This is a genomic window from Aeoliella straminimaris (genome assembly GCF_024054565.1).
Taxonomy (GTDB): domain Bacteria; phylum Planctomycetota; class Planctomycetia; order Pirellulales; family Lacipirellulaceae; genus Aeoliella; species Aeoliella straminimaris.
The window spans coordinates 1-57,671 of sequence record NZ_JAMXLR010000028.1 but is presented as its reverse complement, the minus strand read 5'-3'; the positions used below and the strand labels follow the sequence as shown (position 1 = coordinate 57,671).

At 60.6% G+C, this 57,671-nt stretch carries 38 protein-coding genes (1 of these 38 running past the window's edge); 26 read left to right on the top strand and 12 right to left on the bottom strand.

Features of this window, described 5'->3' with window-relative positions; translation table 11 throughout:
* The 6 genes from NG895_RS08730 to NG895_RS08705 form a co-directional block, all read left to right on the top strand.
* Positions 1-688: the 3' portion of a rhomboid family intramembrane serine protease gene (locus tag NG895_RS08730; RefSeq protein WP_252852097.1), read on the top strand. The gene continues 185 nt to the left of window position 1, outside the view; the window shows 688 of its 873 coding nt (coding positions 186-873); its start codon lies off the left edge, out of view; the stop codon is at positions 686-688.
* 97 nt (positions 689-785) lie between these two features.
* Positions 786-1,793 (top strand): formylglycine-generating enzyme family protein, encoded by a 1,008-nt coding sequence (locus tag NG895_RS08725; protein ID WP_252852096.1) that lies wholly within the window; start codon positions 786-788, stop codon positions 1,791-1,793.
* A gap of 213 nt (positions 1,794-2,006) precedes the next feature.
* A complete protein-coding gene (locus tag NG895_RS08720) occupies positions 2,007-2,927 on the top strand; it encodes a TIGR01777 family oxidoreductase (RefSeq protein WP_252852095.1) in 921 nt (306 codons plus the stop codon).
* 203 nt (positions 2,928-3,130) lie between these two features.
* Complete coding sequence (locus tag NG895_RS08715) at positions 3,131-4,414, top strand: efflux RND transporter periplasmic adaptor subunit (protein WP_252852094.1); 1,284 nt, start codon at positions 3,131-3,133, stop codon at positions 4,412-4,414.
* Positions 4,411-7,509 carry an efflux RND transporter permease subunit gene (locus NG895_RS08710; RefSeq protein WP_252852093.1) on the top strand — a complete coding sequence of 1,033 codons (3,099 nt, stop codon included), beginning with the start codon at positions 4,411-4,413 and terminating at the stop codon, positions 7,507-7,509. Before NG895_RS08715 ends, NG895_RS08710 begins: the two co-directional genes overlap by 4 nt.
* Before the next feature lie 661 nt (positions 7,510-8,170).
* Positions 8,171-9,457, top strand: coding sequence for an APC family permease (locus NG895_RS08705; protein WP_252852092.1), 1,287 nt, complete (start codon positions 8,171-8,173; stop codon positions 9,455-9,457).
* Between the two features lie 31 nt (positions 9,458-9,488).
* Here the strand turns inward: NG895_RS08705 and NG895_RS08700 are convergent, their stop codons facing one another.
* The 3 genes from NG895_RS08700 to NG895_RS08690 all read right to left on the bottom strand — a co-directional run bounded on the left by NG895_RS08700 (position 9,489) and on the right by NG895_RS08690 (position 12,377).
* Positions 9,489-10,865, bottom strand: a complete 1,377-nt coding sequence (locus tag NG895_RS08700) for a hypothetical protein (protein ID WP_252852091.1) — start codon at positions 10,863-10,865, stop codon at positions 9,489-9,491.
* Positions 10,866-11,032: 167 nt separating this feature from the next.
* The gene (locus tag NG895_RS08695) at positions 11,033-11,605 is read right to left on the bottom strand and encodes an NUDIX hydrolase (RefSeq protein WP_252852090.1); all 573 of its coding nucleotides are present in this window, start codon (positions 11,603-11,605) and stop codon (positions 11,033-11,035) included.
* 40 nt (positions 11,606-11,645) lie between these two features.
* Positions 11,646-12,377, bottom strand: a complete 732-nt coding sequence (locus NG895_RS08690) for a lipoate--protein ligase family protein (protein ID WP_252852089.1) — start codon at positions 12,375-12,377, stop codon at positions 11,646-11,648.
* 528 nt (positions 12,378-12,905) lie between these two features.
* On the opposite strand from NG895_RS08690, the gene NG895_RS08685 reads away from it, so the two are divergent.
* On the top strand, positions 12,906-14,087 hold the full coding sequence (locus tag NG895_RS08685) for a hypothetical protein (RefSeq protein WP_252852088.1): 1,182 nt from the start codon (positions 12,906-12,908) through the stop codon (positions 14,085-14,087).
* A gap of 113 nt (positions 14,088-14,200) precedes the next feature.
* Here NG895_RS08685 and NG895_RS08680 read toward each other — a convergent pair whose 3' ends face one another.
* Both NG895_RS08680 and NG895_RS08675 read right to left on the bottom strand, forming a co-directional pair.
* Positions 14,201-14,566, bottom strand: a complete 366-nt coding sequence (locus NG895_RS08680; RefSeq protein ID WP_252852087.1) for a hypothetical protein — start codon at positions 14,564-14,566, stop codon at positions 14,201-14,203.
* An 84-nt stretch (positions 14,567-14,650) separates the two neighbouring features.
* Positions 14,651-15,085, bottom strand: a complete 435-nt coding sequence (locus tag NG895_RS08675; protein WP_252852086.1) for a hypothetical protein — start codon at positions 15,083-15,085, stop codon at positions 14,651-14,653.
* A 448-nt stretch (positions 15,086-15,533) separates the two neighbouring features.
* Between NG895_RS08675 and NG895_RS08670 the strand changes: the two genes are divergently transcribed.
* The 16 genes from NG895_RS08670 (at position 15,534) to NG895_RS08595 (ending at position 41,105) form a co-directional block, all read left to right on the top strand.
* Entirely contained in the window at positions 15,534-17,624 is a 2,091-nt protein-coding gene (locus NG895_RS08670) for a DNA topoisomerase VI subunit B (protein ID WP_252852085.1), read from the top strand.
* A gap of 122 nt (positions 17,625-17,746) precedes the next feature.
* Positions 17,747-18,901 carry a DNA topoisomerase IV subunit A gene (locus NG895_RS08665; RefSeq protein ID WP_252852084.1) on the top strand — a complete coding sequence of 385 codons (1,155 nt, stop codon included), beginning with the start codon at positions 17,747-17,749 and terminating at the stop codon, positions 18,899-18,901.
* Positions 18,889-19,677, top strand: coding sequence for a hypothetical protein (locus NG895_RS08660; protein WP_252852083.1), 789 nt, complete (start codon positions 18,889-18,891; stop codon positions 19,675-19,677). Before NG895_RS08665 ends, NG895_RS08660 begins: the two co-directional genes overlap by 13 nt.
* A gap of 29 nt (positions 19,678-19,706) precedes the next feature.
* Positions 19,707-20,405, top strand: a complete 699-nt coding sequence (locus tag NG895_RS08655; protein WP_252852082.1) for a hypothetical protein — start codon at positions 19,707-19,709, stop codon at positions 20,403-20,405.
* A gap of 240 nt (positions 20,406-20,645) precedes the next feature.
* Positions 20,646-21,809 (top strand): AraC family transcriptional regulator, encoded by a 1,164-nt coding sequence (locus tag NG895_RS08650; RefSeq protein WP_252852081.1) that lies wholly within the window; start codon positions 20,646-20,648, stop codon positions 21,807-21,809.
* A gap of 626 nt (positions 21,810-22,435) precedes the next feature.
* Complete coding sequence (locus tag NG895_RS08645; RefSeq protein WP_252852080.1) at positions 22,436-26,443, top strand: glycosyl hydrolase family 28 protein; 4,008 nt, start codon at positions 22,436-22,438, stop codon at positions 26,441-26,443.
* A gap of 26 nt (positions 26,444-26,469) precedes the next feature.
* Complete coding sequence (locus tag NG895_RS08640; RefSeq protein WP_252852079.1) at positions 26,470-27,846, top strand: MFS transporter; 1,377 nt, start codon at positions 26,470-26,472, stop codon at positions 27,844-27,846.
* Complete coding sequence (locus tag NG895_RS08635) at positions 27,843-29,465, top strand: glycoside hydrolase family 43 protein (protein WP_252852078.1); 1,623 nt, start codon at positions 27,843-27,845, stop codon at positions 29,463-29,465. The genes NG895_RS08640 and NG895_RS08635 overlap by 4 nt, the downstream gene beginning before the upstream one ends.
* 9 nt (positions 29,466-29,474) lie before the next feature.
* A complete protein-coding gene (locus NG895_RS08630; RefSeq protein WP_252852077.1) occupies positions 29,475-32,741 on the top strand; it encodes a LamG-like jellyroll fold domain-containing protein in 3,267 nt (1,088 codons plus the stop codon).
* Positions 32,742-32,819: 78 nt separating this feature from the next.
* A complete protein-coding gene (locus NG895_RS08625; RefSeq protein ID WP_252852076.1) occupies positions 32,820-33,710 on the top strand; it encodes an alpha/beta hydrolase in 891 nt (296 codons plus the stop codon).
* A gap of 42 nt (positions 33,711-33,752) precedes the next feature.
* Complete coding sequence (locus tag NG895_RS08620; protein ID WP_252852075.1) at positions 33,753-34,766, top strand: pectinesterase family protein; 1,014 nt, start codon at positions 33,753-33,755, stop codon at positions 34,764-34,766.
* A gap of 7 nt (positions 34,767-34,773) precedes the next feature.
* On the top strand, positions 34,774-36,939 hold the full coding sequence (locus tag NG895_RS08615) for a hypothetical protein (RefSeq protein WP_252852074.1): 2,166 nt from the start codon (positions 34,774-34,776) through the stop codon (positions 36,937-36,939).
* 623 nt (positions 36,940-37,562) lie between these two features.
* Positions 37,563-37,874 carry a hypothetical protein gene (locus tag NG895_RS08610; RefSeq protein WP_252852073.1) on the top strand — a complete coding sequence of 104 codons (312 nt, stop codon included), beginning with the start codon at positions 37,563-37,565 and terminating at the stop codon, positions 37,872-37,874.
* A 515-nt stretch (positions 37,875-38,389) separates the two neighbouring features.
* Complete coding sequence (locus tag NG895_RS08605; protein WP_252852072.1) at positions 38,390-38,854, top strand: hypothetical protein; 465 nt, start codon at positions 38,390-38,392, stop codon at positions 38,852-38,854.
* Positions 38,855-39,146: 292 nt separating this feature from the next.
* On the top strand, positions 39,147-39,764 hold the full coding sequence (locus NG895_RS08600) for a hypothetical protein (protein ID WP_252852071.1): 618 nt from the start codon (positions 39,147-39,149) through the stop codon (positions 39,762-39,764).
* A gap of 480 nt (positions 39,765-40,244) precedes the next feature.
* Positions 40,245-41,105: a precorrin-6A/cobalt-precorrin-6A reductase family protein gene (locus NG895_RS08595; protein ID WP_252852070.1), complete on the top strand. Its 861-nt coding sequence runs from the start codon at positions 40,245-40,247 to the stop codon at positions 41,103-41,105.
* A gap of 46 nt (positions 41,106-41,151) precedes the next feature.
* On the opposite strand, the gene NG895_RS08590 is transcribed toward NG895_RS08595, so the two are convergent.
* The 7 genes from NG895_RS08590 to NG895_RS08560 all read right to left on the bottom strand — a co-directional run bounded on the left by NG895_RS08590 (position 41,152) and on the right by NG895_RS08560 (position 53,330).
* Positions 41,152-42,576, bottom strand: a complete 1,425-nt coding sequence (locus tag NG895_RS08590; protein WP_252852069.1) for a glycoside hydrolase family 125 protein — start codon at positions 42,574-42,576, stop codon at positions 41,152-41,154.
* A 44-nt stretch (positions 42,577-42,620) separates the two neighbouring features.
* Positions 42,621-43,709, bottom strand: coding sequence for an ROK family protein (locus NG895_RS08585; RefSeq protein ID WP_252852068.1), 1,089 nt, complete (start codon positions 43,707-43,709; stop codon positions 42,621-42,623).
* A 30-nt stretch (positions 43,710-43,739) separates the two neighbouring features.
* Positions 43,740-44,888, bottom strand: a complete 1,149-nt coding sequence (locus NG895_RS08580) for an MFS transporter (protein ID WP_252852067.1) — start codon at positions 44,886-44,888, stop codon at positions 43,740-43,742.
* Positions 44,889-44,969: 81 nt separating this feature from the next.
* Complete coding sequence (locus NG895_RS08575; protein WP_252852066.1) at positions 44,970-47,213, bottom strand: GH92 family glycosyl hydrolase; 2,244 nt, start codon at positions 47,211-47,213, stop codon at positions 44,970-44,972.
* Between the two features lie 350 nt (positions 47,214-47,563).
* A complete protein-coding gene (locus NG895_RS08570; RefSeq protein WP_252852065.1) occupies positions 47,564-49,027 on the bottom strand; it encodes a pectate lyase in 1,464 nt (487 codons plus the stop codon).
* Positions 49,028-49,224: 197 nt separating this feature from the next.
* Complete coding sequence (locus tag NG895_RS08565) at positions 49,225-49,476, bottom strand: hypothetical protein (RefSeq protein WP_252852064.1); 252 nt, start codon at positions 49,474-49,476, stop codon at positions 49,225-49,227.
* 803 nt (positions 49,477-50,279) lie between these two features.
* Positions 50,280-53,330 carry a vitamin B12-dependent ribonucleotide reductase gene (locus NG895_RS08560; RefSeq protein ID WP_252852063.1) on the bottom strand — a complete coding sequence of 1,017 codons (3,051 nt, stop codon included), beginning with the start codon at positions 53,328-53,330 and terminating at the stop codon, positions 50,280-50,282.
* A gap of 706 nt (positions 53,331-54,036) precedes the next feature.
* Here NG895_RS08560 and NG895_RS08555 point away from each other — a divergent pair.
* The 3 genes from NG895_RS08555 to NG895_RS08545 all read left to right on the top strand — a co-directional run bounded on the left by NG895_RS08555 (position 54,037) and on the right by NG895_RS08545 (position 57,667).
* Entirely contained in the window at positions 54,037-54,900 is an 864-nt protein-coding gene (locus tag NG895_RS08555; RefSeq protein ID WP_252852062.1) for a hypothetical protein, read from the top strand.
* 147 nt (positions 54,901-55,047) lie between these two features.
* Positions 55,048-56,019 (top strand): PEP-CTERM sorting domain-containing protein, encoded by a 972-nt coding sequence (locus tag NG895_RS08550; RefSeq protein ID WP_252852061.1) that lies wholly within the window; start codon positions 55,048-55,050, stop codon positions 56,017-56,019.
* Positions 56,020-56,191: 172 nt separating this feature from the next.
* Positions 56,192-57,667: a sulfatase family protein gene (locus tag NG895_RS08545; protein WP_252852060.1), complete on the top strand. Its 1,476-nt coding sequence runs from the start codon at positions 56,192-56,194 to the stop codon at positions 57,665-57,667.
* The last annotated feature ends 4 nt before the right edge of the window (positions 57,668-57,671 follow it).

Genomic DNA, 57,671 nt, shown 5'->3' with positions numbered 1-57,671 from the left:
GTTGTTTGCCCTGCACTCGGATTGGTTGTTCGCGCCATGGGGGTTGTTGACTTACGGATTCTTGCACGATCCATGGAAACTGTGGCACATCGCCGGCAACATGTTTGTGCTGTGGATGTTCGGTCGGATGGTCGAAGACCGTTATGGCGGCAAGGAGTTTCTCGCCTTCTATTTGGCGTCGATTGTCTTCGCCGGGCTGTTCTGGAGCCTCACGGTGCTTATCGCGGGGCAGCAGGCCACGGTGATTGGGGCCTCGGGCGGCGTCTCCGCCGTACTGCTGCTGTTCATCATTTTGTATCCACGCGTTACGATCCTGTTCATGTTCTTCATCCCGATGCCGGCCTGGGTGTTGGGCGTGTTCATCGTGGGTTCGGACATGCTGGGAGCATTTGGCGGCGGCGGAGGAGTGGCCTTCACCGCACACTTGGGCGGCTTCCTGTTCGCCTACCTGTACTACAAGTCGGGCATCCGGCTGATGAACTACCTGCCAACCGGTGCGAAGATGCCCAGTCTCAAGCGGCGACCGAAGTTGAAAGTGCACCGGCCCGAAAACCAAGAAGACAAGAAAAAACTGCGGCTGGATCAGCTGTTGGAGAAGATCGCTGCCTCGGGCCAGGACAGCCTCTCGTCCAGCGAACGACGGGAGCTGCAGAAGCTCAGCAAGTACTATAAAGACAAACGACGGTGAGCGCCCCAATTCGAATGCTCAATGCCAATGTTCCGATTGAAGGCGGTATCGCACCTTCTTGCTGATTGCTAACAGCCGAAAGCAGGACGCTTTTCACATGCAAAACCGCTTTTGGACCATCGTGCTCATCGTGCTGGTGGCGCCCTTGCCGATTGGCATGTGGGCGGCGGGGCGGGCAATGTTCTTTTGGTGGCATGGACCCATCGATCCGGCTACGCCCATCGAAGTGGCAGCCGCCGGCGATCCGCCCTTAGTCGAGCAAGCTGGCATGGTCCGCATCGCCTCGTCGCACGCCCTGGTCGGCAGTTCCAACAGCAGCCAGCTCGATCGCAAACCGGAACATGAAGTCGACCTCGACGCCTTCTGGGTGGATATCCGCCCGGTGACCAACGATCAGTTCGCCCAGTTCGTCGCGGCGACCGACTATCGAACCACGGCCGAGCGGCGCGGCTCGTCGCTGGTCTTCGACCTCGACCGCCACGAATGGCTGGAGGTCAACGGCGCGCAGTGGGACGCACCCGAGGGACCGCTCAGCACGCTGGCCGCGCGGGGCGACCTGCCCGTCGTGCATGTCAGTTGGGACGACGCGGTGGCCTACGCCCGTTGGGCTGGCAAGCGTCTGTTGAGTGAAGCCGAGTACGAAGTGGCGGCGCGCGGCGGTTTGATGGAGAGCACGTACGCCTGGGGCGATCAACTGCATGGCTCGATGCCACAAGCCAACTTCTGGCAGGGCCGCTTTCCGCAGCAGGACCTCGGCCATGACGGCTTTCGCGGACTGGCCCCAGTGGCCCAGTATCCGCCCAATCGCTTCGGACTGTACGACATGGCCGGCAACGTGTGGTGCTGGTGTCACGATTGGTACGCGGCCGACTACTACTTTGCCAGTCCCAAGCAGAATCCTACCGGCCCGCTCAGTGGCGAGGCTCGCGTCTTGCGCGGTGGATCGTGGCTAAGCACCGGCGGGGCGGGCAGCGAGTTGGCCGTATCCGCCCGCGGGCATGCCCCGCCTCACCACACGGCGAGCAACGTGGGTTTCCGCTGTGCAAGCGATCGTCGCCCGGTGCAGCGGACCGATTTTGCCGCTACGGGGTCGACAACTCGCTAATCTTGCTTGGCGAGCTCGGCTTGCAATGTGCGCCGATTGCGCCATCTGCGGGTGTTATCGAGCAAATCCGCGCCCAGTTGCTTCCGCCTGACTCTGAATACGGCGTTGCGAAGTACTAGCCGCCCAGACCATACTACTTATACTGTCACCTGCAGGCGCCCTGGACAGAGTCGCTGCGGTAAACACGCACGGCTATCAAGCGAGCGACACTCCATGATCAACCATCCTTCGCAAGTGATTGCCATCGGCGGGGCATCGGGTTTAATTGGTTCGGCCCTGTGCACCGCGCTCGAACTCGATGGCCACACCGTCAAGCGACTGGTCCGCCGACCGGTCAAAGATCCAGATCGCGAGATCTACTGGAAGCCCTCGGCAGGCGAGATCGATACCGACGCACTGCAGGGCGTCGACGCCACGGTGCATCTTGGGGGTGCCGGCCTGGCCGAGCACCGCTGGACCGACGAATACAAACAGAAGATTCGCGAAAGCCGCGTTAAAAGCACACGGCTGTTGTGCGAGACCCTGGCAGGATTCGAAAAAAAGCCCCGCGTTCACGTAAACGCTTCGGCCATTGGCTATTACGGTGTACGGGGCGACGAACGCATCGACGAGACCTCGCCTGGCGGCAAGGGCTACCTGGCCGACGTGTGTCGCGACTGGGAAACCGCCACGCAGCCCGCATGGGAGTCGGGCATTCGGGTGTGCCAGATACGCATCGGCGTGGTGCTCAGCAGCGAAGGGGGAGCGCTCTCCAAGATGCTCACGCCATTCCGCATGGGGGCCGGCGGCACCTTGGGCTCGGGCGATCAATACATGAGCTGGGTAGCGCTCGCCGACGTGGTCTCCGCGATTCAGTTTGCCCTGGACCACGACCCGCTGCACGGCGCGGTCAACGCCACGGCGCCCAACCCCGTGACGAATCGCGAGTTCACTCAAACACTGGGCGAGCTACTGCATCGTCCCACCGTGATGCGCACTCCCGCCTTCGCCGTGCGTTTGATGGTTGGTAGCGAGATGGCCGACGAACTGCTGCTGGGCGGCGCGCGGATCTATCCCACGCGACTCACGGGCGAGGGCTTCGAGTTCGCCTGCCCCGACATACGCACCGCACTGAAGGCCGCGCTGGCTGAATGATCGACGCCACCGAGTGCTGGTTGTTTGGCTGGATCGAACCATCACGCCAATGTCGATCAACGGCGTTCGCGAATCTGGACCTGCGTCAATTCATTGCCCGCTCGTGCATGAGGTAGGCATCGCCCTCTCGGTCGGGTAACTTGGGGAAGGTCGCTCTCTTGGGGGGGCACCACTTTTCGATTTGCTCGTGCCGAGGTGTGGTGATGGCTGTTTTTCGGAGTGTTGGTCTGGGGCTCATTGGTGCTGCGGTGCTGTTGACAACCATTGGCTGTAAAAAGCCGCCCCCGCCGGCCGAAGTGATCCGGCCCGTTCGGGCAGTGCGTCTGAACGACATCGAGGCCTTCCACAGTGGCTATCTGCCGGGCCGCGCGAAAGCCACGCAGGAAGTCGACCTGGCGTTTCGCATTTCGGGGCCGCTGACCCGCTTCCGCGTCGATATTGGTTCCAAGGTCGCGGAGGGGGACGTCGTGGCCGAGATCGATCCCACCCAGTTCCAGTATGAAGTGGATCGAACCAATGCCGACCTGAAGGCCGCCACGGCGGAGCTCACCGCCATGAAGGCGGGGGCTCGGCAGGAGGAAGTCGAGCGGCTCATCGCGGCCCGCAACAAGGCGGAGGCCAAGAAGCGGACCGCGACCAACGAGTTCCAGCGGGCCGAACCGCTATTGGCTTCGCGCACCATATCCAAGAGCGACTACGATCGCTACTTGGAAGCCAAACAACTGGCCGAGGCCGAATTCACCGAGGCCGAGAAGGAATTGGCGATCGCCGAGACCACTCGCAAGGAAGATCTCGATGCCAAGCAGGGGCAGGTCGACGCATTAAAGGCGGCTAACGAACTGGCACAAGCCGACCTATCGTACACGAAGCTCAAGGCGCCCTTCGCCGGCACGGTGGTCGCCAAGTACGTCGAGAATTACGAGAACGTGCAAGCCAAGGAACCAATCGTCCGGATCGTCGATACCAGCCGCATCGAAATTATCGTCAACGTGCCGGAAGGCTCGATCTCGCTGGTGCCGCACGTGACCGACATCACCTGCGAGTTCGATGCGCTGCCCGGCAAGCCGCTACCCGCTACGGTGAAAGAAGTTGGCACCGAAGCCACACGCTCCACGCGAACCTACCCGGTAACTTTGATCATGGATCAGCCCGAGGGCATGGAGATCCTGCCAGGCATGACCGGTCGCGTGACCGGCAAGGTGCAGCTCGATACCGGCAGCGGCGAAGTCGCGATCGAAGTGCCCGAGACGGCCGTGTTCGAAGGCGACGACCAGCAATCGCACGTTTGGGTGATTGAAACGAGCGATGGAAAGACGGGTACGGCGCAGCTCCGTGATGTGAGCGTCGGCAAACTTACCAGCCGCGGGCTGCAAATCACCAGCGGCCTGAAGTCGCAAGAGATCGTCGCCACGGCGGGGGTCTATCAGATCGAAGAAGGTCAGAAGGTGCGGATCCAGCTCACCGCCTACGAGGTGGCCGCCAAATGAGTATCGCTAGCGTTGCCGTCAACAAGCCCACGGTCACCAGTTTCACCACGTTTACCCTGCTGGTAGCCGGGGCATTGTCCTACTTCAACCTGGGGCAGCTCGAAGACCCCGAGTTCACCGTGAAAAGCGCGACCATCGTCACCAGCTATCCCGGTGCCAGCGCTGCGGAGGTGGAACTGGAGGTTACCGATCGCATCGAGATTGCTATCCAGGAACTCGCCCAACTGAAGTATGTCAAAAGCCTGTCGCGGCCCGGCAGTTCCATCGTGCAGATCGAGATCAAGCCGAGCTACGACTCCAAAGAGCTGCCCGCCATTTGGAACCAGTTGCGCAACAAGGTCGACGACGTTCGCGGCCAGCTTCCGCCGGGGGCGGGGACGCCACAGGTGGTCGACGACTTTGGCGACGTGTACGGCTTCCTGCTGGCGGTGACCCGTGACAATGCCTTTACCGATGCGGAACTCGAATCCCACGTCGACTTGCTCAAGAAGGAGCTCAGCCTGGTGCCGGGCGTGGCCCGGGTCGAGCTGTGGGGCGTGCAGCCTCAATGCATCTACATCGATGTGCAAGACTCGCAGCTTTCGCAAGTCGGCATTACCATGGAACAGGTCCACGCCACGCTCGCCAGTCAGAACGCGGTGGTCGACTCGGGGGCGCTGAATCTGCCGCACGAGCGGCTGCGGATCGAGCAGACCGGCGCGTTTCGCTCGCCCGAGGAAATCGCCGATCTGACCGTCGCTGGCACCGTGAACCTGACGCAAGGTCTGAAGGCTACCGACGAGATCATCCGCATCGGCGACATCGGAGAGGTCCGCCGCGGTTACAAGGATCCTGCCGCCAATATGATGCGGTACAATGGCCAGCCCGCCATCGGCATCGCGATTGCCAACATACCGGGCGCTAACATTGTCGACCTGGGCCGCGCGATCGACCAGCGACTGCACGAACTCGAAGAGCAACTGCCCGTTGGCATCGAACCGCATCGCATCTCCTGGCAGTCGGACCTGGTGAGCGAGTCGATCGACGACTTCATGATCAGCCTGGCCGAGGCGGTGATCATCGTGCTGGTGGTGTTGTGGATCGCCATGGGGTTCAGCACTGCCATGGTGGTAGGGCTGTGCGGGCTGGTATTCGTCATTCTGGGGTCGTTTCTGGTCATGGCGTTATGGGGCATCGATCTGCAGCGGATGTCGCTCGGCGCGCTGATCATCGCCATGGGCATGATGGTCGATAACGCCATCGTGGTGGCCGACGGCATCCTGGTTCGTATCCAGCAGGGGATGGATCGTAAGAAGGCCGCCATTGAAGCTGCCACACTGCCCTCGCTGCCACTGCTGGGGGCAACGGCGATCGCCGGGATGGCTTTCTATCCCATCTACGCCTCGGACGAGAGCGCCGGCGAGTACTGCGCGTCGCTGTTTCAAGTGGTAGCCGTGGCGCTGCTGTTGAGTTGGCTGCTATCGGTGACCATCACGCCGCTGATGTGCATGTGGATGTTGCCGCAGCCCAAGACCGATACCAGCGCCGACCGCGATCCCTACGATGGCAAGTTCTACCAGGCGTTTGGCCGGTTGCTGAGGACCGCCATGCAGTTTCGCTGGCTGGTCGTGGGTGGCATGGCGGCGCTATTGTGCGTGGCCCTGTTCTTTTTCGGATCGATCGACCGCACGTTCTTCCCCGACTCGGCCCGCCTGCAAATCATGGTCGACTACTGGGCGCCGCAAGGCACTCGCATCGAGACGGTTGCCGCCGACCTCGAGCGCATCGAGCAGCAGCTACTGGGCGACGAACGGGTGACGGCCGTCAGCAGTTTCATCGGGCAGGGCCCGCCGCGGTTCTACCTGCCGGTGGAGCCCGAGAAACAGTACTCGTGCTACGCCCAACTGATTGTGAACGTTCGCGACCTCCAGGCCCTGAATCAGTTGGTGCCCGAGCTCGACCAATGGGCGGAAGCCAACGTGCCCGAAGCGCAGACCATCGTGCGGCGATACGGCTTGGGGCCATGCAAGACCTGGACGGTCGAAGCGCGGCTCAGTGGTCCTGCCGTGGCCGACATCAACGAACTTCGCGGGCTAGCCGACCAGGTCGTGTCCGTGTTCGACAAGAGCCCCTACACCGAGGTGGTACAGACCGACTGGCGGCAGTTCGAGAAAAAGGTGGTCGTCAACTACGATCAGGAGCGAGCCCGGTGGGCCAGGGTCAGCCGCGAGAACGTCGGCCGGGCCACCAAACGGGCGTTCGACGGTTTGCCGGTGGGACAGTATCGCGAGGGAGACAAGCTGCTGCCGATCCTGGTGCGCAACACGCCCGACGAGTCGCGGCAGTTCATCGGCGCGCTCGGCACGCTGCAGGTGCACCCCACGAACTCCACCGATACGGTGCCGCTCGCGCAGCCGGTTTCTAAAATCGATGTGGAGTGGGACGAGGGCATCATCTGGCGCCGTGACCGCCGCCGCACCATTACCATCCAGGCCCGCACGGCCGATGGCGTGCCCGCCTCGCTGCTGCAGGGCGATATTGCAGCCGCCGTGGAAGCGATTGAGTTGCCGCCAGGCTACAATTTGGAGTGGGGTGGCGAATACGAAAGCGCCCGCGACTCGCAGAAGTCGCTCATCCCGGGTGTGGTGCCAGCGGTGGTGATCGTGGCTCTGGTGCTGGTGGGTCTGTTCGACGGATTCCGGCCGCCGCTGATCATTCTGTGCACCATTCCCTTCGCCATGATTGGCGTGGTGGTCGGTTTGCTGTCGACGGGGCAACCCTTTGGCTTCCTGGCGCTGTTGGGCGCGATGAGCCTGGCCGGCATGATGATCAAGAACGCCATCGTGCTGCTGGACCAGATCAACATCGAAAAGGCCGAAGGCAAGAGCGACTACCACGCGGTGCTCGCCGCCGCCAAGAGTCGCTTGCGCCCCGTATTGCTGGCCGCCGGCACTACCGTGCTGGGTGTCATCCCCCTGCTGCAAGATGTCTTTTGGGTTGCGATGGCCGTGACTATCATGTTCGGCCTGGCCTTCGGCACGGTGCTGACCATGGTGCTGCTGCCGGTGCTCTACGCCTGCTTCTTCCAGGTGGAAGTGCCAGCGGAAGAGAAGTGACCTGGCGTGGGGCGAACCGCCAATCGGCGAAGCCGCATCGGGTTCCACCAAATCGCGAATGTAAAAAAGTCGCCGTAGTTATCACGCGGGGGTGTGATCTAATGAAGTTGCGCCAGTTCGTAGCTACCGTCGCCAGGCGGTGGATGCCATGCCGACGACGTTGGCAATTGCGATCGCCATACGTCCTTGCTTAGGACTCCACGCTCTGGCGAGCGTAGCTACGCGCTAGTGTCGCGGAGCGACGGACCACCCTCCGGGTTTTGTCCCCACGGACAAAAAACATGCGGGGAACAACGCGCGGGGTTATGTCGCACCCGGTGGCGACTTGGGCCTGGAAAACAAGGGGTTTCGCCACTTGGGAGGCGGCAAAACCAGTGGAGTTTTGGGCCCATGAATCTAAATGGGGGGGTAGTTGTGGAAAAACTTGGGGCGCTGCGACCGGTGGGGACGAAGGCGTGAGGGCACCGGCCGGCTGGGGTGGGCTCAGGAGAGTGTGGTCATGCCCCCATGGAATGAAGTTTGCACGCGATTCGTTCTCCAAGTGTGCGGTGCGATTTGCCCAGTGGTTGGTGCTCGGCAGGCCAAGTCGACGGGATGCCAACCTCGGGGCGGTCCGTACTGCAGGTAATTGCAGACATCCCTGGAGGGAATGCACGCAGCCATGTCGGATTCGGAGCAAGGAAAACTGAGCTTTCAAGCCACCTGGGCGATGGCCGTGGGGGGCATGGTGGGAGGTGGGATCTTTTCCACACTGGGGGTCGTCATCGAGGTAGCCGGGCCGCTGGCGTGGTTGAGCTTCGTCGTGGCGGGCCTGGTCGCCCTGGTATCGGGTTACAGCTACGTGAAGCTGGCCGAGAGCTACGGCGAAGGGGGCGGCGCGTTTACCTTTCTGCGTGAAGTGCACGCCAACTCGATGGCCGGCGCGACGAGTTGGGTGTTGATCGTCGGCTACGTGCTGACCAACGCGGTCTACGCGTTTACGTTCGGCGAGTACCTGGGCCACGTGTTCGATTTCGGACCCTGGATGCCCAGGGTCGCGGCGCTGGCCATCCTGGGGGTGTTCATCGTGCTGAACTTGCGCGGCGCTGGCGAGGCGGGCGGCGTGGAAATCTTCCTGGTGTGGTTCAAGTTGGCTGTGCTGTTGGGGTTGGCCACGTTCGGCCTGATGCAGTGGGACGTGGCCGCTTTGTCGCGTGGCACCGACGGGGGAAGCTACACCTCGGCGCTGTTTGGCGCTGCTACCATCTTCATGGCGTACGAAGGTTTTCAACTGCTGGCTTACGACTACGACGACATTCGTGATCCCAATCGCACGTTGCCACGAGCGACGCTCAGCGCGATCGTTGTGGTGATTGCGGTCTATGTGGCCGTAGCGCTGGGCGTAGCCATGCTGATTGGCGCCGACAAGATTATCGCAGAGAAGGAAGTTTCGCTGAGTATTGCTGGCGAGCAGGCTTTCGGGATGACGGGCCTGGTGATAGTGACCATTGCCGCCGCGTTCTCGACCGGCTCGGCCATTAACTCCACATTGTTTGCCACGGCGCGGCTCGCACATTTGGTAGCCCAGAACCAGGAACTGCCCGCGGTGCTCGATCATCGCAATCGCGCCAACGTGCCGGACCGGGCGGTGATCGGACTGGGCCTGGCGTCGGCCGTGTTGGCCACGTTCGGCACGCTGTCGTCGCTGGTCGAAGCGGCCAGCCTGGCTTTCTTGGTTACGTTTGCCGTCGTGAACGGACTGGCCTGCTATCGCGGCGCGGGAGTGCGGCTGCTGACCGGCCTGGGGTGCGTCGCGGCCTCGATCACAGCAGGAGCACTTGTTGTGCGACTGTACTTCAACAACGTGGCCTCGCTGGTGTGCTTCGCCATCGTGGTGCTGGTCGCGTGGTTTGTCCGGCCCTGGCTGCTGAAGCACGTGCAGACGGAAAGCCCATCGCAGGAGAAATGAGCGCGCAGAGCCCCATCGATGCCGAACGTCGTCAACGAACCACGTTCACCGCGGTGCGATCTTCGAGGTTCGGACGGAACACCATCAGCAGGAACAACGGCAGGTACCAGGCCAGGGCCAGGCCGCCGGAATGGGCATGCCAGAACTGCACGCCCAGCATCACGGCCGCCGAGCAGGACAGGAGCGACGCCAATGTCTTGGGTTGTGGCCACAGTGGCAATGTCAGCAGGCTCATGCCGAGGAACGTTGCCAGGATGGGCCAGCGGAACACGGGGTTCCAGTACTCCCAAGCGCCGGAGAGGTTCTTCGACTGCGGCCAGTGGATGCCGAACATCTGTTGCATCCGCGAACCGAACATCGCCATATCGGAGCTGGTGGCGATCTGGGTGATGATCAGCACCGAAAGCGCGATGCCAATGCCAATGAGGAACCGCCACATGCCTCGCCGCCAGTAGAAGCTGATCCACACCGGCAGCAGAAACACCGGATAGTAGATGGTGCCGAATGCCAGTCCCAACAGTACACCGGAAAGCATCGGCAAACGATAGTTGTACACGGCCCACACCAGCAGTGCCGCGGGCAGCAGGTGCGTGACGTTGCCCGTGTACATGGCCGTGTAAGGGAGGAACAAGTACAGCATGGCCGCAGCGCAGCCCATGGTGAAGTTCTCGAAGTGACGAGCCCCGATGAGTACGACCCCCAGCACGATCATCAACTGGCTGAGGATGGCGGCTACCTTGGCCGTGACCACCTGCCCGGTGGTGAAGGCGTACTCGTCGGTAGCCGCGTCGTCGGAGGTTGCTTCGGCCGGAGGTTCGCCGTCGGTTGCCACTTCAGCATTGTCGGCGCCTGGCACTTCGACGGGCTCGGAGCCGCGGTCGCCCAACACCCGCGAAGTGGGAATCGCTGGCAACGAGAACAGCAGCGGAAAACCGGGCCCGTGCGTTTCGAGTGAGATTTGCTCGACGCTCGACGCCTTGCGATGGCTAAGCAATTGCGCCCTTTGGGCGGAGTGCAGATCGTCCTCCTCGGAGGCTCCGTTGATGATGTTGGCCATCAAGAACATGAACAACGAAACCGCCAGGAATAGCAGCCCCGAGGCGTTCATATTGGGATCGAGCAGCGGCCTGCGAATCATGGCCGAGTCCCATAGGGCCCGTACCAACAGGACCGCATTGACGCCAAATAGCCACCAGTAACCAAACAGTTCGCTGCTGGGCGAGCCGTTTTCGATGCCCTGACGGACGCTCAACAGCCCCGGTCCCAGCATGAGCAGCAAGAACAGGTCGAGATTGCGGATGCTGAAGATGCGATTGAACTTGAAGAAGAGCGCAACGATCAACAGCCCCGACAGGTAGGCCCAGGTGATGGGCGAAGGCTGGTCGTATCGAAAGAGGAATTCGCTCATCGACGTGGGTTTACGCAGGGACAACGAAGTGGCATACGAGCGCCAGCTTGCAGGATAGGCGAAAAGAACAGGTTTTCAATGGATTTCACGGCTCGGTAAAGCGGGTCGAACTCAGGGCCGGTCTGGTGGTAACGATTGGGGGGACCGGCGCGATCGTGACGAACCGGTTACGACAACCAGTGCAGGGCTTTCTCCAGCAGCCGGATCACGCTCTGCTCGTCGGTCAGGGCACGCACTCCCGCTTCGTCGAACCACTGCACATCGTGCGATTCGTCGCTCACTTCGAGCTGCTGATCGCCGGCAATGAACAGGAAGCGAATATCGTAATGTTGGTGAGCGTCCTCCACGAGATTGCCCTGCGCGTCGTGCCGCGGCGGAATGTCGTGCACGTCCACATCCAACGGCACCAGCACATTGCCCGTCTGTACCATGGTGAGGCGGTTAAGCCCCAGCTCCTCGGTGGCTTCTCGCCAGGCCACGTTAACGACGTCCCCATCGCCATCGGCGTGACCACCCGGCTGCAGCCAGCGGTCGAGCTTACGGTGATGCATCAGGGCCACCTGGCGATGATCGGTGGAAACAACCCACGCCGAACCGGTGATATGCCCAGGTCGGCAGGTCCGCTCGAAACAATCGGAGTGATCCTCGACCAGTTCGACGATGCGAGTGACGGTCGCCTGCTCGTCGGGATAGAACGCCAGGTAGCGATCGAGCATTTGCAGCAAGTGGTATCGATACATGGTCGGCGCCGGCGGGGCGCTGGTGGTGGTTGGGGAATAGTTAGCGGCTCTGGTTCCACTGGTCCGTGGCGTAGCGAGTCCGCATCAGTTCCTGGGTACGAGCTCGCGGCCAGCTCTCTAAATTCTCTCGCGCCTGCCACGCCTCGGCAATGGCTTGGGCCAGCGCCTGGCGTCCGATGGGCATATTGGCCACAAATTCGCCGTGAGAACGCCCGGCACGATAGTCGGGCGAACGCGGCGGCTGGCGGAGGTACCGAGTGATGAGCGGGAGTTCAAAGTCGTACAGCAGTGTGCCGTGGTACAAGAAGCCACCTCGGGTAACCCGCAGACTGTTGCCAGAAACCTTGCGGAGCAGTCCCTCGGGCGACTCGATCACCAGGTCGCTCGTACCGGCCCGGACCACGGCCAAACCGGCACCCTGCAGGCCGGCGACCAGTGTATCGAGCACGTGCTGGTGGACCACATCGATGTTGACCTTGCCGGCAAGATGTCCAGGATCGACCACGGCATACATCAAGCAGCCGGGACCGGCCACAATGGAAAGTCCGCCGCTGGCCCGCCGCAGCACGGGAACCCCCGCAGCGCCGCAGGCGTCCTGGTTCACTTCCAGTTCGAGGTGCGACCCACGCCCGACCACAACCATCGGCGAGGGGGATTCCCACAGACGCAACACACCATGGGGGTACTCTCCCGCCAGGCAGGCTTCGAGCAGCGCTTCGTCGAGCGCGACATTCTCGGCGGGCGAATCGAGCGTGAGATCAAGCAGCTTCATACTTCAACCGGGGCGAGCGGCCGCCGTGAGGCGGCTGGTGGCTTAGTCGTATGCTTGGAAGTTGGTGGTAGCAGTTAGCGAAAGTTGACGAATGACAGGAGTTGCCGAGGTTTCAAACTGTAGCGATTAGATCGATTGCATGGTGTTGACGTTGGAAATTCCCGCTAGCACCCGATGTTTGTAGCTTGCTGAGCGATAGGGTGTCGCCCCACAATTAGAGTGACTTGAAACTTTTTTGGTGACGGAAGTGCAATTAGGGTTGAAACTTTCTGACTTGCTAGCAGCTATAGCGGTCGGAATTAATTTGCCGTGCAACCATTTGCGTGGCACACTTCTCTAGCCAAGTCTGTGGAGAACAGCAGACCGCATTTTAGCCGTTGCACGCCGAGTGGAGGAAGTCGGTGTGTGGGTTATCGCTTGCTGGCGGGATTCCGCGAGGAACTCCCCGGGCGGCGACAACACACGGACGTGACAAGAAATCGAGCTGGCCGCCAACAGCGGCAGCCATTGTGTTGGGTGGATAAACAGATGACCGTTTCAAAACAATTACGATGCCTGCTGGCGGGTGTAGTGGTCGCGGGTTCGCTGCCCGTCGCCCCGGCGAGTGCGCAAGACGGATGCAGCGCCTGTTGTGGACAGACTTACCGTCTGGAGTGCCAGACCATTTACGAGGAGAAGCAGATCACCTGCTATCGTACGGTGTGCGAAACCGCCTACGAAGAGCGGGAGATTACCCGCCAGGTGCCGGTGTACGAAACCCAGCAACGCGAACGGCGATACGCCGTGCTGAAGCCGGTTCGCGAGACCTCCACCCGGCAAGAACGGTACACGGTGCAACGTCCCGTTTACGAGACCCAGTACCGCGACGCCAGTTACAACCGCGTGCGGAACATCGTCGAGACCCATCAGCGTGAAGAACGCTATACGGTGCAGCGTCCGGTCGTGGAAACCCAAACCCGGCAGGAACGCTACTGCGTGCAGCGACCGGTTACCGAAACCCAGGAGCGGCAGCAATGCCGCACGGTGATGCGCCCGGTGACTACTTGCCAGACGCAGGTTGTCGACCAGGGTTGCTACGTGAACCAGGTGGTTGGAGTCCAGCCCGGTGCGACCACGGGACCGCGACTTCGCTGGGTTCCGCCCACGCAAACCGTGAATCCGGCGACCGGCGTGGTCCAGACGACTCGCCCAGGATTGGGTTGGGTCACCCAGACGGCTCCGCCGCAGCCTGTGGTGCAGCAGGTTTGGCGACCGAATTTGGTGACCGTGCAAACCCCCGTGACGCAGTACGTACCCGAGCAGATCGTGGAGAAAGTGCCCGTGCAAGTTACCCGAATGGTGACCGAAGAGCGGGTCCGCGAAGTGCCCGTGCAGGTGTGTCGCATGGTGACCGAGGAACGCGTCCGCACGGTGCCTTACCAGACTTGCCGTCAGGTGGTTGAACGCGTGGAGAAGCAAGTGCCCGTGCGGGTTTGCCGTATGGTTTGCGAAGAACGCGTCCGCGAAGTGCCCGTGACCACCTGCCGCATGGTTCGCGAAGAAAAGGTCGAACCTTACACCGTGCAGGTCTGCAAGCTGGTAACCAAGGTCGAAAAGGTGCAGGTTCCGCACACGGTGCAGAAGCAGGTTCCCTACACCCGGACGATCCGCGTTCCCAAGACCGTGATGGTCAAAGTGCCGATCGAGCCGTGCGACGTCTGCGGGGGCTAAGCCCTTCGCGACGCAGTCCGCGTAGCGGGCTGGCGATGTAGAATGCAAAACGAATCGAAGCCGCAAGCGGTTGCTTGCGGCTTCGCTCGTTTGCGAACGCTCTCAATTCGCGCCTACCAGGGGCCCCGGACGTTGTACACGCCGAAGTTGGTGGTGTCGTGCGGCCAGCGCGGAGTCATCATGAATCCGCCGCCGAACGGACCTGGGCCTGGATAGTCGCGACCAAACTGGTGGTCGATCCGCGAGATCCGCGAGCTGCCGACGCCCCAACCCCAGTCGGTCTGCAGGTTGGCGGTGGGGGGGACCACCATGGCAACCGGCGCGCCGTACGACGAATGAGCATAGTTGCCGTGCCAGGGATAGAGCCGTGCACGGTTGTTGGGCCATAGATAGGGATCCATGGCGCTAGCTGTGTTGGCCGCCACGCTCGTGGCAACAAACGCCACGGCCAGTACGGCGAAGGAACTGAGCTTGGACATGAGCGGGGGCTCCGTATTTGGTTAGTGCGTTGTGAGAACCTGCCGACCGCGTTGCAGCCGGCCACCAGTCTCCCTGGCTAGGAACTACGGGCAGCAGTGCAGCACGGCGTCCCAGTCGACCAGGTTGGCGGTTCCGCTGAAGATGTCCCGGCAGAACCAGCAATGGCTCGTGCCGTAACGAGCATTGGTCCGTGTCCACCCCGCACCGCGATTGTAGTTGTAGTACGAACGAGTGTGGTGGTAGAGGTACTCGTTGGGATAGAACGGCTGGTACGTGTTGTACATGTGGCCCACGTGCTCCGGCACGGGCAGCGGCGACGTGTACATCTCGGCAGCCGCACGCCCCGGGCCGGGACCTACGTACTGGTTGTAAAACAGGTCCTTGGAGTGCTGATAGCTGATCCGCCGACGGCCATTCCAGCCGTACTCGGCATCTGCGGTGTAGCTGCTGACTGGCAGGCTTTGCCAGGCAATGGCGGCGACGACAGCCGTGTACACAAGTTGTTTCAGGCAGCGCATGATGGCGTGCTCCTCTTCCGGGTTCTGGAACCCAAGCGGGTTGTCGGGCTCTGGGAAAGGGGGCCGCCGCGGGGGGTGTCGATGCGCGGGGTCGGCACGCTAGGGGTTGGTGCCACATCGACCGGCGGTGGGGAATCGCAAGGGGTCTATCGGTTTTCCGAGCAAAGCATTACACCTCGCTCTGTACGGCAAGGAATCGGACAGTAGCGGCCCGGTGGGTGAATCTTTATTTGCCAGCTGTAACAGTTGAACACATCGTGCAAGTTTGACGCTCGCGACTCGGGTGGGAGACGTGCTCCAAGGCCGCTATAATCGGCATGGCCGGCAAGGTTTAACACGGCGGCCCCAATCCCTACTCGGACTCTGCGGCTGGGATCACGCCGCGGCGATTGCCGATCGCATATCGGTACCCACCTCGAATGAGTCTGCATCTCCGGAGCAATTTGCCTTGGCTAAGACGACTTCTCGAAAGAAGAAACCTGCGACCTCACAGGCTGGCGAAAGCGCAACCAATGGCACGGCAGCCGCCAACGGCACCGCGGTGCGCAAATCAAGACGGCGGAGCGACGCCAAGTCCATGGCGGCCAATCAGAAGGAGATCTCGGTCAGCGAGTTCTTCGCCAAGAACCGCCACCTGCTGGGATTCGACAATCCCCGCAAGGCGCTGCTCACCACTGTGAAGGAGGCGGTCGACAACTCGCTCGATGCCTGCGAGGAAGCTGGCATCCTCCCGGAGATCTGGGTCCACATTCAGCAGACTGGCAATGGCCGGTACAAGGTCGGCATTCAGGACAATGGACCTGGTATTCTCAAAAAGCAGATCCCACTGATCTTTGGCAAGCTGCTGTACGGCTCGAAGTTCCACCGTCTCCGCCAAAGTCGCGGCCAGCAAGGCATCGGCATCTCGGCCGCCGGCATGTATGGCGTGCAGACCACCGGTAAGCCAGTGAAGATCATCTCGAAGGTCTCGCCCCGCAAGCCGGCGCACTACTATGAGATCCAGATCGACACCAAAAAGAACGAGCCAAAGATCCTCAACGGCCGGGGCGATGGTGTCGACATTCCGCCTGGCGAAAAAGGTGCGAAGGTCATCGAGAAGCATGGCATCGAGTGGGTCGACCAGCGGCACGGTACCCGGGTGACCATTGAACTCGAGGCCAAGTTCGTTCGTGGCCGGGGCAGCGTGGACGAGTACCTGCAACAGACAGCCATCGCCAACCCGCACATTACGCTGCACTATGTCGATCCGGAAGACTACGAGTACGAATACAACCGCAGCGCGGATGTGCTGCCCCCGGAGCCGAAGGAAATCAAACCTCACCCCTACGGCGTGGAGGTTGGTCGGCTTGCGCAGATGATCGAAGAGTCGGATCCGATGTCGATCAGCGAGTTCCTGCGGTCCAAGTTTTCCCGCGTCACTCCGGCCGTTGCCCGCAAGCTGTGCGAAGGTGCGAAGGTGAAACCTCGCGTGGGAGTTCGCAAGCTGGATCGCACGCACGCCGACGCCATTTTCCAGGCGATTCAAACCACCAAGATCTCGCCGCCGGCTACCGACTGTATCTGCCCGATCGGCGAGGACCTGATCCTCAAGGGGCTGCATCAAGTGGTACCAGGCGAGTTCTACGCCGCGGCTACGCGCCCCCCGTCAGTGTATCGTGGCAATCCGTTCCAGATCGAAGTTGGGCTGGCCTACGGTGGTAGTGCCCCCACGCAAAACGTAACGATGGACCTATTGATCGAACTGCTGGAGGAGACCGACACCCGCACCGTGCGGCAGTTCCTCATCCATACTTTCAACGGCCTGGGGGGCGAAGGCGCCGATAAGATCGTCAAGGCTGCCGCCCTGAAAACCCGGCAAGCCCCCAGCGGCCTGAAGCCCAAGGAACGCGAGCGGCTGTTCGACGCGATGAAGAACATCAACGTTGCCGAAGGCCAGCAGATGGAAGTGATGCGGTACGCCAACCGGGTGCCGCTGCAGTTTCAGCAGGCGGCCTGCGCCGTCACGCAGACGGTGGTCGGCACCAACTGGCGGGGGTACGGTCTCAGCCAGTCGCGGGGCGCCCTGCCCAAGGGGCCCGTAAGCATCATGGTGCACATCGCCAGCGTGTGGGTGCCATTCACCAGCGAGAGCAAAGAGGCCATCGCCAGCTACCCCGAGATCCAGAAAGAGATCCGCCTCGGCCTGCAAGCCGTAGGCCGCAAACTGGGCATGTTCCTCCGCCGGAGGATGAAGGTCCGCCAGCAGAGCGATCGTCGCGAGATCTTCATGCGGTACCTCAAAGAAGTGTCGGGCGCCGTGAGCTCGATCAACGGAGTCGGGCAGGACGATTTGTACGAAGAGCTCTTGAAGGTAGCCAAGAAGGTGACCGCCGACGCCGACATGAAACTCGACGACCGCGGCCGCCCCATCGAGGAAGACCCCAAGGAACTGGACCTAGGCGACAATGTTCTGATCGTCGACCCTGCTGAGCACGAGGCGGCCATCAACCGAGTGGAGAAGGTCGACGAGGGAGAGGAAGAGGAATACGAAGAAGAGTGAACCACGACAGGATTACGAGATCTGCGGGATCGACTCGTAAGCCACAACAAGCACGGCTCTGTGCAACCACATCCCGTAAATTTTGATCGTCCCGTTATCCTGTCAAAGCAATCTATCTATCCATGGCCAAGAAACGCCCCGTTCGACCGACCGCTAACAAGGCGCCCGTCAAGCTCTCGACCCGCGACAAGAAGACCCTCTCCTCCATTACCGGCCTGGCTGATGGTGTGGTGAAGGCGGCCAAGGGCCGACGCGATCCCTACGTCGATATCCCCAGCCGCACGCTGTCGAATGTCCGCTATAGTGCCCGCAAGCGGATCATCGAGATGGGCAACAGCAAGAACCGCCGCCAGCTGTTCGACCTCTCCCAGGCCAAGGCCTACATGCGGACCATGCTCGTGGCCAGCGGCTGCAAGCAGTTGATCGACCAGGGCAAGACGACGAGCCTCCGGGGTATGTTCTACATGCTCAAACACACCATCGAGAAGACCAAAGAAAATACATTTGACGATCAGAATGAGTGCGACACCATCATCGAAGACGTCGAGGTGCTGCTCGATTCGATTCGCGAGGAGCTGCACCTCTATGCCGAAAATCGTGGCGCGATGGTCGGCAACATCACCGTCATCGACCGTGGCGACACCATCGACTGCAGCCGCATGGGCTCCGGTGGCTACGCTATTCCCTCGATCGTCGAGCCGGAAGTCATTCAGCTCGACCGCAAGAAGTGCGACGCCAAGTTTATCCTGCATGTCGAAAAAGGTACGGTCTGGCAGCGGTTCAACGAGGACCGCTTCTGGGAAACCCACAACTGCATCCTCACCCACGGCGCCGGGCAGCCACCGCGGGGCGTGCGGCGTTTGCTCCACCGCATGCACAACGAGCTGAAACTGCCCGTCTACTGCGTGCTCGATAACGACCCCTGGGGGTACTACATCTACAGCGTGCTCAAGCAAGGTTCGATTAACCTGGCGTTCGAGTCGCAGCGTATGGCGATCCCGGACGCCAAGTATCTGGGGCTTCGCAGTATCGATTTCGATCGGTGTGACCTGTCCGACAGCGTGAAGATCTCCCTTTCCGACTCCGACAAAAAACGAGCGAAGCAGATCGCCAAGTACCCGTGGTTCGAGAAAAAACGCCCCTGGCAGACCGAGATCCAGCGGATGCTGAAGAACGACTTCAAGCTCGAAGTCGAATCGCTCATCTCCAAGGACATCAGCTACGTGACTGAAGTGTACGTGCCCGAGCGACTCGAAGCCCAGGATTGGCTCGATTAGAGTCTGGAGATACGGGGGCAGGCCGTCGGCCGCATCCCGGAGGGAGAAGCGAGTCGCCAGCAACGGCCGATCGAGGCGAGACAGCCCCCAACAGCGAAGCCTCGGTGGGCGACTACCGGTGGTCACTCCAATGGTCACTACTGCTGGTTGCCGTGGGCGCCGCAGTCGCGTCGTTGTGGATGACCCTCCTGTTGCTGGACGCCTTTTTCGGTCTTGAAATTCCCACGAGTGGGAGCTTCCTGCTACTCCGGTGGATAAATCGCTTACGCTGGCTGGCAGGTGGGGCTTTGCTGATCGGCTACCTTCTGAGCATCTACGTACCACCGCGGTACCGGGTAGTGCGATACACGATGCTGGCCGCTACTCTGCAACTGGCAACCATGGCGGAACTGCAGGATTGGCTACCTGACAATACTCCCAGCCTTCTGAACTTGGCACTCTACGTCTTTTTGCCATCGCTCGCCTTGTTTTGGGTCTTTCTGTATTTTTACGCCGTTCGTGCCGGACAAACCTCGGTAGTGCCACGGCTAGAGCGGCTCGGACTGGCCAGCGCAGTTGCACTCGGACTGTGTTTGGTGACGGGGTTCGTGGCAACGGCCGGCGACACGATTCGAAGGATGGTCGATCCAGACTTGTTCATCGAACGGACCAGCGTCCTACTCCTGACAATCGTTTATACCTATTTTGCCGGGCAACTGCTGGTGGTTCGCCGTGAGCTTGGTAAACTGGAAACTCTCACAGAACCAGAAATGCCGACGGATGGCCCCTCGGCGTAGTGCGCTCCCCCCCAGCGACCGCAATCCCCATGTCCGATTCTTCGAATCCCTTTGCCTCACCGCAGACAGATGCCGTCGCACGTCCCGAAGTGGTCTGGGCTGCCGAGCAGCCCGAAGCGCTTCGCAAAGTGAAGCTTGGTCTGACGCTGGTTTACATTGGAATCTGTGGGATGTTGCTGTGCGTCGCGGTGCTGGCACCTTTGTTGATGTTCTCCCTGGGGGCTTCGCGAATCGAATTAGTGGCACTACTTGGATTGGCCGTTTTGGTTTTCTCGGTTGTGATGCTAGTTGGACAGATTTTCTGCATTGCCGTGCCGGCCGAGTCTGGTGCGAGACCATTTGCCATTTCGGCCGTTGTATTGGAGGTCGTGTGCCTGTTGGCGATGGTGTTGGGTACCATTGCCACCGTCGTAGGGATGCTGGCTACGGTGGGGGCCATTGGCCAGGCCCTGGCGAACGTTGGCTCGGTCACTTGCTTCCTGCTGTTTCTACGGAAAGTGGCCCAGTATATCGAGCGACCCGATATCGCCGCTCGGGCAATGCGAGCTCTGATTGTTGGTGTACTGTCGACCATCGCGATAGCGGTCGGCGCGATGGGGCCTTTTGCGCCTCCCACACAGGGTGAATTTCTTGGTTGGCTAGCGATTTTGGGAATGCTCGGTGCGCTGGTCGCGTTCGTGATGTACGCCAATACGGTCACTTATCTCCGCAAAGCCATCACCGTCTGACGCGTGAGGCAGCACGGCAACGTTCGGTTCCGCGACCTCCGATACCACTGCATTGCAGCAAAGTGACCAGCTATATCGGTCGGCCGCTGCGATGGTTATCATCGAGTTATGATGGTGGTAGCGTGCTTTGAAGACACCTCGCGTCGATCAACGGTGCCATGCCAGCCGGCGCCGGTATTCGTCGACGCCCTCGTCTTTCTGGCAGACTTTTCCCCGCTTACGCGGTATTTGGAGGCCCGCTTGGCTAAGAAGTTTCTCGAAATCGCGTTCGCTTTTCCCTTGGGTTCCCCTCAGGAGGTCTTTATCGAGGGAATTCTCAGCTACGCCGCAGAACACCAGCGGCAGTGGTCCTACATGCTCGCCCCCGAGTCGAACAGTATCAGTATCAGTCAACTGGTTGGCTGGCATGGCGATGGGGTGATTGCTGCATTGAACTCGTCTGCCGAGGCCAGGTGCGCGAAGCGGTTCCATTTACCGGTGGTGAACATCTCCAGCGCGTTGCCAAAGTCGCCGGTTCCTCGGGCGATGGTCGACAACGTTACTATTGGGGAACTGGCTGCCGAGCATTTCCTGGAGCGGGGCTACGAGAATCTGGCGTTCTTCGGTCTGGAGGACACGGAGTACTCCAAGCAGCGATTCGGTGCCTTTGCGAACCGACTGGCCGAGCATGGACTGGAACCCGTGTCTTACCTTGCCGCTCCAACGTTCGTCATCCGCGGGACGGGCTGGCTGCGCGAACACAAGGCGCTGACTGCCTGGCTGCGTAAGCTCCCCAAGCCGGTTGGGGTGTTCGCCACGTCGGATGCCAGGGCGCGACAACTGATGAACTCTTGTCAGCAACTTGGTGTCGAGGTGCCAGAACAGGTCGCGGTGCTGGGCGTGGACGATCAGCAGATCATCTGCGAGCACTACCATCCCACGATCAGTAGTATTGCCCGCGATAGCGTGAAAGAAGGCTACGAGGCGGCGCGGATCCTCGATCGCCTGTTACGCGGTCAAATGGCAAAGGAAGAAGACGTTGTCGTCCCGCCGGTGGGGCTGGTGGCTAGAGAATCGACCGATGCCGTTGCCGTGCAAGACGAACGACTGCAAAGTGTGTTGCGTTTCTTGCGGGCTAACATCGAGCAACCGATCACCGTTGCCGAGGTGTGCCGGCACATCGATGTCTCGCGGCGGTGGCTGGAGTACGCCTTTCAGGAGATGCTGGGTGAGAGCCCATTTCACTACATTCGTCGCCGGCGCCTGCTGCACGCCAAGTCGCTGCTGAGTTCGGAAAAGCGAACTTCCATCAATACGATCGCCACCCGCTGTGGGTACACATCGTCTAATCAGCTGGCCAAGGCCTTTCGAGCGGAATTTGGCGAATCGCCACGCGATTTCCGCCGCCGACTCTCCAGTGGTTAACCACCACGCCCAGCGATTGTGGCTCGAATGCCTGAAATTTACCGCCAAAAGGAGCAGGAGTGGTGCACGGACCCGCCATCACTCCGGCGGATTGGCTGCGTAAACGGAGTAGTTTTTGCGAGAATCTGCACTGGCAGGTTCCTCGCATTTGCTTAGACTGCAAGAAAGAGGGCGGATTCGGTGCCTCGACCAGGGTGCCGCCGGTTCGCCTCGTGTTGCTTGTGTCTTCTCACTTTTCGCCAACGGTCGCTCGTGTGTTGCCAGCCTGCTGGACATGACACTCTTGTCTCACCTGGTTCGTGCGATGTTCGAATGGGAATACGCACGGACCAAGAATCACGGAGTAATTGAAGATATCGCGGTGCTCGTCTCCCGTTGCAGTCGCGAGACCTTGCAGGGTAAAGAACCACATAACTTGAAGTGACAGTTGCGACATTTCGTCGCTGGCGAACATCGCTGCCTTACAGGCCTACCGGTCTACGGGCAACTTGTCACCAGCCAGCGGTGCAGCGGCGGCATTGTGGGCAGCACGCCGCCGCTGCTGCCGCTTGGGTACTCCCTCGGCTCGCAGAGTTCGGAGCTCTCGCGGTAAGTCGTCGCGGGAAACTAACAACTGCTTGCCGATGATGAACACAAAGACGAACCACCTTAGCATCCTCCTGTCGGTTTGCTTTCTTGCTCTACCTGCCTCGGCGCAGTCGATTCCCGCTTTCCCTGGAGCCGAAGGTCCGGGTGCGAATGCCAGCGGCGGACGCGGGGGCGATGTGTATCATGTCACGAACCTGCAAGACGATCACGATGGCACCATTCCGGGCAGCTTACGGTACGGGCTGGCCACCGCGCCGGCGGCCGGTCGGACTATCGTGTTCGATGTGGGAGGCACAATTGACCTGATCGCCGATGTTCACCAAAGCACCCACACGTGGCTCCGTTCCGGCAAATCGAACATTACAGTCGCGGGACAGACGGCTCCCGGACGGGGTATCACCATCGTGGGGCAAGGCGCAAAACTAAGTGGCGACAACTGGATCTTCCGCCATGTGAAGATACGCCCCGGCCAGGATCAAAGCCGTCCCGGCGTGCTGACCAACGACGGCATTTCGAACAATCTGCAGAATTCGATTATCGACCATATTTCCGTCTCGTGGGCCGACGACGAGGGACTGTCGACTACTGATGCCGCGGTAAACACCACCGTTCAATACAGCATCCTTGGCGAGGGACTCAACTATAACGACCATTCGTACGGTTCGCTCATTTCCAGCGAGGTCGACGACGCCCTGCTGAGCTATCACCACAATCTCTATCTCCACAACCGATCTCGTAACCCGAGGTTGGGAAGCGAGAATGGTACCGGCGCAGTCCTCAACTTCTCCAACAATGTGATCTACAACTGGTCGGGGCGGGCGGGGTACTCGTTCGAGAAGCCGAGTCGCACCAACTACCTTTCCAACTACTACATCGCCGGTCGCAACACCCGGGCCGGCGATCCCGTGTTCTACAGCCCCGATACGCAAACTCAGATCTACCACCAGAATGGCAATCGGGTGGACATGAACCGGAACGGAACCATCGATGGTAGCCTGTTCGCCTTCGCCGGTCCGCAGTTCTCTGGCACGGCGGACATTCTTACGCAGACCCCCTTCAATGTGGCCAGCGGGCACGTCCAGAGCGCCGACGATGCGGTGAATCAGGTGCTCGACTACGTTGGTGCGCAGTGGTGGGATCGCGACCCCATCGACCAACGCCTGACAGACGATGTCCGCAATGGCACCGGCGCCATGCTCAACAACATCACCGACGCGCCGCAGGATCCCGACTACTCGTACGACGCCGAAGGTCATCCCATCTATGGAATCTCGCAGCGCCCTGCTGATTTCGACGGCGATGGCGATGGCATGGCGGATGAATGGGAAACCGCCCATGGGCTCAACCCCACGATTGCTGATAACGCCGGCGACTTCGACTCGGACGGCTATAACAACCTGGAAGAGTACTTGAACGACCTGGCAGCATTTCCGGCCCCTACGACCATAGGGTGGCTTGGAGGTACCGGCCGATATGCAGAGATTGTTAATTGGGGCATCAGCCAGACCGTGCCGGTCGGTACGTTCACCAAGTGGCAACCTTCGCGGCTCGACTCGGCGGAGATTGTTAGCGGCCAGGTGACCGTCGACTCGGTGGGCCAACACGCCGGCACCCTGACCATTGCCCCGGATGCCGGCGACGTGGCCGAGTTGGTAGTGTCGGATGGCTGGTTGCAGGTCGCCGACCAACTGGTCATTGGTGGAGATGCCAACTCCAGTGCCGCGCTGCAGCTCACTGGCGGTTTGCTAGCCGTGCCGGTGTTGAGTAAGCAGGAGGGCAGCGTCTTTTCCTTCACGGGAGGAACTCTCGCGGCCGAAACGGTGCAGTTCGACCTGGTGAACGACGGCGGCACTATTGCTCCGGGCAGCAGCCCAGGCATCACCGAAGTTGCCGGCAACCTGACGATCAACGCCGGAACCCTGGCCATCGAGCTGGCGGCGGAGACCCACGACCAATTGATCGTCACGGGCGATGCGCAGCTCGGCGGAACGCTCGCCCTATCACTGCTGGATGGCCTGACACTCGGCGCCGGATTCGCTGCTGAGATTGTGGACGTTGCTGGCGCTTTGTCAGAGCAGTTCGACGGTCTGGGCGAAGGCAGTCTGGTGGGCAACTTTGGCGAGAACCTGTACATCACGTATGCGGGAGGGGATGGAAACGACGTCGTGCTGTTCACCATGGATACACTTCCCGGAGACTTCAACGACGATGGCCGGGTCGATCTATCCGACTACAGCGTATGGCGCAATAACCTAGGCGGCGACGAAGTGGTCCTCAGCGGCAACGGCGATGGACTGCCCGGCGTCGACGTTGGCGACTACGCTGTGTGGAAGGCCAACTTCGGGCAAACTGCGGCAAGCATGTTTGCCAGCCAAGCGACGATGGCGGTTCCCGAGCCTGCCACGTGGATCCTGCTCGTGCTGCTGGGCGCGTTGCTGGTCGGTCGCAGCCGGTGCTGCTCCATTAATCTTCGCTCGTTGGCGGTTGCCCTAGTTGCGTTTGGCGTCTTCTGCAGCCCAGTCGGTGCCGAACAGTCGGCCTCGCCGGCTCAGGCAGATGCTGACGTTGCAATGGCACAGCTCGATGGTGATACCGCGTGGCAGGCCGTGCCAGACATCTTGAAGCGGATCGTCCCGCCGACGTTTCCCGAACGCGACTTTCCCATCACCGATTTTGGTGCCCAGCCTGGCGGGCAGCAGAAGTGCACGCCAGCGTTTCGCGAGGCCGTGGCTGCTTGCGCTGCGGCCGGAGGAGGACGCGTCGTGGTGCCGGCCGGCAAATTCCTGACCGGTCCCATTCATCTGCAAAGCAACGTCGAACTATACCTTTCCGAAGGTTCAGAGGTCATCTTTAGCGATGAATTCGACGACTACTTGCCGGTCGTGCTGGTACGAGTCGGTGGTATTGAACTCTACAACTACTCGCCACTGATCTATGCCCGCAACTGCACCAACATCGCCGTGACGGGGCCCGGCAAGCTGGACGGCAACGCAGAGAAATGGTGGGACTGGAAGTCGCGAGAGACGAACCGCGGCTTCGAGATGGGAGCCGCGGGAGTGCCGGTCGACGAGCGGGTGTTCGGGACTCCCAACGATGCCATTCGCCCCAGCTTTCTGAGCTTCGTCGACTGCACTAACGTCTTGCTAGAGGACTTCACCATTGGCAGCGGTCCCAACTGGACCATCCATCCCATCTATTGCCGCAACACGACCATTCGCGGGGTGCACGTCGAGACCGATGGACCCAATAACGACGGCATCGATCCCGATTCCTGCCGGGACATGTTGATCGAGAATTGCACATTCGACACTGGCGACGATTGCGTTGTCCTCAAGTCGGGCTACAACCAGGATGGCTGGCGGGTCGGTCGCCCCACCGAGAACGTCATCATGCGGAACTGCACCAGCAAACGCGGGCACGGGGGCTTGGTCATCGGCAGCGAGATGTCTGGCAGCGTCCGCAATGTCTACATGGAGGACTGCGAGTTCGAGGGGACCGACCGCGCCATTCGTATCAAATCGCGTGCGGATCGGGGCGGAGTGGTCGAGCACATCTACGCCCGCAACCTGCGCGTCAAAGACATGCAGCGCGAGGTGGTGATACTGAACATGGATTACGGAGCAGATCGCTCCGAGCTGCAGAACTCCCAGCCGCCTGTCTTCCGGAACATGCTGTTCGAGAACATCATCGGGAGCGGTGCCCCCTGTGCCATTCTGGTTCGTGGTATGGATACGTCTCCCATCCGCGGGCTGGTGTTCCGCAATGTCGACGTTTCGTCCGACCGCGGTGTTCAGGTCAGCCATGCACAGGATCTGGTGTTTGACCGGGTGAGCGTGCGTCCCGCAAAAGGACCGGTTTTCGAACTCGACCATGCGTCGAACGTCACGATTAAGAATTCTCCCGCCTCCGCAGACACTAAAGTGTTTCTGCAATTGCGGGGAGCCAAGACCAGTGACATTCTCGTCGAAAATTGCGATTTGCAGTCGGCCGAAAACCCTATTGTCAGCAGTGACGAAGTGAGCAAAGACGCCTATCGTCGGCGCTGAAGTTCGATTCGCAGCAGGAAAGCACGATGTCGCAAGACGGACAACCCACTACACGACCGGCCAGTAACTTCCGGTGGGTGATCTGCGCGCTGCTATTCTTCTCGGTCGTCGTGAATTACTTGCATCGTCTGACGATCGGCATCCTGAAGGCTCCGCTGAGTGAGGAGCTGGGCTGGAGCGAAACCGACTACGGTTACATCGCCGCAGGATTCTCTTTTGCCTATGCGTTTGGATACTTGTTTGGCGGTCGGCTGATGGACCGACTCGGAGTCAGCCGAGGCCTGCCGATATTCGTATCCATCTGGAGCCTTGCCGCGATGGCTCACGGTCTGTGTGGACTGATCGGAGTCAATGAGCAGTTTCGCATGACGTACCCTGCATTCTCCTGGGCCGAGGAGAGCGTGGTCTGGGCCACTCTGACCATTCCCATGACAGTCGCAGGATTCGTCACGGCGAGGATCGTTCTCGGTCTCGCGCAGGGGTGCAATTTTCCCGCCGCCATCAAGACCGTGGCCGAGTGGTTTCCTGTCAAAGAGCGAGCACTGGCAACCGGCTGGTTCAACACCGGCAGCAATGTGGGGGCCATCGTCTGCCCGATCGCCGTGCCTTGGATATTCAGTCTGGTCGGCTGGGAGATGACTTTCTATATGACGGGTGCCTTGGGATTCCTGTGGGTGGTCGCCTGGTGGAGGATATACGATGCTCCTGAGAACTGTCCGCGTGTGTCGCCCTCGGAACTCGAGTACATTCGCGACGGGCAACCGATAGAGGAAGAGGCTGCCCCCAGTCGTCCTTGGGTATCGCTGCTTGGCCATCGAGCCGTCTGGGCTTATGTGCTCGCCAGCATTCTTGCGGGGCCGGCCTGGGGCTTCTACCAGTTCTTCATCCCCGACTTCCTGCAGAAGAACTTTCATCTGGAACTCGAACAAACCGGTTTTTGGACCGCCGTGTTCTTTGCGATCGCGATGGGCGGTGGTGTGGTCGGTGGCTGGCTCGCACAGAAACTATTGGATCGTGGCCTCAGTATCAATCTGGCTCGCAAGACGACTTTGTTGATTTGTGCGATCGCGGTCGTTCCCGTGTTTCTCGCGCCATTTGTGGCATCGGTCTGGATGGCTGTTCTGATCGTGGGGGTTGCCGGCTCAGCTCACCAAGGGTGGTCGGCCAATCTGTTTAGTGTTGTCTCCGATACCATGCCGAAGGACGCGATTAGTTCCGTGGTGGGCCTGGGCGGTTTTGTCTCCTATTTTACCGGTGGTTTTGTTAACGGCTTCACCGGCTACATCTTGGAGACTACCGGCAGCTACGTCTATGTCTTCGCGTACTTCTCGGGGATGTACTTGCTGTCGTTGCTCGCCATTCAGATTCTTGTTCCGCGAATCGGTGGAGGGGCATCACAGTGAGCACCGATCGCCCAACTCCGACCACCAAGCGAGCGCATAAGCATTTCGACTCGAGTAAACTGTGGTCGCCAGCCGCCGCGCGATATCGCAATCCGATTATCTGTGCCGACTATTCCGATCCCGATGTCGTCCGGCACGGCGACGACTTTTATCTAACCGCCTCGAGCTTCAACTGCACGCCGGGGCTGCCGGTACTGCATTCGCGCGATCTGATTCATTGGCAAATCATCAACCACGCCGTCCGGAATCTCCCTTCGGAACGCTACCAGCAGGTCCAGCATGGCTGCGGAGTATGGGCCCCGGCGATTCGTCATCACGATGGCCGGTTCTGGATCTTCTTTCCTATGCCGGACGAAGGTATCTATGTCACTACGGCCATCGATCCGCGCGGCCGTTGGTCACCGCCTCACTTGCTGCAGGAAGGCGTGGGGCTGATCGACCCTTGCCCGCTGTGGGATGACGATGGCAATGCCTATCTGGTGCACGCCTTTGCCCATTCGCGTTCGGGAATTCGCCACCGCTTGCAGGTGGTGCCGATGGCTCCCGACGCGTCGCAGTTGATGGGCGAAGGACAGGTGGTCTTCGAGCAGCCAGAAAAGCATCCCATCATCGAAGGACCCAAGTTTCTCAAGAAAGATGGCTGGTACTACATCCTTGCGCCTGCGGGCGGGGTAGAGGAAGGTTGGCAGGTGGCTCTGCGGTCGCGCGCGGTTTTCGGCCCGTACGAAGACCGTATCGTTCTCGCGCAGGGCACCTCGGCTGTGAATGGTCCGCACCAGGGGGCGCTGGTCGATACCCCAAACGGTCAGTGGTGGTTTGTCCATTTTCAGGATGCCGGGCCGTACGGACGGATCACCCATCTGCAACCCGTCAAATGGCAGGATGGGTGGCCGCTGATGGGGCTCGAACAGGACGAGCATGGCGTTGGCGAGCCGGTCTCGGAGCATCCGGTCCCCGCGTTCGAACAGAAGGCGTCGCCCGTGCTCCTGCAAGATACGGACAACTTCGATACGCCGACTCTGGGCCTTCAATGGCAGTGGCACGCCAACCATCATGACGATTGGTATTCGCTAGACGCGGAGCCTGGACGCCTTCGCCTGTTCGCACAACCGGCTTCCGGGGGCAGGTTGTCGGATGCCCCGCACTTGCTGCTGCAAAAGTTCCCCTGTCAGCAGTTTACGGCCACCACGCACCTTTCGCTGCCACAGGACGGTACCTCCGTAAGTGCTGGGTTGGTCGTGGTTGGAGCAACCTATGCCGGACTGCTCGTTTCGAGGCAGGGAGATCGACTGCAAGTGCAACGAGTACAAAGCGACGCGTCCGACGAGTTGGTTGTGCTGCCAGACGCCTCGTCCAGCGACGAGAGTGTGGTGTGGTTGCGAGTCGAAGTGCACGGCGACGCCACGTGCCTGTTCTCCTACAGCGGCGACGGGCAATCCTTCACCTCACTTGGCGGTTCGTTCCAGGCAACGGCCGGCAAATGGATTGGCGCCAAGGTCGGCATCGTCTGCACCGGCGACGAGTCGCACGCAGACTTCCACAGCTTTCAGGTGCATAAACGAACGACCAACGAAGGATCGAAAGTCGCTGCGACTGCCCTCCCTCCTACGATAAGTTGATTGCTATCCATGTTCCCCGCATTGTCTCAATTGGCCCAATTCGCCCGCCTAAGCAGGTCGTTTTCGCTCACCGTGCCAGCGCTGTCCTTGATGGCGGCGGTCGTCTGCATGGCTCCCGCGGCCTTCGCCCAGATGAAGGCCTTCCCGCAGGCCGAGGGCTTCGGCGCGTACGCCAATGGCGGCCGCGGCGGCGATGTGTACCATGTGACCAACTTGGGCGATTCCGGTAGTGGCAGCCTGCGTTACGGCATCGACAACTCCCCCAGTGGTGGCCGGACAATTGTCTTTGACGTGGGCGGCTGGATCAACATCAACAGCAAGCTGGGCATCAACAGCAATAAGAAGAACATTACCATCGCCGGGCAAACGGCTCCGGGAGGTATTGGAATACGTGGCCACCAGTTTTCCGTGGGTGGCGACGACATTGTCATCCGTCACATGCGTTTTCGCCCTGGCAAAGATGTGGGGCGAGTCGATGCCGCTGGCGCGAACACGGACGCCGAGCGGGTAATTTACGACCACATCTCCGCTGGCTTCAGCTACGACGAAAACTTTTCGGTTGGTGCAAGCGACTTCACCCTGCAATACAGCACCGTTTCTTACGGGTTGGAAGATCACTCCGCCGGTTCACTGATTCAGAACGCAGGCAATCTTTCCTTTCACCACAACCTGTATGCCCACAACGACACTCGCAACCCAAAAGCCCGCGCCCAACTGATCGACTGGCGGGACAATGTCGTTTACAACTATCACAACGGCTTCATCGCTGGGGATTCGCAGAACGAAGTCACTCCGCACTGGAGGGCGAATTTCGATGGCAACACCTACATCTCGTCGGGACGCCCGATGATGACGGGAGGTCGCGATTACAACTACGACTTGTACTACGGCACCAACGCCTTGGACAGGGACGGAGACAGCGCCGCGGACCCAATAACTTACAGTCGCTCCCAGGCGATGTCCGATCAATCGGTCGTCAGCAGCGCGTACAACTGGGTGACCACGCCGTTTTCCGCGCCGGAGATCCGGCAATCGGCCAATCCCGCGGCGGCCTACGATCGAGTGCTCGAGGAGTTTGGAGCAACCCCGTGGGACCGGGATGAAGTCGACCAACTCGTGCAGCAAAACGTTATCAACCGCACCGGCTCGAGGATCAGTCACGAAAACCAACTGCCCGTCGAGAATGCTGGCTACCCCACCCTGGGTGGCGTGTCGGCCCCCATCGACACCGACCGCGACGGCATGCCCGACGAATGGGAAGTGAAGCATGGAACCAATCCGCTGGTGACCAACAACAATGGGGACTTCGACTACGATGGCTATACCGACCTGGAGGAATACCTGAACGACGTGGCTGCCTTTCCCGCGATTGGAACGATCGAGTTCACTGGCATTGGCCGGTATGCCGACTGGAAGCGTTGGAGCAACGACTGGGAGCCATCGCGGGTAGATACAGTAAGCATTGTCGATGCGGCGGCTTTCGTCGACGCCGTTGGCCAAAAGGCTGGCACGCTGCAAATGTCGTCGGGTCGGAACGGAAACGGCCGCCTTTACATCACCAGCGGCTGGCTCGAAGTGACCGACCAGGTCGACATCGACCTCGCCAGCAGCCGCATTTCGCAGCACGGTGGTGAGCTCCGTGTGCTCAACGGCGGCGTGAATATCGGGCTCGGAACCTACAGCTTGCATGCCGGGACCCTTCGCACTCCGGCGCTTACCAAGCAGGATAATGGAGTCTTTGAATTTACCGGTGGCGCGCTGGATGCCGACAGTATTGAATTCGACTTGCTGGTCGAAGGTGGGCTTCTGCTCGCCGGCCAGGATGCCCTGGGTACGACCACCATCGATGGTGACCTGTCGATTCTCTCGGGTGGCCTGCAGGTCGACATTGCCAGCAGCACGACGGCCGATCAGTTCGTGGTCGGTGGCATCGCGATGCTTGGAGGCGACCTCGACGTAGCGACTATCGGGACGGTCGATCTCTCGCCCGGCACAATGTTCGAAATTCTTACGGCCACTTCGATTCAAGGCGACTTCCAGTCTATCTCTCCCGGCTTTGCGACGCAGGTCATCGGCAACACGTTGTGGCTGGAATATGCCGGGCCGGCAGGCTCGATTGCCGTGCCCGAACCTCCGGCCGCGCTGCTGCTGACAATTGCAGTTGGCTCCTTGCTGGTGCTGCACCGGGGACGGCGGCTGCCCCTTTGTGGTTTCGTGGTCGCGTTCGCTGCACTGGCCACACCGGTCCAGGCCGTGCTCGTAACGGCGGGCGAACTGGTCGTGGATCTGCGTGCCGTGGATCTGGATGAGAACTCGACAACTTGGGTCAACCAGGACACCACGGGCAGAACAACTGGCGACTTTTCGACCTCTGGCGGCGGCACACTCAATGTTGGAGTGATCGAGGGCGTCAGAAGCCTCCACGTTGCCAACGAAACGGGCAATGCCCTCACATCTGCCCTCGACGTCGGCTTCTTTGGTGGCAATGCAACGGTCAGCATCGAAGCCTGGCTGTACGCCAACTCGAACAATCCTAGCAATGGTTCGAATGGAGTCGTCGCCTGGGGCGCTACCGATCCTCGCGATGGTACGGCACTGCGGGCATTTCGTTACGACGAGCACAACTCCAATGGGTTTTACTCGGGATGGTACGGCAACGATTTTGGTTGGGCCACCGATCCGCTGACGACCAGCTGGACCCACGTGGCTTATGTCTACGATGGCACCAACCTGAAGGGCTACGTCAACGGTGTGCTCGACACGACGGTCACCATGAGTCCCGCGCCGAATGTTTCCTCCAACACGAAGCTGCAAGTCGGCAAGGGACGCCCCGACGACGCCGATCCGTTCGATGGTTATCTCGCGGATGTCCGAGTACACACTGGTGTATTGAGCGACGCCCAGGTATTGAACAACTATCAAGCGGGACGGTACGTGGGACCAAGTGGCGTAGCGGGCGACTACAACAACGACGGCATTGTCAGCTTGGTCGACTACAACGTCTGGCGCAACCACCTGGGAGGCAATTCGCTGATGAACGAAGAGGTTTCCCCCACGATAGTGGACAAGGCCGATTACCTCTATTGGCGAGAACGGTTTGGAGCCACCGATTCGGGACGGCCCGCGCTCGCTCAGAGGCGTCTCTCGGTGCCCGAGCCGCCTGCCCAACTCGCAGCCCTCGTGGCTGCCGTCCTTCTGGTGGGCACCGGTCGTATCGCCATGACAGCCTCCTGCCCTGCCACCGCGGTTAAAATGCTGGCAGGAGATTGGCATTAGTCTCCCTGACAGTCGATGAAATGTAGAATGGCGAAGTCGCACCGGCCGTGTCTCTATCAGCAGCGGAGGACCTAGATCGTGAGCGATTTTCTCGAAGCTACAGATAGCCAGATCCTGCGGCGGTCGTTCACTGTGTGGCTGCTTCTCCTGCTGCTTTCGTCGACTGCAGTGTTCGCTGAACCCCAGACAGCCACTGTCGAATACAAACGCGTCGGCGACGAGAAGCTTCTGCTGGACGTTGTCACACCCGAGTCGAAGCCCGCCGCCACGGAAGATGCCCTGCTCCCCGTGGTGATCGTCGTGCATGGTGGGGGTTGGGGAAGTGGCGACCGCAAGACCATGATTCAGCCGGTGCTCAAGACGCTCACCCAGGGTGGTTATCTCTATGTATCCATCGACTACCGCCTGAGCCCGCAGCATCGCTGGCCTGCCTGCCTTAAGGATGTCGAAGACGCGGTCGCGTGGACCAAGCAGCACATCCGGCAGTATGGTGGCGACCCCGATCGAATCGGCATCCTGGGCTACTCGGCCGGCGGGCAGCTGGCCTTTCTGGCCGCCATCCACGATCGAGATCCCCACCGTCTCAAGGCGCTCGTCGGATTGGCCCCCACCACCGATTTTCTGGAGGACTTCGGTCGCCGCGGTGGCGCCAGCAAGGCGCTGCGGGATCTGATGAACGTAACCGACGACCAGCCGCTGGAGAACGTCCTGTTGCGGCTCTACAAGGCGTCGCCCATCAACCACCTTTACCCCGGCATGCCGCCGATCCTTCTGATTCATGGCACGGAAGATCGGAGTGTTTCTTTTCAACAATCGCTCCACATTCAGCACAAGATCGAGGGAAATAAGTGGGACGTGCCATGCGAGGTCTATAAGATTGAAGGAGCCCCGCATCGCCAGAGCGAATGGGACCGTTTCGACGAAGGTTACAAGAACAAGCTGCTCACGTGGCTCGGCGAGCGACTCTGAATTGAACCTTAATATCGCCTCCGAATCCAAACTCAACACGTCATGATCGTACGCTCCAGCTTTCCAGTGCTTGCAATTCTGTTGACTTGCTGCGTCATGCCGGCGGTGGCCCAGTCCGGTCCACCGGAGGAGTCCGACGCTGTGGTGGCGGCCGATGGTAGTGGCGATTTCACCACTATCCAGGCGGCCATCTACGCTGCTCCGTTCCGTCCGTCGGGACCTCCTTGGGTTATCCAGGTGAAGCCGGGTACCTACGACGAGCGAGTTTACGTGCAGCGCGAGCGTGGCTACCTGCGTCTGGTGGGCGAAGACGCCGCCACGACCATTCTCACTGGCAAGCTGCACGCCAACATGCCGGGTCCCGATGGCGAGCCGATTGGTACGTTTCGCACGCCGACGCTGCAGATCGACGGCGACGGATTCGAGATTGAAAATCTCACCATCGAAAACCGCGCCGGTCCGGTGGGCCAGGCCCTCGCCCTGCGCACCGATGGCGACAAACTCATCTTCCGTAACTGCCGGTTCTTGGGCTGGCAGGATACCCTCTTTCTGAATCGTGGCCGAGTTTACTTCGAGGATTGCCTGATCGAAGGTCATGTCGATTTCATCTTCGGGGGAGCGACTGCCTGGTTCGAGAACTGCCACGTCCACTGTCGCCGGGATGGCTACATCACCGCCGCGTCGACCCCGCCCGCACAACCCTTTGGATTTGTCTTTCATCATTGCCGTATCACTGGGGAAGAAGGGACGCAGGTCTACCTGGGTCGGCCCTGGCGGCCGCATGCGATGACCGTGTTCTTGAGCACCGAGATGTCCGAGGTTGTTCGCCCTCAGGGGTGGCACAACTGGGGCGACACCTCGCGCGAAGCGACCGTCCGCTATGGCGAGTTCCAAAGCACTGGGCCAGGGGCAGACGCCGACCAGCGAGTGCAGTGGGCCATGCCGATAGACGCCAAGGAAGCAGATCGCTTGAGCAAGTTGAATGTGCTTCGCGGCGACGACGACTGGCGCCCGGTTCGCAATTCGAAGACTTCTGCCACTCCTCCGGTTCCTTAGGACAACCATGCCTGCGAAGTTCGTCACCGCGCCGATAGTCGTCTTGCTGCTCTGCGGAGTCGCTCGCGCTGAGCCGATCGATCGCCAGGCTGTGGTGACGCGGCACAATCCTGTGCTGCAAACGGTCGACATGAACGCGCCGGTCACGGTGGGCAACGGCGGCTTTGCCTTCTCGACCGATGTCACCGGGCTGCAAACCTTGGCCAACGACTACCATCGCCATGGCGTGCCGGTCGAGACGCTCAGCCGCTGGGCGTGGTACACCGAGCCCAACCCCCAGGGCTACCAACTTGCCGACGCCTTTGAGGACTATGTCGAGGCCGACGGCCGAGTCGTCGGCTATCCTACCAACGCTGATCACCAAGCCGGGCAGTGGCTGCGACGCAATCCCCGGATTCATCCTCTTGGGCAACTCGCTTTTGTGCACGCCGATGGAACTGCCATCACCCGGTCCGAGATTACCGACGTCGAGCAAACGCTCGACCTGTGGCGCGGCGTGATCGCCAGCGAGTTCAAGCTGCGTGGCGAGCCGGTTCGTGTCATGACCACGTGTCATCCCGAGTTGGACCTGATCGCTGTGCGAGTGAACTCTCCTCTTTTGGCGGAGGGCAAGTTGGCCGTGAAACTCGCCTTCCCTCTCGGCCACGATGCCAGCGTAAAGAACACGCCAGCGCTCGCTTGGTCGCAGCCCGACAGCCACTCGACGCGCACGCTGCATCAATCCGAGCAGCGTCTCGACCTCAAGCGGCAGCGAGACTCGCTGGTCTACCACTGCACACTTGCCTGGGTGGGGGACGCTCAGGCCAAGCATAGCGGGCCCCACGCCATGGTGCTCGAAGCAAGCGATGGGGAGCTCGAGTTCACGGTGTCGTTTGCTCCCGATCCGTTGCCGACGGAGCTTCCCAGTTTCGATGCTACTTTGCAGGCGGCCGCCGAGCACTGGCGCGACTACTGGACGCAGGGCGGTGCGGTCGATTTTGCCGGTAGCTCCGATCCTCGTGCAGCGAAGTTGGAACAGCGGATCGTTCTGTCCCGCTATCTCGAAGGCGTCCAGTGCGCGGGCGAGGTTCCACCGCAGGAGACGGGTCTGACCTGTGCCACGTGGTATGGCAAGCATCACACCGAGATGATCTGGTGGCATACCGCGCACTTCGCGCTGTGGGGGCACGACCAACTGCTCGCCAAGAACCTGCGGTGGTACATCGACCACTTGCCCACCGCGCGCCAACTGGCCCAGAGCCGGGGGCTCGAGGGGGCTCGCTGGGCCAAGATGGTAGGTCCCGATGGCCGCGAAAGTCCCGGTGGCAATCCGCTCATTGTGTGGAATCAACCGCATCCTGTGTACCTCGCCGAACTTCTTTATCGAAACACTCCCAATCGCGAAACGCTCGACCGCTACAGTCCGCTCGTGTTCGCCACGGCCGAGTGCCTGGTTTCAATGGTTCACTACGACCAGGAGCAGGACGCCTACGTGCTTGGCCCGCCGCTCTGGATTGCTCAGGAGATCTACGACCGAGCGACCAGTCAGAACCCGTCCTTCGAACTGGCGTACTGGCGTTGGGCGCTCGAAACCGCGCAGCAGTGGCGCACTCGGCAAGGATTGCCACGCAACGAGCAGTGGGACCATGTGATCACCAACCTGGCGCCGCTACCGCAACAGGATGGCAAGTACGTAGCGCTCGGTTCGCACCCCGACACTTGGGACAATCTCGACAGCCGCCACGACCACCCGACGATGCTCGCGCCGCTGGGCGTGCTGCCGGGCGGGCCGATGGTGAATCGTGCGACCATGAACCGGACCCTCGATGCCGTGCTTGCGGAGTGGGATTGGGAAACCAAGATCTGGGGATGGGACTACCCGATGATCGCCATGACTGCGACCCGCCTCGGCCGCCCCGAGGACGCGGTGGAGATCCTGCTGCGCGACGGCCCGAACAACATCTATTACGCCACGGGGCATTGTCCTCAGCGTTCCGATCAGGCCCGGCGTCTGGACGACACCCCCGGCGCTCGCCGGCACGAGATCGCCACGTACCTCCCCGCCAACGGATCGTTTCTGTCGGCCGTCGCCCTGATGGTGGCCGGCTGGGACGACTGCGACACCCCGCTACCGGGCTTCCCCCAAGACGGCACCTGGAAGATCCGCCACGAAGGCCTGCACCCTCTCCCGTAGGTTGCGCGGGGAGCCCCAGTCCCTTTGCCCTCGCGGTTTATCCCCCGCGCCCAAGTTGTTCCACAACTACCCCCCCATTTAGATTCATGGGCCCAAAACTCCAGTGGTTTTGCCACCCCCCCAAGTGGCGAAACCCCTTGTTTTCCAGGCCCAAGTCACCACCGGGTGCGACATAACCCCGCGCGTTGTTCCCCGCATGTTTTTTGTCCGTGGGGACAAAACCCCGAGGGTGGTCCGTCGCTCCGCCCCACGAGCGCCGTAGCTACGCTCGCCAGAGCGTGGAGGCCGTCGCAACCACGCATGGCGATCACGATTGCCAACGTCTTCGGCATGGCATCCACCGTCTGGCGACAGTAGCTACGAACTGGCGCAACTTCATTAGATCACGCGGCCGCGTGATATCTACGGCGACTTTTTTACATTCGCGAGTTAGTCAATCAGGCGCCGAAGCACCAGGAACGGGGTGTTAGTCGACACCCAACCCTCGACGGTGGTGCTTGAAGCGAACTGAGACCACGGTCGTTTTGCTAAGTCCGCCCTCGAGCTGCTATGTTGACGCTACCCCACGAAGCAAATGCTTGTTGGGGATCTTCCAATTGATAGCAAGTGGGGCGGGCTCCGGTATGTCGCAGCGAATCTTCAAGCGTTGGTTTATTGGCATGATGGCACTCTTCATGGCAATGAACCTCGGAGGTTTCGTGACGCCGTTTGGCAATGCCAAGCGCGTCACTGCAGGTTTTCCCTGGTTGCTCGCCGAGTGGATTCGTATCGGAGATTCTCCTACGGAATCAACTTACTTTGCGGGCTCGATTCTTCCCAACTTGGCATTCGCAATTCTAGTTTCCGCGGCCCTAGCGTCTGTAACAGCGCTCTCCTACCGAAACACCAAGAACCAGCATCCAGAATCCGCCGCCGAGAAGCCTTCCCAAGCGTGATACGCCCACCGCTACCAGGCACCATGTGCCAAAGTAGTTCCGGGCTTTTCGATTCGGCTGAAGGGGATTGCGCCGCTGAGACTTCCTCGGCCAAAGCGTCCTGCGCTGGTTCAGACGGTCGCGCAACTCCCCGAGGAGTATACCCTCTGCATTTTGCTGTATTCCCCAATCTGCCGAGTCGAGCTGCACCGACGTGCCGTAGAGTCGCCCCGTTCTGACAGCGGTTGTGACAACCTCGGCGGGTTAGATGGGTGTGCAAATGTGGTAGGAGAGCACCGTCGGCGGTAGCTGAAGGAAACTTGGCAACGTACGTCGAAGTCCCCTTTCGCTGGCAACGTGTTCAATTCTGTATATTTCGCCGATTCTCCCCCGTCTGGCTCGCAAACCTTGCAGGCACCTGGTGTTACTCCGACAATGGAGCCGACTGCTTAATGGGTTAGGCAGATTTGTTTCTGTAAATTTATTGTTAGCGGGCTTGAATGACTCCAGACCTGCAAAACCGTCTCGATAGTTCAATGGCACCGTTCGATGGATCGTGTGTTCACAACGACGATGAATTGACCCTCGCTCAGCTCCGCGAGATTCTTACTTCTGCAATCATCGAACTTTCGTCGAAATATCCGGCCATCGAATTGTTTCACGACTGGCACGAACATGACGGATTCATTGTCGATTCAAAACCGACATCGTGGGACGTGCTGCGATCGGCGATCCAAACTGACCGTACATTGTTCGACTCACGGGATGACGATTTCGACGTCCGGATTGCCGTATTCCCGACTTCGTGTGACTGGTTGCTGAGATACAACGTCGACCAAGATGACGAATCGGACTACAATACCGTAACGTGCGACTTTGACTTGTCGGTTGCAAAACACACTGAAATATCAAATGTGGTTGATTTCTCGCGGTCGAAATTCTCCGGCTTGCTTGTGCAACAAGAATCAGGCTCGTGGTTCAAATCGAACTATGGTGGATGATCAACTGTCAACGCAAATCGCCCGATAACAATGCCGTGCACACGGAGCCGCCGACCGCGCGGTTTGCCAATGGAGAGTGTTCTCCGGCGGCCCGGTGACGGCAACCGTTCTGTCGCTAGATAGGTTACTGATAGGCAATTGAATGGACCGAAAGCCACCGACTGCAGTCAGAAAACAACTTCGAGACGAAATCGGGTTTGGATGCCCTGTTCAAGGTTGTGGGCTCCCGTACCTGGAGTGGCATCACTTCGACCCTCCATGGAAAGAGAAACAACATCATGATCCGAATGGTATGATCGCTCTTTGTCGGGAACACCATATTCAAGCTGACAACGGAGCATTCACTATTGAGCAGCTTCGCAGCTTCAAAGAATCAGGAAAAGGCAACGCGTCGCAGGTCGTCGGTAAATTCAATTGGATGCGAAATCGAATCCTGGCCGTGATCGGAGGCGGCTTCTACTTCGAAACAGCGGTAGTACTCCAAATTCGTGAAATACCGATCATCTGGTTCAATCGCGATCCAAAGGATTACTTGCTGCTCAATTTTACGCTGCTGGGCAATTCAGGAGAGCAAAGAGCGTATATGCGCGACAATGAATGGTTTAACGTTGGCGGGGAAGAAGATATTGAATGCCCTCCATCCGCAAGATCTTTGAAAATCGAATATCCAACCGGGGAGCGAATGCGAATCGAATTCTACGAAATCGATGGCGCTCGGGAATTCGCCCGTCGCATTCCCAAAGCTGAAGGGTTTCTCGGCGACATCACTCTGCCGATAACTGCTGTTGAAATAAGCTACAGAGTACCTGGATTGAATATCGACTTGAGCCCTAAAGGCACTGTTCTCCCAGGCATAACAATCGGAGCGGTGTTTGCGTCCCACTGCGGTGTCGGGTTGGCACTTGGCTAACTCATTGCACGGCTGATGTCGGGTGTATCTGATGCGCAAGGTGCTGCACAACGAACCGTTCCACACGCAGCCGCAGGTCGCGCGGTAATTGAAATCAATGTCGTTCGCCGCGGACCAGTGAACGGTGACGTTTGGCGGCTTGTACACCTCTCCAACTCCCCGCGGTGTGCCCAACCTCAGTCGCTTCGGCCTTTTCTCACTCCCGGCGGTGTACGTCATCTCAGCAAGGTAGACTCAGTATCTATCCTGCCCAAGCAAGACACGCCGAGGACCACTCGCCCCGCGGCCTCGCCGTTTGCGGAGGCGGTTTACTTCGCAATTAGCGCTCGCGCCCCGCATATCCGGCTCCCTAGCGGGGCTGCCAGTTTTCCCTGAGTATTCCCCAACCCTCGACCTTGTGACGAAACGCTTTGCATCTTGGTGCCGCAGCGAATAAGCTTACATCAGGCGATAGTTGTTCTTACTGTTGGGGAATTGAGGATGCTGTTTTCGCAAGTTCTTTTGCGCAGGGGTAGTTGTGGCGTGCTCATCGCGGTGGCGTCGACCCTGGCGGCGGCCGGGTGTCGCGAGGCGGAGTCGACTGCCACACCGATTGCTGCGTCGGAGTCGGCCCCCACATCGCCCGTCGCGTCGGAGTTGGCAGCCACGCCTCGGTCGCAACCGGTGCCAACCGTGGTGGCCAAGCCGGTCATTACCACCTTCGGCGAGCGGCAACTGGCCCAACTGTTGGACGACCGGCCCGACATGCGGGGCGTGATCGATGCTTCGCATCCGGTATACGGCTGGGTGATCGAGGCCTTCAACGGCGACCATTTCGGCCAGCGTGTGTATTGGAATGGCAACTCGCCGCAGAGCGGCCGGCCGGCCGAGCATGCTTCGCCCTATCATGGTTACCCGCCGTACGTGTCGATCACCGGCGGCAGCGACGCGACGCCGGTCGACAAGTGGACCATGGTGGTTTTCGAGCTGCACAACCTGGGCAACGCCGATGGCTTCGAGAAGCTGATGCATGAGGCCCTGGATGGCAGCATCGACGGCGAGGGATACGCCAACGGTTGCGTGAAGCTCGAGTTCGAGGCCCTGGAGCGGACGCGCGAGTTCTTTGTCGAGAACCCCCTGCCCAAGAGCCCGCACGGCCGCGATACCTACTACAACTGGATTACCGACGATCTGGGGACGTTCGACGAATACCAGGAGCGTTTCGACCGCCCTGGCATGACCCGCTACAACAGCAACTTCGAGTACTTCCGCGCGTACTACGACTCGACGCTGGTGCCGTACCGGCAGATGAACAAACAATCGAGTTCGAAAAACTGGTTTGACGCGATGCTCGAGCAGTGAAGCGGGGTACCGGGCTCCCGCTCCACTGTCGGAGTGCGGCAAGCTGCTATTCCAGCGGTTGCTTGAGCAGTTCCGGGCGTTCGGTGTCGACCTTCACGATCAGCTCGCCAAACAGCGTGTTGGCCCAGGCGAACCAGTCGCGGGTGTAGTCCTGCGGGTCGTCTTTGTTGAAGGCTTCGTGCATGAAGCCGGTGCCGGCGTGCGTGTTTTTCAGCATCGTCAGGCACTGCGTGATCTCGTCGTCCGAGGTGCTGGTCATCGCCCGCAGGATGATACCCATCGGCCAGATGCGGACTTTGCCGGTGTGCGGGCTCGCCTGTCCTTCGGCGGCGGTGCCGCGGAAGTAGTACGGGTTGTTCTCGCTCAACAGGAACTTTCGCGTCCGCATGTAGATGGGGTCGGTCGGCTTGTGCACGCCGAGGTACGCTAGCGACATCAGGCTCGGCACGTTGGCGTCGTCCCAGAACACTTTGTTGCCATGGCCATCGACTTCGTAGGCGTAGATCTCGCCGAAGTCGAGGTGATTCACCTTGGCGTACTTGTTGATGGCCGTCTGCACCTCATCGGCCAACGCCTGGCACTCGTCGGCAAACTCCTCATCGCCCACCACGTCGCGGAAGATGGTCTCCATCTGACCGAGCGACTGCACGGCGAACAGGTTCGAGGGGATGAGGAACGGGAACAGCGTGCTGTCGTCGCTGGGGCGGAAGGCCGAAGCGATCAGGCCCACCGGCTCGACCGGGCGACCGGTGCCATCGAACGGCGGGGCGTCGAGCATGCGGTCGGTCTTGCGGATGAACCGAAACGGAGTGCCATTCTTGCGCTGCTCGGTGCGGAAGGTTTCGACGATCTTCTTCGCGCCTCGCTGCCAATCCTCATCGAAGATCGAGGCATCGCCCGTCAGTTGGTAGTACTCGTTGGCCAGGCGAATCGTGTAGCACAGCGAATCGATCTCCCACTTCCGCTCGTGCACCCCGTCGATGGGGGTGGGGCGATCGTCTTTCCAGTGCGACTCGCGGGTCATGTCCTTGTAGAACGCGTTGGCGTACGGATCGAGCAGCACGCACTTGGTCTGCCGGCGAACCAGGCCCTCGACCAGCTTGCGGAGCTTCTCGTCCTGCTTGATGTACGGCATGTAGGGCCAGACCTGAGCCGTGGAATCACGCAGCCACATGGCGTCGATATCGCCGGTGATGATGAACGTGTCGGGCTTGCCGTCGATCACCTCGTAGTCGACGGTCGTGTCGAGGGTGTTGGGATAGCAGTTCTCGAACATCCAGGCGAGCTCAGAGTCGGCGATGCGACCTTTCACGTCGGCGATGGTCTTCTCGATCGTCGGGCTGGTGAAGCACCGCTCGCTTTCCGGCGGTCGCTTCGACTCGAACTTGGTCTCCTGGGCGACGAGCTGAGAGGGCAGGGCGGTGAGCGCGACAAGGAGAACTGCCAACATTGTGATGCGAAGGGTGTTCATCGTGATGCCTCGTATTACGGCTAAGATTGACTCTTGGAGTGCGTTTAGGTGTTCGAAGTTTCCAGCGCCGCGACTGCCACGGCATAGGCGCCCAGGCCGACGGCCTCGTTGGCGCCGAGTCGCGAGATGCCCACGGCCGTGCGGGGCAGGTACTCGGGCTCGCCGCTGGCGGAGAGCGGCGCCGGTTTGTAGAACGCTTCGGCGTCGGCCGGATCTTCCAGGTTGTACACGTGTTGCACCAGCCGCGGCTGCGCACCGGGCTGGTCGGAGAAGGGGCTGTTGACCATTTCCAGCAGCGCCGGCATGAACAGCTCGTGCGATTTGGACAGGCCGCCACCGATCACCACCATGCCGTCGAGCAAGGTGACCAGGTTCGCTATGGCGTCGCCCAGCACGCGGCCGAGCCGGGCATACGCCTCGCGGGCGGCCGCCGCGTCGCCTTCGAGTTCCCCTTGAGCGATGCGAGCAATGTCGTGCGGCGTGCGCTCGCTGGCCTGCGGATCGGAAGCCGCTTCCGCGTACGCACCGGTTACGGCACGAATGCTGACGCCCTCTTCGGCATTCACGTTCGGTGCGAGACCATGCCTGAGCAGCCACACCTCGCCCGTCATCGAGTTGTCGCCTTGCAGCAGCTTGCCTTCGAGCACGATGCCGCCGCCAAAGCCGGTGCCGAGCGTCAGGCCGATCAGGTTGCGGTAACGCTGCAGGCTGCCGGAGGCCTCGAGCTTGGCGTTCACTTCGGGCAGCAGGCCGGCGGTGGCCTCGCCCAGGGCGAACAGGTCGCCATCGTTATTAATGAAGACCGGGATGCCAAATTTCTCCGACAGGATGTCGGCCAGCGGCACCCCACCGGCATAGGCCGGCAGGTTGCCGACGTTGTACAGCACGCCGCGACGATAGTCGGCCGGGCCGGGGAAGGCAAAGCTGATGGCCCGCGCCGGGCCGCCCGCCTGATCGGCCACCTGTTGGAAACCGGCGAACATGTTCGCCAGGCTGCGGTCGCGATCGTTGGCCTCAGCCGGCAGCACTACCGACTCGCCCACCTGCTTGCCACCACGGAGGGCGGCAAAGGAAAAGTTGGTGCCCCCGGCGTCGAGCGTGAGGACCACCGTTTGGTCGTTCTTTGTGTCCATGGATTATCGCCTTGGGAGAGCGGCCGGGTGTTAGGCGGCCGGTTTGGGTTTGCTGCGGAACGAAAGGATCGTGAGGTAGACGAAGCAGATCACCGGCACGATGAATGCCAGCGAGTGGGCCATGCCATTGTCGATCAACTTTGCCATCACCTGGGGTACCAATGCGCCACCGGCGATGGCCATGCACATCAGACCGCTGAGTTCGCTGGCCCGTTCGGGCTTTTCTTCCACCGTGATGGAGAACAGCATTGGCCAGATGTTGGCGAAACCTAGCCCGCCCAGCACGACGCCGATCAGGGTAAGCGTCTGGTCGCCGGTCATCACCAACCCACTGCCTGCCAGGCCGAGCAGGGCGGAGAGCCGGAAGAACAAATGCGGGTTGATATTGATGGAACCGGCAACGATACGGCCGAACGCCAGGAAGCCAAAGAACATCACGGTGCCGAGCAGCTTGGCTCGGTCGGGAGACATATCGAATGCTTCCAGGGTGGGTTTGAGGAATGTCGCCATGCAGACTTCGGACCCCACGTACAGGAAGATGCCGAGCACCGCGAGGGCGAACACGGGGTTCTTCAGCAGGGCCAACGATTCGCCAATTCCGGGCGGTTCGTCCGCTTTGGTTTCGTCGATGTGCATCATGGCCACTAGCACGAAGGCGATGGCCATCAGGCCAAAGTAAATGGGGAACGCACCTCGCCAACCCATGACCGCCAGCACGCCAATGGAGCCAACCAGCACGGGCAGGTAGTTCGCGCTAACGCTACCAACCCCCTTGAAGCCCTGAGCCAGGGCAAGGTTGCGGCTGTATTTGCCCTCGGCACTAACGTCGCGCATGATCGGGTTTCCGGCCACCTGCAGGAAGGTGGTACCGACGCCCAGAAAGAACACACACACCAGCAGCAGGGCGTAGGGCGGGGTGGTGAAGGCAGGCACCGCGACGGCCAGCGTGTTGAGTCCCAGGCCGAGTAGCAACACTTTCTTCTTGCCGATTCTCGCCGCCAGCCATCCGCCCGGGACACTGAACACGGCAAACGCGATGAACACTGCAGAAGCCATCAGCGTGGCGACCACCGTGGAGAGCTGGTAGTTCTTTCCGACCGCTTCGGACAAAGGTCCCATCGCATCGGCGACGCCCATCAACAAGAACGCCAGGAGAATCGGCAGGGTTTTGAGATTCATTCGGATTGTCCACCTTGAAAAGAGCGAAATAGGATCGATCGTCCCGCGCGGATCCTGCCGCGCGGGACGCGATCGGTCGGTTTACTCAGCAAAGTCGCCGAACGGGCGATCGGCGGGGTCGTTGCCCCACTCTTTGTTCGGCTCCTTGCCCATCTCGAGCTTCAGCACGCCGCCCGAGGTGATGTCGTTATGCGAAATCCACGATCGCGTTACAGGCTTGCCATCGAGCGTCATGCTTTGAATGTGAATGGCCTCGTCGGAGTTGCCGTCGGCTTCGATGACAAAGTCCTTGCCATTCTGCAGGTGGATCGTCGCTTTGGCGAACCGCGGACTTCCCAACACGTAACCAGGCTTGCCGGGGCAAACCGGATAGAAACCCAACGTGCTGAACACGTACCAGGCCGACATCTGACCGTTGTCTTCGTCGCCGCAGTATCCATCGGGGCCGGCGCCGTACAGCGTGTCGACCGCTTTGCGGACGGGGGCGGCCGTCTTCCAGGGCTGGCCGCCGAAGTTATACAGGTACAGCACGTGGTGCACCGGTTGGTTGCCGTGGGCGTACTGGCCCATGTTGCAGGCGACCATTTCGGTCATCTCGTGAATCACGCCACCGTAGTGACCGACGTCGAACGTTGGCTCGGCCGCCAGCATGGCGTCGAGCTTGTCGACAAAGGCCTGATCGCCACCCATCAACTGGATCAAGCCGGGCAAGTCATGCAACACGCTCCAGCTATAGTGCCAGGAACTGCCCTCGGTGAACGGGCCGCCCCATTCGTCGGCCTTGAAGTCGGGCCGCCATTTGCCGCTAGCCTCGCGGCCACGCATGAAACCGACCTCGGGATCGAACACGTTGTGGTAGTTCTGAGCCCGCTCCAGCAGCATCGGAACCACGTCGTCGCGACCGGCCGCCTTGCACACCTGGGCGGCGCACCAATCGTCGTAGGCGAATTCCAGCGTTCGCGCGGTGGCCTCGCCGGTGCGGTCGCTTGCGACGTAACCCAGGTTGATGTACTCACGCAGACCCTTACGGCCGTAGGCACCGTTGTCGCTGAACTCGGTGGCGTCCTTGATCGACGCGTCGGCCGCAGCTTGCAGGTCGAAGTCGGTGATGCCCTTACACAGGGCGTCGGCGACCACGCTTTCGACGTGCGTGCCGATCATGCAGTCGCGGTAACCGGGGCTCGCCCACTTGGGGAACCAACCACCTTCCTTGTAGGCGTTAATCCAGCCACGAACCATCGAGGCGTTGATCTCGGGATCGACCACGCTCAGCAGCGGATAGACCGCGCGGAAGGTGTCCCAGAAACCGTTGTCGGCGTACATCTCGCCGGGTTCGACCTTGCCCGAGTAAGGACTGTAGTGCACCATCTCGCCATTGGCATCGAACTCGTAAAGGATGCGGGGGAAGAGCAGCGCCCGGTACATGTTGGAGTAGAACGTAACCATCTGCTCGTCGGTGGCGCCTTCGATGTCGATGACCGAGAGCCGCTTATTCCATTCCGCCTTAGCGTCGGCCACTACCTGGTCGAACGACTTGTCGTCGATTTCGCGATCCAGGTTCACTTGAGCCTGGTCGAAGCTGATGAACGAGCTGCCGACGACCAGATCGGCCGTGGTCTTATCGCCCAGATCGAGCTTCACGGCGATCCAGTGGCGGTCGCCCGAGCGTTCGACGTCGGCGATTTTGCAGTTGAACTTGGCCAGGAACCGGCAACCAAAGTCGCCCTCCACACCGCCGCGGTTGAATCGTCCCGTGGCGCGGATCTCGCCCTTGTCCTCATCCACGTCGAAGTCGGTCGCCCCGTAGGCATCGAAGTGCACCCAGGCGTTGGCGCCCTGGGGATAGGTGAAACGCATCGCGGCGCACCGCGTCGTGGCGGTCATCTCGGCGCGGATGTCGGTGTCTTCGAGCGTTACGCCGTAGTAGTACGGCTTCGATTCCTCGGTGTCGTGCGAGAACTTCGACGAAGGCAGCGCCCCGCCGGTTGGTCCATCCACAAAAGGCATGATGCCAAAGTTGCCGTAGTCGCCCATCCAGGGGCTCGGCTGATGCGTGGCGTGGAAGCCACGAAGCTTGTCCTTGCCGTATTGATAGATCCAGCCGGTTTCATCTCCGGTACGGGGGGTCCAGAAGGTCATGCCGAACGGCGCCGCCACGGCTGGGTAGGTGTTGCCGTTCGAGAAGCGGAATTCCGAGTCGGTACCGATCAACGGGCTCGCCAGTTTGGCGTAGTCCGTTTCGGCGGAGGCCGTGTGGGCGAGGCATGCTGCCACCGCGAGCACGGCAACGGAAAGACGGGGTAGACTTCGAGACGTAGTAATCATGGCCAAGGTCACTCATCTAATAGAAACAGGACGACTCACGGGGGTTCGGCCGGAACCGAAACCTTCGCGACTGCGCATACACTGACGCAGGCAGGGGCAGTCGCGGCGCCGAAGGCCCAGTTCCTGGGCAGTCGTCTGGAGATGCCTTGGCACGCAAATTCGAGTATGTTTTTTGCAGCAACGCCCGTCAAGCCTTCTCTACCGACTCGGAGCTCCGGTGGGCCGATCCGCACAGAGAATTTGTCAGATTCGGGTACCGGGGCAGGGGGGCAGAAGTCTGGCCTCGGCACTTAGGTGAGCCGCAGGCGCAAGCCTCGGGCTTAGCTGCCAGAAACTCGACCTTACCGCATTCATCTCACCGTTTCTCTCTTCTTCAGCGTCTGCAGGTACTCGCTCAAGGTTGTCAGGTTTTCGCTGAAGCGTTCGCTCGACAGGTACTCGCCCCCCAGCGGTATCTTCGGCTGACCGACCAGCCGCTGGCCGTCGTGCGTGCTGACCCAGCGGCCTTGCTCGTCGAGATCGGCAAGGATCTGCTGGACGGCGTCTTCTGTTACCGGTGTATTCCTGCCCCATTTTGGCTTCGGACGGTCGATGCCCTGCATTGCTTCGTAAACTCGCAAGATGCTGAATCCGTTACTCAGTCGCTTCAACTGCGATTCGATCTTCCAGCCATAGTGGTCGGGCAGGTTGGTGTCGTCGTAGGTCAACTCGTATTGTTTGCTGCTTCGCGTCATGTAGAGAGGCTCGTTGGTCTGGAGCTCGTAGTACCGCGCCAGCCGGCCGTCGGGCTGTCGCGAGCGATCAAGGTATGCGAGTGCCCGGGAGATAGGCTTCACGTACTTGGGATCGCCCGTCGCTTCGGTGATCAATAACAGTGTCTCGATCGCTTCCTGCGACTCGTCGCCGGCGATGGCCGGGGGTTCGAACTTGCGGGCCCAGATCGGCTGCATCTGGTAATTGTACTGCTGTGCCCACCCGGGCTGAGGTTCGGGCATCTGCGCGAGTATCAGAAAATCGCCCAGCTTGCGGAGCGCGTCGAGATAACGCTCGTCGCCATACACCCGATGGGCATCGATCAGCGCCCGGGCGACGTAGCCGCAGACGTTGTCGTTCAGCGTGTACATGTTCCAGTACTCTTTGATGCGGCCCTCAGTGCGCCAATCGTAGTCTGGATAGCTCGCCGGCACGATCGGCTGCGGCTCGACCGGCCCCGTCCAGACTTGGGGGAACGCCCCATTAGGAAACTGCGCGTCGAGCAGCGCGTCGAGCGCGATTTGGGCCGACTCATGGATCGCGTCATGCTGGAAGTCGTGGGCCTTGTCGACTGCTACCAATAGGCGAATTGCCGACTGTGTCTGGCCGTCGTCGAGCGACGAGTTATTCTTGCCGCGGCCACGACCATTGCGATAGTCGGCCGTACGAGCGCCGTGGGGATCGAAGTCGACACAGTTGGTCCACCCGCCCGACTCGAGCTGTCCGTACACCAGGGCCTCGGCCGCCGCGGTGGCCGCCTGCAAGTAGTCGTCGTCGCCCGTGGCCTCGTAGGCGCGGAGGAACGCCAACCCCACGGTCGGTGTCCCCGGCGGCTGCACCCAGATTTGATCCTTGGTGGCCTGGCCTTCGCCCCACCGCTGCTCAAGGTCGAGCGAGTAGAAGTACACGTATCCGCCATGCGACGCGACCTGCTGGTGATAGAAGTCGCCGGCGCGCTTCATGGCCGCGGTCGCTTGCTGCTGTAGATCAGGGTTCTGAGCTTGGAGGAAGCTACAGGTGCAAAGAAGTGTTGCAGTGAGGATGGAAGTGAGTAGCTGCATCAGACCAGTCCGCGGAGGGAAGGCTCGTTGGCCGTTGATCGCGGGATCAACGACAGTGGGGCTGCCTGCTATCGTAACACAACCGTAGTAGGGCAGGGCGGTCCAGCCGCAATGGACGGATCTAGAACTGTAGAGAACAACGCCAGCAAAGACTTCGACGCTACGAACCCCGGTTGCAGATGCCGGGGCGCGGGCATTTATTCGTCGAGATCCTCCGTCCCCAACGCCCGAGCGATTCCGCGGTAAGAATCGTAGGCCATGCTGGCGAGCTCGGCCAATAACCAGACGGACGCACCCACCACATACCACCAGGCGAAGGGAATCCAGTGAAACACCGTGGCGATCATGGCCACAATGGTGATTAAGCCCAGCAACCAGCGGACACTGTACCGCAGCGGCTTCGCAGTGGTGCTGGACGATTCGCTGCAGGGTGGTTTGACGTCGGGCATCATAGCTTCCACTCATTTGGCGGCGCGGAGGATCGTACAACAGGGGCATTCGACGTGCTTGAGGGAATCTTGGCGGGATCGTCTCCTCCCCAGCCGGACCGCCACGCGGTCCGCGACTAACAACTAAAGAGACCTGGGACAGCAAACCCCGGTTCACTTTCGGCCTCGGCCACGCTCCGGCCGATGGATCATCGCTCGCTCAGCCGAAGGATGAGATTGCTTCCAAACCCGGGGCGGCGCTTCGGCTCGTGCCTCGCCGGTGCTTGCCCCGGGCTGGCATGTTTCGCTCCTTCGGAGCTGCAATTGTCATTCACGAAATTCGTGGGCCAAGTCTCTCCGCGACCAACGGTCGTGACTTTATGGGCACAAAAAAAACGCACCGCCCTCAAGTCACCTCCAGTGCGACCATCGGGCGATGCGTTCAGGGGGGCATCGATTGAGTTTTAAACGGCTGCTGGCGGGCGTCCTTGATGCCCCACACATCCTGTTACCAGCAGCCCGTGGTGGGAGGGGTTAGGGGCTGGCGGCTCGCCTTCGATTCCATGACGCTGCCAGTGCCGACGAAACTGAAAGTCGTTGCAGGTATTTCATGTGATTCGCTGGAGTTGGAAGCTTTTTGAATCTCTCGAACTCCTGCTGTGCCGTTGGATCGTTAGGAAGACGACGCAAGTGGTTGTCCAGCACGGCACGTGTTGATTCGACGTGCTGAATCCATAGTTGCGAGAGCATATCCGACGATACTGACGACATACTAACCTAGACCTCCATGAATCTTCGTAGGCTCATATCTAGCCGATCGCCTCTCAGCTACATCCCATGCTGTTGCCACAGTTGTGGCACAGGTAGCAGTTGCCGTTGCGGACAGTGATGCTGCCGCAGTTTTCGCAAGCGGGGGCGTCGGTCTGGAAACCGGCGAACTGTTCGCTGCGGGTGCTGTGGGCCTCGAGGTCGTCGGGCATCACCGCACCGGCTCGCTCGAGCAGCTTGGCGCTCAGTTCGGTCATGGCCTTGGCAGAGCCATTGCCATTAGACGAACCACCGTTGGTATGACCATTGGCGAGACCGTTGGCTTTGGTGCTCTCGACGGTTTGGGCCTCAGTGCCCGCAGCTTGCCCGCCATCCTTCTTGGCGACGGGCTTGATCTCGGTGGGACTGTCATCCTTACTGCTGGCCCCGGCAAGCTTCCCGCCCGCGTCGCTGTCACCCGGCGCGGAGCCATTTGTGGCTTCCCTGTATCCAGGCAGGAATTCATTGCCGAGCCAACGGAAGATGTAGTCGATCAGGCTCTTGGCGATGCGAATGTCGGGGTTCTTGGTGTAACCCTGCGGCTCGAATCGCATGTGGGAGAACTTTCGCACGTAATCCTCGAGCGGCACGCCGTACTGCAGGCTCATCGACACGCTGGTGCCGAAGGCGTCCATCAGGCCGCCGATCGTCGAACCCTCTTTGGCCATGGTGATGAACAACTCACCCGGACGGCCATCGGGGAACATGCCAACGGTGATGTACCCTTCGTGGCCGGCGACGCTGAACTTGTGCGTTTTGCTGTCGCGGGTGTCGGGCAGGCGTTCGCGGCGAGGCTTGCCGATGGCGGCCTCTTCCATGGCCTTCGGATCGTTCCGCTTGGTGTTCAGCGGCTGGCTGTCCTTCGAACCATCGCGGTAGATGGCCAGGGCCTTCAGACCCAGCCGCCAACCGTCGTAGTACGCCTCGGCGATGTCTTCGGTGGTGGTGTCACGCGGCATGTTGACCGTCTTGCTGATCGCTCCGGAGAGGAACGGCTGCGCGGCGGCCATCATGCTGATGTGGGCCTTCCAAGGAATGCTCCGCGTACCACCCGACGGGGTGAACGCACAGTCGAAGATCGGCAGGTGCTCTTCCTCCAGGTCGACCGCCCCTTCGATGGTATCCTCGCGATCGATGTGGGCGAGGATCGACTCGATCTGCGGCTGGCTGTAGCCCAGCGTCTCCAGGGCCAGCGGCACCGTGCGGTTGACGATCTTCAGCATGCCGCCACCGGCAAGCTGCTTGTACTTCACCAACGCGATGTCGGGCTCGATGCCGGTCGTGTCGCAGTCCATCATGAAGCTGATGGTACCGGTGGGGGCCAGCACCGTGGCCTGGGCGTTGCGGAAACCATGCACCGCGCCGGCGGCCAGCACTTCGTCCCACACCGTGCGGGCGGCACCGACCAGGTAGTCGGGGCAGGCTGTGTCGATCTTGTCGACCTGGTCGCGGTGCATCTGCATCACGCGGTTCATCGGCTGGGCGTTCTCCTCGTAGCAGTCGAACGTGCCCACGGCCTCGGCCAGCTCGGCGCTGGTCAGGTTGGCAGCCCCGTGCAGCATGGCGGTGATGGCGCCACAGGTGCCACGGCCTACGTCGGAGTCGTAACCCTTGCCGCCAGACATCAACAGCGCGCCGAGGTTCGAGTAACCCAGACCCAGCGGACGGAACAGATGACTGTTGCGAGCGATGTGTGGCGTGGGATAGCTGGCGTGGTCGACCAGAATTTCCTGGGCGATAAAGAACAACCGGCAAGCGGCCATGAAGCGATCGCAGTCGAACGTGCCGTCCTTCTGCCGGAACTTCATCAGGTTGATGCTCGAAAGGTTGCAGGCCGTGTCGTCGAGGAACATGTACTCGCTGCAAGGGTTCGAAGCATTGATGCGGCCACTGTTGGGGCAGGTGTGCCAGGTGTTGATCGTGGTGTCGTACTGCACACCGGGGTCGCCACAGTGCCAGGCACAATCGGCCATCCGATTCAGCACCTCGCGAGCCTGATAAGTGGGGCCCTCGGTGGTGTTGTCGGTCACCCAGCGAGTGGTCCACTTCTCGTCTTTCTCCACCGCTTGCATGAAGTCGTCGGTAACGCGGATCGACAAGTTGGCGTTCTGGAACATCACCGAGCTGTACGCTTCGCCGTTAAAGTTGGCTTCGTACTTGCCGCTGGCAATCAGGGTCTGAGCCTTCTTTTCCTCGTTCCATTTGCACTCGATGAACTCCATCACGTCCGGATGCCAGACCTTGATGGACTGCATCTTGGCGGCGCGGCGGGTCTTGCCGCCGCTCTTTACCACCGCGGCAATTTGGTCGTACACCCGCATGAAGGAGAGCGGGCCGGAAGGAATGCCGCCGCCGGAAAGCTTCTCGCGCTTGCTGCGGAGCGTGGAGAGGTCGGTGCCGGTGCCGGAACCGAACTTGAACAGCATGGCCTCGCTGGTGGCCAGCCGCATGATGTCTTCCATGTTGTCGGACACGTGCTGAATGAAGCAGGCCGAACCTTGGGGGTATTCGTAAGGATTGTCGGGCTGCACCACATCTTGCGTGGTGGGATCCCAACGCCAGTTGCACTTGTCGCCACGCACGCCGTACTGGTGGTACAGGCCGACGTTAAACCACACTGGCGAGTTGAACGCACCGTGCTGGTGCAGGCAGAGCCACGACAGGTCGCGGTAGAACCGCTCGCCATCGGCGGCCGAGGCGAAGTAACCGTCTTCCAGGCCCCAGTCGGTGATGGTCCGCGTGACGCGGTGCACCAGCTGCCGGACGCTGTACTCACGCTCTTCGGTGCCAACTTCGCCGTAGAAGTACTTGCTGCAGATGACGTTGGTGGCCAACTGGCTCCAGAAACTGGGCACTTCGCAGTTGTCCTGCTCGAACAGCACTTCGCCGTTCTCGCCCTTAATCTGCGAGGTGCGAACCTCCCAATTGACGGTGTCGAACACATCGGGGGTGGCCCCTTCGCCGGTTTCTGGGGGGCAGAAGGTCGCATCGATCTTCAGCCGGCCATGAAAACGCTTGGGAGCGGACGAGGCGGCGGGAGACGACAAACCGGTATCGACAGTAGCCATTGAGAGAATCTCCTATTCTGCAAAGCGAGAAAACGGGGCATCCATGTCCGTTGGGGAGGGGCGTCCAAGTGCAGAGTACGAGCATACCGCCGTACGGAACATTTGTACACAACTCCCGCAGCCATTTATTCGGCCAACGAGGTCGCCAATCTGGAGGTCACCTGGCTTAACACCAATCTCCGTCCTGACTTATCGCGAGGCCCCACTACATCTTGGTGGCGAAGCCTCAAATCCCGGCACTTACCGGGGCTTTTCCTGTTATCGACCCAATATATTGTATCCGATGCCCTAATCCCTACAACATTTGGGTGACTGAAGGCCAAATCATACGCGCTCACCGCCGGTCGTCAATCCAATTCTTTGTATTCCCTAAGTCGCTAGCACACAACAGGTTGTGGCGACGTGTGAAGCGATGGCAAAGCTAGCATGAAGGAATTGTGAAGCACTTAAGCTGTTGTAAGAAAATGACTTAGGTAAATAGACACCTGCCTGCGGGCCTGCGCGAGCTTTCAGAAAGTTTTCGCCAGGAAGTTCCTAGCTCTGGGGCAATACGGTCGACACAGCTTGCCAGAGCTCCCCCGCTCGCCCAAACCGAATGGGCAATGGCGGTGGGGATTTCTCTCGTCGCCGAGGATAGCCTAGCGGGCAGGCGCAAAGGATTGTAGACTCCCGCGCCTCTTCTCCAAGCTCTTCACGTTGTCCAACAATGCGACTCGCTCTGTTCATCCTGCTCACGGTGGCGGTTTGCCTGACTGGCTGCCGGGGCTCGCGATGGGCAAAGCGCGACGCCGACTATCGCCGGAAGTATCCCGAGCACACGGACGATCCGCTGAAGACCGTCAAGCAAGCGGTTGATGCTCGGCATGTGGCGGGCAAGCACGGGGCGTACGTCTCGTTCGCTGGTCGCGACGAACCGTTCGCGGGCGGGTTCGACATCGGCGGCTTCCGCTACACCGAACCCTGGCTCGAACAGCGGATCGGTCTATCCGGCTTGCTGCACGAAGAGGGCAAGCGGCCCGTTTCGCTGGGACTGTTGACCAGTATGCGAGCGCAGGTGCCCAGCCGCCTGGCTCCCTTCGCTGGGGTGGGCGCATACGCGGGATGGGCCGGCGGCGAACAACGCGAGTACACGATTTTCGACGAGGAAGAAGAAGCCATTGCTGCGGCGATATTCGACACAAAGCACGAGTTCGTGGTGGCGGCCTTTCCCGAAGTGGGCATGCACTTTTGGATCGATCATCGGCGGCGGCTGACGACCTCGGTCAGCTATTGGTTCACCAACCAGGACCGGGGCGAAGATTTCCTGTTCTTCAGTGTTGGATTCTCATGGTTTAGCAGCAATTACCAGGATTACTCCAACTACTCGGATGGGGAGTTTAACGAGCGATTGGGCGAATTCCGCCTGCCGCCTCCTCCGCCGCCGGGCACTACGGAGGAAACGGTAGTGCCTTCGCCGTACAGCAACCTGGATGTCGCCGTGCCGGAGGGCGTGTTGCAGCCGCCGGAAACTTATCCCTCGACGGGCGTTCCGCCACTGGAGCAGGCGGCATTTTCATCCGCGGACGAGTAGTCGAGCGTTATTGGGCGTTTGCCGATTATTCTCCCATTTTCCATCGATTGTGGCGGTTGCTCCGCGCACTTCTTGATTGGCTGATTGAGAGCGCCGGAGCATACGTACCGCGCGGCGAGTTCGTTCTGTCAGCAGGGAGTAGATCCAATGCGAGGGATTCACGCCAAAACATCTAGACCGCTTGTTTCGATGACGAGTGCTGGCATTGCCTGTGCTGTGTTGGCGGTAGCTCAGGTCGGTTCTTCCACTGCACTTGCGCTGCCACTGCCGTTGAACGAGGCCGATGCCACCGCCAAGTGGGAAACGGTGGTCATTCCCAGCTTGCCGGTCACCGATGCCGCGTTCGCGCAGCAGTACGCCATCGTGCCGCTGAACCCGACGTTGAACTTGGCGCTCTCCACTGGCACTGCGCTGTCGTCCGAGGCACTCGGTGGACCGCTCGTGCGCGGCTTCAGCGAGATCAGTGGTGTCGCGCCCAACACCCATGGCGGCGGAGATCTGGCTGCCACCAGCCACGCTCGCATGATCACGCAGTACGAGGTAACCGGCACGGGCCCGGTGGACCTGGACATCGACGTGCACATCGACGGTGATCTAGCTGGAGGAAACTACTTCACCGATGCACTGGGCAATGTCACGTCAGGCGTCGTGTTTGCCGCGCTGTTGCACACGGAGGGCGGTACCACGTCGCTGTTCATGGGAGATGCGTTGCTGGACGTGGCGGCCACGACGAGTCTCAGCATGCTCACCACCGGTGGCGATTGGATGCCGAGCAACTTCACTAGCTTCAACCCAGGGGACTTCAACAACCAAGGTCGCCGCATCGACATCACCGATCAGAACGAAAACGCCGCCATCTTGAATCCAGGCGACAAGTTCGCCATCGAGTTGCGGCTCGATACGAGTGTCTACGCGGCCGGTGCCTTCGAAACTGCCGCGCGATCGGACTTCGATTCCACCGGTGCGATTTCCGTATCGACTGACGCGCCAGGCGGAGGATTCTCGCAGATTGCCGTTCCAGAACCATCGACCATGGCCACGCTATTGTTGGGCAGCCTGGGCGGCGCGATCTTCTGGTGCAGGCGCTATTTCGATGCGATGAGTAGTCGGGCACCTTAGTGTGCCGTAAAGCAAATCCGCCCGTCTGGGCCTTTAGCATCGAGTTCGTGGCGTTGCTTTGCTGCTGACTTGGCTCCGTGTTAAGCTGAACCTTCCAAGGCGTTCTGTTACCGTAGCGCAAGTGTCGGCGCGAGTAGAACGGCCCAGTCACAGTGGCCCCTTCGACGAAACAATGGTTCGAGCTTCCAGACGCGACGTACTTTTCCAGATCGCTTTCACGGCGGCCGTTCTAGCTGCCAACGCACAGGCTGTGATTGCGGCTGACGCAAAGAATCGACCGAACGTGTTGATCGTTCTGGTCGACGACATGGGGTATGGAGATCCGGGGTGCTACAACCCCGACTCGCGCATCGCCACGCCCAATATTGATTCGCTAGCGCGTGAGGGAATGCGATTCCTCGACGCCCACGCCGCCGGTCCATTGTGCCACGTCTCACGTTATGGCCTGATGACCGGCAGGTACCCATTTCGCACGAACGTCGCGCGGTGGCCCACGGAGGCCGTGATCGAGCCGTCGCGAACCACCATTGCTTCGTTGCTGAAGGAGCACGGCTATCGTACGGCCATGGTGGGAAAGTGGCACCTGGGTTTTGACCAGCGGGCCTACAGCCAGCCCTGGCCGGGCGGCCCCGTGGATGTGGGTTTCGATTCGTTTTTTGGCATTCGTGCATCAACCGACATTCCGCCGTACTTCTACATTCGCGATCGACTGGCGGTAGAGCCGCCCACGGTGCCGATCGAGGCGAACCAGAGTGAAGGTTGGTCGCCCATCCAAGGCCGGTTCTGGCGTCGTGGCAAGATTGCCGAGAACATGCAACTGGAAGAGGTGCTGCCGAAGTTCACGGACGAAGCCATATCGATCATCGAGAGTCACCACCGCGCAGCATCAGCAGGCGACACGCAACAGCCGCTGATGCTGTACCTGGCGCTGCCCTCGCCACACACTCCGTGGCTGCCCTCGCCCGACTTTGCCGGCCAGAGCGAGGTCGGCCTATACGGCGACTTCATGCAGATGGTCGACGCGATGATCGGCCGCGTGCTCGAGGCGCTGGACACGGCGGGCATGGCCGAGGAGACGTTGGTCATCTTCAGTTCCGACAATGGTCCGGTGTGGTACGACCGCGATGTGCGCAAGTGGCAGCACGATAGTGCCGGCGACCTGCGGGGCATGAAGGGCGATGCCTGGGAGGCCGGCCACCGCATGCCGTTTATCGTCCGCTGGCCGGGCAGAGTGGCGGCAGGCTCGACGAGCGATCAGATGGTCTGCTTTACCGATCTATTGGCCACGCTGGCGAGCATCGTCGGCGACGAACTGGCGACCGATGAGGGGCCCGATAGCTTTGATTTTTCACCGGCTTTGCTTGGCAGAGAGTCTTCGAATCCCGTACGTACTTCGCTGGTGATGGAATCGTCGGCGGGATTGATGTCGGTACGCGAAGGTCCTTGGAAATTGATTGACGGATTGGGCTCGGGCGGCTTCTCCCGCCCCAGCAAGGTCGAACCGGCGCCTGACGGACCGCGGGGCCAACTCTACAACCTGGCCAACGATCTCGGTGAGACACAGAACCTCTACGACCAGCATCCCGAAGTGGTCAGCCGGCTGAGGCAGATCCTCAAGAACGCACAGCAGTCGCCAGCGACGCGTTGAGCTG

Coding starts and splice junctions, on each gene's coding strand:
- NG895_RS08725 (WP_252852096.1), top strand. CDS start 786: ATGCAAAACCGCTTTTGGACCATCGTGCTCATCGTGCTGGTGGCGCCC.
- NG895_RS08720 (WP_252852095.1), top strand. CDS start 2,007: ATGATCAACCATCCTTCGCAAGTGATTGCCATCGGCGGGGCATCGGGT.
- NG895_RS08715 (WP_252852094.1), top strand. CDS start 3,131: ATGGCTGTTTTTCGGAGTGTTGGTCTGGGGCTCATTGGTGCTGCGGTG.
- NG895_RS08710 (WP_252852093.1), top strand. CDS start 4,411: ATGAGTATCGCTAGCGTTGCCGTCAACAAGCCCACGGTCACCAGTTTC.
- NG895_RS08705 (WP_252852092.1), top strand. CDS start 8,171: ATGTCGGATTCGGAGCAAGGAAAACTGAGCTTTCAAGCCACCTGGGCG.
- NG895_RS08700 (WP_252852091.1), bottom strand. CDS start 10,865: ATGAGCGAATTCCTCTTTCGATACGACCAGCCTTCGCCCATCACCTGG.
- NG895_RS08695 (WP_252852090.1), bottom strand. CDS start 11,605: ATGTATCGATACCACTTGCTGCAAATGCTCGATCGCTACCTGGCGTTC.
- NG895_RS08690 (WP_252852089.1), bottom strand. CDS start 12,377: ATGAAGCTGCTTGATCTCACGCTCGATTCGCCCGCCGAGAATGTCGCG.
- NG895_RS08685 (WP_252852088.1), top strand. CDS start 12,906: ATGACCGTTTCAAAACAATTACGATGCCTGCTGGCGGGTGTAGTGGTC.
- NG895_RS08680 (WP_252852087.1), bottom strand. CDS start 14,566: ATGTCCAAGCTCAGTTCCTTCGCCGTACTGGCCGTGGCGTTTGTTGCC.
- NG895_RS08675 (WP_252852086.1), bottom strand. CDS start 15,085: ATGCGCTGCCTGAAACAACTTGTGTACACGGCTGTCGTCGCCGCCATT.
- NG895_RS08665 (WP_252852084.1), top strand. CDS start 17,747: ATGGCCAAGAAACGCCCCGTTCGACCGACCGCTAACAAGGCGCCCGTC.
- NG895_RS08655 (WP_252852082.1), top strand. CDS start 19,707: ATGTCCGATTCTTCGAATCCCTTTGCCTCACCGCAGACAGATGCCGTC.
- NG895_RS08645 (WP_252852080.1), top strand. CDS start 22,436: ATGAACACAAAGACGAACCACCTTAGCATCCTCCTGTCGGTTTGCTTT.
- NG895_RS08640 (WP_252852079.1), top strand. CDS start 26,470: ATGTCGCAAGACGGACAACCCACTACACGACCGGCCAGTAACTTCCGG.
- NG895_RS08630 (WP_252852077.1), top strand. CDS start 29,475: ATGTTCCCCGCATTGTCTCAATTGGCCCAATTCGCCCGCCTAAGCAGG.
- NG895_RS08620 (WP_252852075.1), top strand. CDS start 33,753: ATGATCGTACGCTCCAGCTTTCCAGTGCTTGCAATTCTGTTGACTTGC.
- NG895_RS08615 (WP_252852074.1), top strand. CDS start 34,774: ATGCCTGCGAAGTTCGTCACCGCGCCGATAGTCGTCTTGCTGCTCTGC.
- NG895_RS08610 (WP_252852073.1), top strand. CDS start 37,563: ATGTCGCAGCGAATCTTCAAGCGTTGGTTTATTGGCATGATGGCACTC.
- NG895_RS08605 (WP_252852072.1), top strand. CDS start 38,390: ATGGCACCGTTCGATGGATCGTGTGTTCACAACGACGATGAATTGACC.
- NG895_RS08600 (WP_252852071.1), top strand. CDS start 39,147: ATGATCGCTCTTTGTCGGGAACACCATATTCAAGCTGACAACGGAGCA.
- NG895_RS08595 (WP_252852070.1), top strand. CDS start 40,245: ATGCTGTTTTCGCAAGTTCTTTTGCGCAGGGGTAGTTGTGGCGTGCTC.
- NG895_RS08590 (WP_252852069.1), bottom strand. CDS start 42,576: ATGAACACCCTTCGCATCACAATGTTGGCAGTTCTCCTTGTCGCGCTC.
- NG895_RS08585 (WP_252852068.1), bottom strand. CDS start 43,709: ATGGACACAAAGAACGACCAAACGGTGGTCCTCACGCTCGACGCCGGG.
- NG895_RS08580 (WP_252852067.1), bottom strand. CDS start 44,888: ATGAATCTCAAAACCCTGCCGATTCTCCTGGCGTTCTTGTTGATGGGC.
- NG895_RS08575 (WP_252852066.1), bottom strand. CDS start 47,213: ATGATTACTACGTCTCGAAGTCTACCCCGTCTTTCCGTTGCCGTGCTC.
- NG895_RS08570 (WP_252852065.1), bottom strand. CDS start 49,027: ATGCAGCTACTCACTTCCATCCTCACTGCAACACTTCTTTGCACCTGT.
- NG895_RS08565 (WP_252852064.1), bottom strand. CDS start 49,476: ATGCCCGACGTCAAACCACCCTGCAGCGAATCGTCCAGCACCACTGCG.
- NG895_RS08560 (WP_252852063.1), bottom strand. CDS start 53,330: ATGGCTACTGTCGATACCGGTTTGTCGTCTCCCGCCGCCTCGTCCGCT.
- NG895_RS08555 (WP_252852062.1), top strand. CDS start 54,037: ATGCGACTCGCTCTGTTCATCCTGCTCACGGTGGCGGTTTGCCTGACT.
- NG895_RS08550 (WP_252852061.1), top strand. CDS start 55,048: ATGCGAGGGATTCACGCCAAAACATCTAGACCGCTTGTTTCGATGACG.
- NG895_RS08545 (WP_252852060.1), top strand. CDS start 56,192: ATGGTTCGAGCTTCCAGACGCGACGTACTTTTCCAGATCGCTTTCACG.